Origin of the sequence: Burkholderia sp. BCC1640 (assembly GCF_902833125.1) — a bacterium.
GTDB classification, from domain to species: Bacteria; Pseudomonadota; Gammaproteobacteria; order Burkholderiales; family Burkholderiaceae; genus Burkholderia; species Burkholderia diffusa.
In genome coordinates, this window is sequence record NZ_CADFEF010000004.1 from 1 (window position 1) to 56,633 (window position 56,633).

Annotated in this window: 53 protein-coding genes and 1 tRNA gene (1 of these 54 running past the window's edge); 32 read left to right on the plus strand and 22 right to left on the minus strand. The window is 67.6% G+C overall.

Translation table 11 applies throughout. The features are described from left to right. Window positions 1-442: 442 nt before the first annotated feature. Window positions 443-1,708, minus strand: coding sequence for an SGNH/GDSL hydrolase family protein (locus HWX25_RS05980; protein ID WP_175907670.1), 1,266 nt, complete (start codon window positions 1,706-1,708; stop codon window positions 443-445). Window positions 1,709-1,907: 199 nt separating this feature from the next. Here HWX25_RS05980 and paaA point away from each other — a divergent pair, with 199 nt between their 5' ends. The 8 genes from paaA (at window position 1,908) to HWX25_RS06020 (ending at window position 8,179) form a co-directional block, all read left to right on the plus strand. Then, window positions 1,908-2,906: a 1,2-phenylacetyl-CoA epoxidase subunit PaaA gene (paaA, locus tag HWX25_RS05985; RefSeq protein WP_059816653.1), complete on the plus strand. Its 999-nt coding sequence runs from the start codon at window positions 1,908-1,910 to the stop codon at window positions 2,904-2,906. Window positions 2,907-2,944: 38 nt separating this feature from the next. Continuing rightward, window positions 2,945-3,229, plus strand: a complete 285-nt coding sequence (gene paaB / locus HWX25_RS05990) for a 1,2-phenylacetyl-CoA epoxidase subunit PaaB (protein WP_006752453.1) — start codon at window positions 2,945-2,947, stop codon at window positions 3,227-3,229. 10 nt (window positions 3,230-3,239) lie between these two features. After that, the gene (paaC, locus tag HWX25_RS05995) at window positions 3,240-4,043 is read left to right on the plus strand and encodes a 1,2-phenylacetyl-CoA epoxidase subunit PaaC (protein ID WP_175907672.1); all 804 of its coding nucleotides are present in this window, start codon (window positions 3,240-3,242) and stop codon (window positions 4,041-4,043) included. 25 nt (window positions 4,044-4,068) lie between these two features. Then, window positions 4,069-4,632 carry a 1,2-phenylacetyl-CoA epoxidase subunit PaaD gene (paaD, locus tag HWX25_RS06000; RefSeq protein ID WP_175907674.1) on the plus strand — a complete coding sequence of 188 codons (564 nt, stop codon included), beginning with the start codon at window positions 4,069-4,071 and terminating at the stop codon, window positions 4,630-4,632. 2 nt (window positions 4,633-4,634) lie between these two features. Then, on the plus strand, window positions 4,635-5,723 hold the full coding sequence (gene paaE / locus HWX25_RS06005) for a 1,2-phenylacetyl-CoA epoxidase subunit PaaE (RefSeq protein WP_059533373.1): 1,089 nt from the start codon (window positions 4,635-4,637) through the stop codon (window positions 5,721-5,723). A 129-nt stretch (window positions 5,724-5,852) separates the two neighbouring features. Continuing rightward, entirely contained in the window at window positions 5,853-6,668 is an 816-nt protein-coding gene (locus tag HWX25_RS06010; RefSeq protein WP_175907676.1) for a DUF1835 domain-containing protein, read from the plus strand. A gap of 23 nt (window positions 6,669-6,691) precedes the next feature. Continuing rightward, window positions 6,692-7,297: a TetR/AcrR family transcriptional regulator gene (locus HWX25_RS06015; protein WP_059533377.1), complete on the plus strand. Its 606-nt coding sequence runs from the start codon at window positions 6,692-6,694 to the stop codon at window positions 7,295-7,297. A 234-nt stretch (window positions 7,298-7,531) separates the two neighbouring features. Further along, the gene (locus HWX25_RS06020) at window positions 7,532-8,179 is read left to right on the plus strand and encodes a GNAT family N-acetyltransferase (protein ID WP_059533379.1); all 648 of its coding nucleotides are present in this window, start codon (window positions 7,532-7,534) and stop codon (window positions 8,177-8,179) included. Window positions 8,180-8,249: 70 nt separating this feature from the next. Here the strand turns inward: HWX25_RS06020 and HWX25_RS06025 are convergent, their stop codons facing one another. Beyond that, window positions 8,250-8,774, minus strand: coding sequence for an Lrp/AsnC family transcriptional regulator (locus HWX25_RS06025; protein ID WP_059691570.1), 525 nt, complete (start codon window positions 8,772-8,774; stop codon window positions 8,250-8,252). Between the two features lie 213 nt (window positions 8,775-8,987). Here HWX25_RS06025 and hppD point away from each other — a divergent pair, with 213 nt between their 5' ends. Next, the gene (gene hppD, locus HWX25_RS06030) at window positions 8,988-10,085 is read left to right on the plus strand and encodes a 4-hydroxyphenylpyruvate dioxygenase (RefSeq protein WP_175907679.1); all 1,098 of its coding nucleotides are present in this window, start codon (window positions 8,988-8,990) and stop codon (window positions 10,083-10,085) included. A 140-nt stretch (window positions 10,086-10,225) separates the two neighbouring features. Here hppD and HWX25_RS06035 read toward each other — a convergent pair whose 3' ends face one another. Continuing rightward, complete coding sequence (locus HWX25_RS06035) at window positions 10,226-10,420, minus strand: hypothetical protein (RefSeq protein WP_059533382.1); 195 nt, start codon at window positions 10,418-10,420, stop codon at window positions 10,226-10,228. A 319-nt stretch (window positions 10,421-10,739) separates the two neighbouring features. Here HWX25_RS06035 and HWX25_RS06040 point away from each other — a divergent pair, with 319 nt between their 5' ends. Beyond that, window positions 10,740-14,330 carry an indolepyruvate ferredoxin oxidoreductase family protein gene (locus HWX25_RS06040; RefSeq protein ID WP_175907681.1) on the plus strand — a complete coding sequence of 1,197 codons (3,591 nt, stop codon included), beginning with the start codon at window positions 10,740-10,742 and terminating at the stop codon, window positions 14,328-14,330. A gap of 136 nt (window positions 14,331-14,466) precedes the next feature. On the opposite strand, the gene HWX25_RS06045 is transcribed toward HWX25_RS06040, so the two are convergent. After that, complete coding sequence (locus HWX25_RS06045) at window positions 14,467-16,737, minus strand: NADP-dependent malic enzyme (protein ID WP_059533385.1); 2,271 nt, start codon at window positions 16,735-16,737, stop codon at window positions 14,467-14,469. A 460-nt stretch (window positions 16,738-17,197) separates the two neighbouring features. Between HWX25_RS06045 and HWX25_RS06050 the strand changes: the two genes are divergently transcribed. The 7 genes from HWX25_RS06050 (at window position 17,198) to HWX25_RS06080 (ending at window position 24,775) form a co-directional block, all read left to right on the plus strand. Continuing rightward, window positions 17,198-17,884, plus strand: a complete 687-nt coding sequence (locus tag HWX25_RS06050) for an orotate phosphoribosyltransferase (RefSeq protein WP_006752465.1) — start codon at window positions 17,198-17,200, stop codon at window positions 17,882-17,884. Window positions 17,885-18,124: 240 nt separating this feature from the next. Continuing rightward, entirely contained in the window at window positions 18,125-18,727 is a 603-nt protein-coding gene (locus HWX25_RS06055) for a YbhB/YbcL family Raf kinase inhibitor-like protein (RefSeq protein WP_175907683.1), read from the plus strand. Between the two features lie 229 nt (window positions 18,728-18,956). Beyond that, complete coding sequence (locus HWX25_RS06060; protein WP_175907685.1) at window positions 18,957-19,529, plus strand: flavodoxin family protein; 573 nt, start codon at window positions 18,957-18,959, stop codon at window positions 19,527-19,529. Window positions 19,530-19,716: 187 nt separating this feature from the next. Next, window positions 19,717-20,667, plus strand: coding sequence for an N-acetyl-gamma-glutamyl-phosphate reductase (gene argC, locus HWX25_RS06065; RefSeq protein WP_175907687.1), 951 nt, complete (start codon window positions 19,717-19,719; stop codon window positions 20,665-20,667). A 427-nt stretch (window positions 20,668-21,094) separates the two neighbouring features. Continuing rightward, complete coding sequence (locus HWX25_RS06070) at window positions 21,095-22,528, plus strand: DUF2957 domain-containing protein (protein ID WP_175907689.1); 1,434 nt, start codon at window positions 21,095-21,097, stop codon at window positions 22,526-22,528. 155 nt (window positions 22,529-22,683) lie between these two features. Further along, entirely contained in the window at window positions 22,684-23,925 is a 1,242-nt protein-coding gene (locus HWX25_RS06075; RefSeq protein ID WP_059533395.1) for a DUF2957 domain-containing protein, read from the plus strand. 16 nt (window positions 23,926-23,941) lie between these two features. Further along, complete coding sequence (locus HWX25_RS06080; protein ID WP_059533397.1) at window positions 23,942-24,775, plus strand: OmpW family outer membrane protein; 834 nt, start codon at window positions 23,942-23,944, stop codon at window positions 24,773-24,775. 204 nt (window positions 24,776-24,979) lie between these two features. On the opposite strand, the gene HWX25_RS06085 is transcribed toward HWX25_RS06080, so the two are convergent. After that, complete coding sequence (locus HWX25_RS06085; protein WP_059533398.1) at window positions 24,980-25,900, minus strand: LysR family transcriptional regulator; 921 nt, start codon at window positions 25,898-25,900, stop codon at window positions 24,980-24,982. Window positions 25,901-25,997: 97 nt separating this feature from the next. On the opposite strand from HWX25_RS06085, the gene HWX25_RS06090 reads away from it, so the two are divergent. After that, complete coding sequence (locus tag HWX25_RS06090; protein WP_175907691.1) at window positions 25,998-27,278, plus strand: MFS transporter; 1,281 nt, start codon at window positions 25,998-26,000, stop codon at window positions 27,276-27,278. Between the two features lie 73 nt (window positions 27,279-27,351). Here HWX25_RS06090 and HWX25_RS06095 read toward each other — a convergent pair whose 3' ends face one another. Then, the gene (locus HWX25_RS06095) at window positions 27,352-27,993 is read right to left on the minus strand and encodes a LysE family translocator (protein ID WP_175907693.1); all 642 of its coding nucleotides are present in this window, start codon (window positions 27,991-27,993) and stop codon (window positions 27,352-27,354) included. Between the two features lie 71 nt (window positions 27,994-28,064). Continuing rightward, window positions 28,065-28,973, minus strand: a complete 909-nt coding sequence (locus tag HWX25_RS06100; protein WP_279610105.1) for an NAD(P)-dependent oxidoreductase — start codon at window positions 28,971-28,973, stop codon at window positions 28,065-28,067. Between the two features lie 71 nt (window positions 28,974-29,044). Here HWX25_RS06100 and HWX25_RS06105 point away from each other — a divergent pair, with 71 nt between their 5' ends. Then, complete coding sequence (locus tag HWX25_RS06105) at window positions 29,045-29,812, plus strand: Mut7-C RNAse domain-containing protein (protein WP_175907697.1); 768 nt, start codon at window positions 29,045-29,047, stop codon at window positions 29,810-29,812. 79 nt (window positions 29,813-29,891) lie between these two features. Here the strand turns inward: HWX25_RS06105 and HWX25_RS06110 are convergent, their stop codons facing one another. Further along, on the minus strand, window positions 29,892-30,125 hold the full coding sequence (locus HWX25_RS06110) for a hypothetical protein (protein WP_175907699.1): 234 nt from the start codon (window positions 30,123-30,125) through the stop codon (window positions 29,892-29,894). A gap of 367 nt (window positions 30,126-30,492) precedes the next feature. Between HWX25_RS06110 and HWX25_RS06115 the strand changes: the two genes are divergently transcribed. From HWX25_RS06115 to HWX25_RS06130, 4 genes are read left to right on the plus strand one after another with little or no spacing between them, the layout of a single operon-like run. After that, window positions 30,493-31,698 carry an efflux RND transporter periplasmic adaptor subunit gene (locus HWX25_RS06115; RefSeq protein ID WP_175907701.1) on the plus strand — a complete coding sequence of 402 codons (1,206 nt, stop codon included), beginning with the start codon at window positions 30,493-30,495 and terminating at the stop codon, window positions 31,696-31,698. Window positions 31,699-31,708: 10 nt separating this feature from the next. Next, the gene (locus HWX25_RS06120) at window positions 31,709-32,407 is read left to right on the plus strand and encodes an ABC transporter ATP-binding protein (protein ID WP_059816669.1); all 699 of its coding nucleotides are present in this window, start codon (window positions 31,709-31,711) and stop codon (window positions 32,405-32,407) included. A gap of 18 nt (window positions 32,408-32,425) precedes the next feature. Beyond that, window positions 32,426-33,580: an ABC transporter permease gene (locus HWX25_RS06125; RefSeq protein WP_059533413.1), complete on the plus strand. Its 1,155-nt coding sequence runs from the start codon at window positions 32,426-32,428 to the stop codon at window positions 33,578-33,580. 4 nt (window positions 33,581-33,584) lie between these two features. After that, on the plus strand, window positions 33,585-34,751 hold the full coding sequence (locus tag HWX25_RS06130) for an ABC transporter permease (RefSeq protein WP_059533414.1): 1,167 nt from the start codon (window positions 33,585-33,587) through the stop codon (window positions 34,749-34,751). A gap of 13 nt (window positions 34,752-34,764) precedes the next feature. Here the strand turns inward: HWX25_RS06130 and HWX25_RS06135 are convergent, their stop codons facing one another. Both HWX25_RS06135 and HWX25_RS06140 read right to left on the minus strand, forming a co-directional pair. Continuing rightward, window positions 34,765-36,102: a carotenoid oxygenase family protein gene (locus tag HWX25_RS06135; protein ID WP_175907704.1), complete on the minus strand. Its 1,338-nt coding sequence runs from the start codon at window positions 36,100-36,102 to the stop codon at window positions 34,765-34,767. A gap of 16 nt (window positions 36,103-36,118) precedes the next feature. After that, window positions 36,119-36,745 carry a DUF2239 family protein gene (locus HWX25_RS06140; RefSeq protein ID WP_175907706.1) on the minus strand — a complete coding sequence of 209 codons (627 nt, stop codon included), beginning with the start codon at window positions 36,743-36,745 and terminating at the stop codon, window positions 36,119-36,121. 293 nt (window positions 36,746-37,038) lie between these two features. On the opposite strand from HWX25_RS06140, the gene HWX25_RS06145 reads away from it, so the two are divergent. Then, window positions 37,039-38,379, plus strand: a complete 1,341-nt coding sequence (locus HWX25_RS06145) for an MFS transporter (protein ID WP_175907708.1) — start codon at window positions 37,039-37,041, stop codon at window positions 38,377-38,379. 62 nt (window positions 38,380-38,441) lie between these two features. Then, window positions 38,442-39,839, plus strand: coding sequence for an enolase C-terminal domain-like protein (locus HWX25_RS06150; protein ID WP_059816664.1), 1,398 nt, complete (start codon window positions 38,442-38,444; stop codon window positions 39,837-39,839). A 68-nt stretch (window positions 39,840-39,907) separates the two neighbouring features. On the opposite strand, the gene HWX25_RS06155 is transcribed toward HWX25_RS06150, so the two are convergent. The 5 genes from HWX25_RS06155 to HWX25_RS06175 form a co-directional block, all read right to left on the minus strand. Further along, a tRNA-Ala gene (locus HWX25_RS06155) sits at window positions 39,908-39,983 on the minus strand. Window positions 39,984-40,049: 66 nt separating this feature from the next. Further along, window positions 40,050-40,409 (minus strand): c-type cytochrome, encoded by a 360-nt coding sequence (locus tag HWX25_RS06160; protein ID WP_175907716.1) that lies wholly within the window; start codon window positions 40,407-40,409, stop codon window positions 40,050-40,052. Then, complete coding sequence (locus HWX25_RS06165; RefSeq protein WP_059533438.1) at window positions 40,406-41,203, minus strand: BON domain-containing protein; 798 nt, start codon at window positions 41,201-41,203, stop codon at window positions 40,406-40,408. Before HWX25_RS06165 ends, HWX25_RS06160 begins: the two co-directional genes overlap by 4 nt. 17 nt (window positions 41,204-41,220) lie before the next feature. After that, window positions 41,221-41,805: an SIS domain-containing protein gene (locus HWX25_RS06170; protein WP_059691549.1), complete on the minus strand. Its 585-nt coding sequence runs from the start codon at window positions 41,803-41,805 to the stop codon at window positions 41,221-41,223. A gap of 128 nt (window positions 41,806-41,933) precedes the next feature. Next, window positions 41,934-42,362, minus strand: a complete 429-nt coding sequence (locus tag HWX25_RS06175; RefSeq protein ID WP_175907868.1) for a YraN family protein — start codon at window positions 42,360-42,362, stop codon at window positions 41,934-41,936. Between the two features lie 46 nt (window positions 42,363-42,408). Here HWX25_RS06175 and rsmI point away from each other — a divergent pair, with 46 nt between their 5' ends. Further along, a complete protein-coding gene (rsmI, locus tag HWX25_RS06180; protein WP_175907718.1) occupies window positions 42,409-43,287 on the plus strand; it encodes a 16S rRNA (cytidine(1402)-2'-O)-methyltransferase in 879 nt (292 codons plus the stop codon). A gap of 95 nt (window positions 43,288-43,382) precedes the next feature. On the opposite strand, the gene HWX25_RS06185 is transcribed toward rsmI, so the two are convergent. Then, the gene (locus HWX25_RS06185; protein WP_175907720.1) at window positions 43,383-43,994 is read right to left on the minus strand and encodes a septal ring lytic transglycosylase RlpA family protein; all 612 of its coding nucleotides are present in this window, start codon (window positions 43,992-43,994) and stop codon (window positions 43,383-43,385) included. 661 nt (window positions 43,995-44,655) lie between these two features. Between HWX25_RS06185 and HWX25_RS06190 the strand changes: the two genes are divergently transcribed. The 3 genes from HWX25_RS06190 (at window position 44,656) to HWX25_RS06200 (ending at window position 46,506) form a co-directional block, all read left to right on the plus strand. Then, on the plus strand, window positions 44,656-45,300 hold the full coding sequence (locus HWX25_RS06190) for an MBL fold metallo-hydrolase (RefSeq protein WP_175907722.1): 645 nt from the start codon (window positions 44,656-44,658) through the stop codon (window positions 45,298-45,300). Then, complete coding sequence (locus HWX25_RS06195) at window positions 45,297-45,956, plus strand: hypothetical protein (protein WP_059452651.1); 660 nt, start codon at window positions 45,297-45,299, stop codon at window positions 45,954-45,956. Before HWX25_RS06190 ends, HWX25_RS06195 begins: the two co-directional genes overlap by 4 nt. 79 nt (window positions 45,957-46,035) lie before the next feature. After that, window positions 46,036-46,506 (plus strand): Lrp/AsnC family transcriptional regulator, encoded by a 471-nt coding sequence (locus HWX25_RS06200; RefSeq protein ID WP_006477376.1) that lies wholly within the window; start codon window positions 46,036-46,038, stop codon window positions 46,504-46,506. Window positions 46,507-46,533: 27 nt separating this feature from the next. Here the strand turns inward: HWX25_RS06200 and HWX25_RS06205 are convergent, their stop codons facing one another. From HWX25_RS06205 to HWX25_RS06215, 3 genes are all read right to left on the minus strand, one after another. Further along, window positions 46,534-47,691 carry a cation diffusion facilitator family transporter gene (locus HWX25_RS06205; RefSeq protein WP_059533450.1) on the minus strand — a complete coding sequence of 386 codons (1,158 nt, stop codon included), beginning with the start codon at window positions 47,689-47,691 and terminating at the stop codon, window positions 46,534-46,536. A 235-nt stretch (window positions 47,692-47,926) separates the two neighbouring features. Next, a complete protein-coding gene (locus tag HWX25_RS06210; protein ID WP_006491875.1) occupies window positions 47,927-48,220 on the minus strand; it encodes an H-NS histone family protein in 294 nt (97 codons plus the stop codon). 355 nt (window positions 48,221-48,575) lie between these two features. Continuing rightward, window positions 48,576-49,235 carry a pyridoxamine 5'-phosphate oxidase family protein gene (locus HWX25_RS06215; protein WP_175907724.1) on the minus strand — a complete coding sequence of 220 codons (660 nt, stop codon included), beginning with the start codon at window positions 49,233-49,235 and terminating at the stop codon, window positions 48,576-48,578. A 274-nt stretch (window positions 49,236-49,509) separates the two neighbouring features. On the opposite strand from HWX25_RS06215, the gene HWX25_RS06220 reads away from it, so the two are divergent. After that, window positions 49,510-50,724 (plus strand): MFS transporter, encoded by a 1,215-nt coding sequence (locus tag HWX25_RS06220; RefSeq protein ID WP_059816578.1) that lies wholly within the window; start codon window positions 49,510-49,512, stop codon window positions 50,722-50,724. A gap of 101 nt (window positions 50,725-50,825) precedes the next feature. Here HWX25_RS06220 and HWX25_RS06225 read toward each other — a convergent pair whose 3' ends face one another. Beyond that, window positions 50,826-51,968 carry a branched-chain amino acid ABC transporter substrate-binding protein gene (locus HWX25_RS06225; protein WP_059816575.1) on the minus strand — a complete coding sequence of 381 codons (1,143 nt, stop codon included), beginning with the start codon at window positions 51,966-51,968 and terminating at the stop codon, window positions 50,826-50,828. Window positions 51,969-52,388: 420 nt separating this feature from the next. Beyond that, window positions 52,389-53,468, minus strand: coding sequence for a nitronate monooxygenase (locus HWX25_RS06230; protein ID WP_175907726.1), 1,080 nt, complete (start codon window positions 53,466-53,468; stop codon window positions 52,389-52,391). 270 nt (window positions 53,469-53,738) lie between these two features. Here HWX25_RS06230 and HWX25_RS06235 point away from each other — a divergent pair, with 270 nt between their 5' ends. Together HWX25_RS06235 and HWX25_RS06240 are read left to right on the plus strand one after the other, a co-directional pair. Then, window positions 53,739-54,431: a dienelactone hydrolase family protein gene (locus HWX25_RS06235; protein WP_175907729.1), complete on the plus strand. Its 693-nt coding sequence runs from the start codon at window positions 53,739-53,741 to the stop codon at window positions 54,429-54,431. An 81-nt stretch (window positions 54,432-54,512) separates the two neighbouring features. After that, entirely contained in the window at window positions 54,513-55,991 is a 1,479-nt protein-coding gene (locus tag HWX25_RS06240; protein ID WP_175907731.1) for an amidase family protein, read from the plus strand. Between the two features lie 84 nt (window positions 55,992-56,075). Here HWX25_RS06240 and metF read toward each other — a convergent pair whose 3' ends face one another. Next, window positions 56,076-56,633: the 3' portion of a methylenetetrahydrofolate reductase [NAD(P)H] gene (gene metF, locus HWX25_RS06245; RefSeq protein ID WP_059699664.1), read on the minus strand. 273 nt of this gene lie beyond the right edge of the window; 558 of the gene's 831 nt are visible here — the last part of the coding sequence; its start codon lies off the right edge, out of view; it ends in the stop codon at window positions 56,076-56,078.

The window sequence follows — 56,633 nt, forward strand, 5'->3', positions numbered from 1 at the left end:
GAGGATCAGCTCGCGGCCATCAAGCGCCCACACTTATCGGCTGTTAATTTTTAAAGAGCATTTCTGCGAGAAACCTGAAGTTTCCCAGCAGCGCTGCGTTTTCAGCAGCAGAGAAGCGAGATTATGAACCGTCTTTTTCAGCTCGTCAACAACTTTCTGAACTGCTTCGTTGCGACGGCGGGGGTTCAACTTCGTGTGCGCCGGGGTTCGACAACCTGCCCTCGACCGCACCGCTTCCCTTCTCCTTCCGCGCCGCGTTTCCGTTAGCGCGAAAGAGGCGTGATTCTAAGCACCCGCCCCGGTCTCCGCAACCCCTTTGTGAAAATATTTTGAAAAAGCCCCCGTGCGCTACCGCGCACGGGGGCTTCAGGTTCGAGGGGCCAAGTCACGCCCGCTATCTCAAAGAAGTCGACGGTTCATCGCTCTTATATATAGAGCGACGTCACTTGCCACCGACTGCAGCCTGCAGCCGCTCCATCGGCACGGCATCGGCCATGGCCGTGTAACCCGCATCACTCGGATGAATGCCGTCGCCGCTGTCATACCGGCGCTGCAGCACACTCGGCCGAACCGGATCGCGCAGCACCGCGTCGAAGTCGACCACGCCATCGAATCCGCCGCCGCTCCGGATCCACCGGTTCACCTCGAGCCGGACCGCCTCGCGCCCGGCCGGCAACGCCGCAGGCGTGAGCGTCGCGCCAAAGACCTTCACACCCTGGCGATGCGCTGCCTCGATCAACCGGCGGTAGCCGTCGATCAACGAAGCGGCCGTGACCTGCGTATGCGGGTTGTCGCAATCGAGCCCCGCACGCGGCGGCATCGCCGCAAAGTTGATGTCGTTGATGCCGATCAGCACGATCACCGCCTTCACCCCCGAACGCGAAAGCGCATCGCGCTCGAACCGCGACGCCAGCGACGTGCCGTAGCATGCCGAATCGCTCAGCAGCCGATTGCCGCTGATCCCGAGATTCACGACACCGAGCGAATCCGAACCTGCCGCGGTCAGCCGGCGCGCCAGTGCATCCGGCCAACGATGATTGCGATTCAGGCTCGAGCGCAGCCCGTCGGTGATCGAGTCCCCGATCGCGGCGACACTCGCTCGCGCGGCGCCCGCCTCGACGGCCAGTTCGGTCACCCACGCATACTGGGTAAAGCGCGTGCGGAATGCGTCGGCGCCCGGATCGTTCACGTGATCGCCCGGCGCCGATACGTAATTGAGCTGGTTCGACACACGGTGCCACACGGTCATCCGCTGGTTTGCCCCCATCCGCAGACTGATCGCATAAGGCTGCCCGGCCGTCACGTCGATCGCCACCGGGTCGCTTTCGAGTTCCTGGCTCGGGGCGAGCGTCACCGACGCCTTGCCGCCGAAGCGCACGGCAGCACCCGTCGCGTCGGCAAGCGCCGCGCCGTCACCGGCGCGCGCGAGACTGGCCGCCTCGATCACCAGCGGCGCGCGACCGTAGGCGTTGCTGACACGAATCCGCGCGGCATGCCCGGAAACCGTCGGGTAGACGATCTGCCGAACGGTCCGCCCAGCCACGTCGGGCGCGCGGTAGAGCGGCGGCGGCGCAGCCAGGTCGGGAATCGGCTGCAACGCGGTCGCCCACGCAGCGACCCACCCGGCCGGTGCGGCCGAGACCGCGAGCGGCGACAGGAAAACGGATGCGCCCAGCACGGTCGCGACGAAACTGCTTCGAAATGACATCGGCGAAATCCTCATCGGAAAGCAGGCATTGTGCCGCAGAAGCCGCCCGTCCCACGCGCCGGACCGCCTTCCCGACCGGCGACCGCGCCCCTCGCCCCACGTTTACCCGAGTCCCGATGCAAATCCGCAAGAAATTTATTAACCGACCGGTCGGCTGGTTTATACTTCGCACACATTCAACCGGACGAGATCCTCCGCCATGTACACGCAATCCCTCGACATCCCCGGCAACGTCGCACCGCTCGACGCCGCAGCCGAGTCGCCCGAGCAGGCGCGGTTCGACGCGGTCATGGCCGCGGACGGCAAGATCGAACCGCAGGACTGGATGCCCGACGCCTATCGCAAGACGCTGGTCCGCCAGATTTCGCAGCACGCGCACTCGGAAGTCGTCGGCATGCTGCCGGAAGGCAACTGGATCTCGCGCGCGCCGAGCCTGAAGCGCAAGGCGATCCTGCTCGCGAAAGTCCAGGACGAAGCCGGTCACGGCCTCTATCTATATAGCGCGGCCGAAACGCTCGGCGTATCGCGCGACGCGCTGATCGACGCGCTGCACGCCGGCAAGGCGAAATACTCGAGCATCTTCAACTATCCGACGCCGACCTGGGCCGACGTCGGCGTGATCGGCTGGCTCGTCGACGGCGCCGCGATCATGAACCAGATCCCGCTGTGCCGCTGCACGTACGGCCCGTACGCGCGCGCGATGATCCGCGTGTGCAAGGAAGAGTCGTTCCACCAGCGCCAAGGCTTCGATGCGCTGCTGTCGATGATGAAGGGCACCGACGCGCAGCGCGCGATGGTCCAGCAGGCGGTGAACCGCTGGTGGTGGCCGGTGCTGATGATGTTCGGGCCGAGCGATGCGGATTCGGTCCACAGCAACCAGTCCGCGAAATGGGGCATCAAGCGGATCTCGAACGACGACCTGCGGCAGAAGTTCGTCGACGCGACGGTCGACCAGGCAAAGGTGCTCGGCGTGACGCTGCCCGATCCGGACCTGAAATGGAACGAGGCGCGCGGCCACCACGACTACGGCGCGATCGACTGGGATGAATTCTGGCGCGTCGTCAACGGCGACGGCCCGTGCAACAAGGAGCGCCTCGCGACCCGCGTGAAGGCGCACGACGACGGTGCGTGGGTGCGCGAAGCCGCGCTCGCGCACGAAGCCAAGCGCCGCGCCCGCGCCGAACAGCACGCCGCCTGAGCGGCAACCATCGAATACAGGATTCAGGAGAGAGAGTGATGAACAAGGAATGGCCGATCTGGGAAGTGTTCGTGCGCAGCAAGCAGGGCCTCGACCACAAGCATTGCGGCAGCCTGCACGCGGCCGACGCGTCGATGGCGCTGCGCATGGCGCGCGACGTCTACACGCGCCGCCAGGAAGGCGTGAGCATCTGGGTGGTGCCGTCGTCGGCGATCACCGCGTCGGATCCGGCCGAGAAGGCCGAGCTGTTCGAACCGGCGGGCGACAAGATCTACCGTCACCCGACGTTCTACACGCTGCCCGACGAAGTCAATCACATGTAACGCCCGCGCCATGACGATCACGCCCGAACACCTCTCCTACGTGCTGCGCCTCGCGGACAACGCGCTGATCCTCGGTCAGCGCAACGCCGAATGGTGCGGCCACGGCCCGATCCTCGAGGAAGACATCGCGCTCACCAACATGAGCCTCGACCTCATCGGCCAGGCTCGCATGCTGTATACGCACGCAGCCGACCTCGACCGCCAACTGAACGGCGCGGCGAAGACGGAAGACGATTACGCGTACTTCCGCGCCGAGCGCGAATTCGCGAACTTCACGCTCGCCGAGCTGCCGCACTACGGCCCGATCGCCGGCACCGCGCACGCCGACAAGGACTACGCGGTGACCATCGTGCGCAATTTCCTCTACGCGACGCTGATGCTGCACGTGTGGACCGCGCTCGAAACGTCGACGGACGCGCAACTCGCCGCGATCGCCGCGAAATCGGTGAAGGAAACCCGCTATCACGTGCAGCATGCGCGCGAATGGCTGGTGCGCCTCGGCGACGGCACCGACGAATCGCATCGCCGTGCACAGGCCGCGCTCGACTACCTGATTCCGTATACGCGCGAGTTCTTCGCGGCCGACACGATCGACGACGCGGTTTCCGCACCGGGCATCGGCCCGGCGCCGGCCGCGCTCGAAGCCGCATGGCGCGCGGACGTGGACGATGCGCTCGCGGAAGCGACGCTCACCCTGCCCGCGCCCGTGCAGCACGTGACGACCGGCAAGCAGGGCGAGCACTCGGAACACATGGGCTACCTGCTGGCGGAAATGCAGAGCCTCGCGCGCCAGCACCCCGGCGCGAGCTGGTAACCGGCCGACCCAACGGAGCCCGACGATGTCCGTCCAGACCGCCGCACCCGCCGACGCCGCACCCGCCGCGCACCGCAACGATCCGTTGCTCGCGCGCGCGTGGGACGTGCTCGAAGCCGTGCCCGATCCCGAGATTCCGGTCGTGTCGATCCGCGAGCTCGGCATTCTGCGCGACGTCCGTCGCGCGGACGACGGCCTGCTCGAAGTCGTGATCACGCCGACCTACTCCGGCTGTCCGGCGATGTCGCAGATCGCCGAGGACATCGCCGCGGCGATGCACGCCGCCGACCTGCCACCGCACCGGATCGAGACGGTGCTCGCGCCCGCGTGGACGACCGACTGGATCACCCAGGAAGCGCGCGACAAGCTGCGCGCGTACGGCATCGCGCCGCCCGTCGGCCAGTGCGCCAGCGCCGCGCCGCGGGAAAACGTCGTACGTTTCGTGCCGCGCCCCGTCGCGGCGCCCGTCTGCCCGCGCTGCGGTTCCGCCCGCACCGAGCGTCTCGCGCAATTCGCATCCACGGCCTGCAAGGCGTTGTATCGCTGTGTCGACTGCCGCGAACCCTTCGACTACTTCAAACCTTATTGACCATGGCGACCCCGCAATTTCACCCGCTGCGTATCCGCGACGTGCGCCCCGAGACCGCCGACGCCGTCACCGTCTCCTTCGACGTGCCGCCCGAGTTGCGCGACGCGTACCGCTTCACGCAGGGCCAGTTCGTCACGCTGAAGACCCACATCGACGGCGAGGAAACGCGCCGCTCGTACTCGATCTGCGTCGGCACGACCGACTACGACCGCGACGGCGAACTGCGCATCGGCATCAAGCGCGTGCGCGGCGGCCGGTTTTCGAACTTCGCGTTCGACACGCTGAAGCCCGGCCACACGATCGACGTGATGACGCCGGACGGCCGCTTCTTCACGCACCTGAACGCCGACCACGGCAAGCAGTACGTCGCGTTCTCCGGCGGATCGGGCATCACGCCGGTGCTCGCGATCGTGAAGACGACGCTCGAGCTCGAGCCGCGCAGCACGTTCACATTGGTCTACGGCAACCGCAGCGTCGACGCGATCATGTTCGCCGAGGAGCTCGAGGACCTGAAGAACCGCTACATGAACCGCTTCGTCCTGTATCACGTTCTGTCGGACGACCAGCAGGACGTCGAGCTCTTCAACGGCGTGCTCGACCAGGCGAAATGCGCGGAATTCCTCGCCACGCTGACGCCGGCCGACGCGATCGACGAAGCGTTCATCTGCGGCCCCGCGCCGATGATGGACGCGGCCGAAGCCGCGCTGAAGGCAGCCGGCGTGCCGCAGGCAAAGGTGCATGTCGAGCGGTTCGGGACGCCGCTGCCGCAGGCGGGCGCGCCCGTCGTCGAGATCACCGACCAGACGCCGGCCGCCGACCTCGAAATCGTGCTCGACGGCAAGAAGCGCAAGCTGCGCCTGCCGTACGAAGGCGTGAGCCTGCTCGACGTCGGCCTGCGCGCGGGCCTCGCGCTGCCGTACGCGTGCAAGGGCGGCGTATGCTGCACGTGCCGCGCGAAGGTGGTCGAAGGCGAAGTCCGAATGGAGAAGAACTACACGCTCGAGGAACACGAAGTGAAGGACGGCTTCGTGCTCACGTGCCAGTGCCACCCGATCAGCGACAAGGTCGTCGTGAGCTTCGACGAGCGTTGAGCGACGTCGCGCCGGCGCGGTGCGCCGGTTTCTCGTCGTCACACATCTCGCTTACACTAGGGGCCGCCGGCCGGCTGGACGTCGCAACGTCCGCCCGGCCGGCGGTTTTCTTTTGTTGATGACAGGCCGATGAGTACCATTCACGTGATTCAGGGCGGCACCGCCGCCGCGTCGCTGCGCGAGGCCCTCGCGCAAGCCGGACGCGACGAGCGCGTCGTCGGATTGCTCGACGATCTCGCGGTCGGGCCGCTGAAGGGCGCCGACGAGACGCCCGACACGCGCGCCGCCTTCTGGCAGCGCGTGCTCGGCGACCAGATTCCCGACTGGCATGCGGAGATCGAAGCTGAATTCACGCGCCTCGACCAGCTCGCGATGGATACGGACCAAGTGGTCGTCTGGCACGCACCGAGCGTCGGCGACAAGCTGCTGTTGCGCCGCGTCGCCTATCATCTGCGCAACGTGCCGCAACGGCTGAACGAGGTGCGGTTGTCGGCCGCGGACCTCGACGCCCCGCAGCGCGCGGCGCTGACCCGCACCGACCAGGCCTGTTCGACCGGGATGTTCTCGCCGGCGGCACTCGCCCGCAAACGGCCGGCGGCCGCGCCGATCTCGGTACTGCGCATCGGGCGCCTCGCGCTCGAATGGCAGGAGGCGAAGCACCTGAATGCCGAACTGCGTTACTGGGTCAGCAACACGATCAAGAGCGGCCACTACGCAGACCTCGACGCGCTGATCGTCGCGCACGCGGAAACCACCTGGCTGCCCGCGCGACGCGTCGTCGGCGGCATCATGGCCGGGGCCGACCGCGGTGGGCTGTTCGTCAGCGACTCGATCGCCTGGTGGCGCTGCCGCGAACTCGCGGCCGCCGGCCGGCTCGAGCTGCAGGACGACGCGCCGGCCGCCCTTTCTTCCACGCAGGTGCGCGCGGCAGCCGCGCCTCGCTAACGCCACAACTTTCGCATTCGACCATGGCCCGTACCCGAGCGCCCGACCACGAATCCCAGCGCGAACAGATCCTCGATCTCGCCGCCGAGAAATTCGCGCAGACGAGCTATCCGAGCACGTCGATGTCCGATCTCGCGACCGCGAGCGGCACGTCGAAGGCACGTCTCTATCACTATTACGAGAGCAAGGAAGCGATCCTGTTCGACCTGCTCGACCGCTACACGAAGCGCTTGATGCTGATCATCGCCGAGGTCGAAGGCGCGAGCCAGCGGCGCGGCCTCAGCGAGCGCGACGCGTTCGCCGAGCTGGTGCGCGCATTTCTCGCCGAATACGAGACGTCGCACAGCCGCCATGTCGCGCTGCTCAACGACGTGAAGTACCTCGAGGACGCGCAGCGCGAAATCGTGCTCGACCGCCAGCGCGACATCGTCGCGGCGTTCGCGCGCCAGCTCGCGCGGGCCTATCCGGACCGAATCTCGAAGGAAAACCAGACGTCGGTCACGATGATGGTGTTCGGGATGATCAACTGGACGTTCACATGGCTCAAGCCGGGTGGCCGCCTCGGTTACCGCGACTTCGCCGAACAGGTGATCGACCTGATGGAACACGGACTGTCGCCCGGCGCGTGATTGCCGCGCAGCAGCATGCGTTGCGCGGCGGGCACACTGCGACCGGCCACTGCACGTTTCATATGATGAATTTTAAATCAGTGGAAAATCAAATAGATAGAGGATTAACTAAGCGGATTTAGAATTCACCCTCAGCACAAATAACGTCAAATACGGGTTTTCCCCAACCCCACTCAGGTAAAATGCGCTGCATTGCACAAGTCACTGGTGCAGCCACACACTGAGGAACCCACGATGAACACGCAACTCAACCGCCGTGCCGATGCAGTCGGCCACGCCGGTACTGCGCCGGTTCTCGTCAGGGAACTGGCTTCCAAAGACCGTGAGCAAATGCTCACCCACTTTCTCTCGCTCAACGAAGAGGACCGCCTGCTGCGCTTCGGCCAAATGGTGCCCGACCACGTGATCGAGAACTATGTCCGTACGATCGACTTCGGTCGCGACACGGTGTTCGGCGTGTTCGACCATGCGCTCGAGCTGATCGGCGTCGGCCACCTGGCGTACCTGCCCGCCGATGGCGACAAGCGCACGGCCGAATTCGGCGTGTCGGTGCTCGAAAGCGCCCGCGGCCGCGGCGTCGGCTCGAAGCTGTTCGAGCGCGCGGCGATCCGCAGCCGCAACACCCGCGTGACGATGCTGTACATGCATTGCCTGTCGCGCAACGCGACGATGATGCACATCGCGAAGAAGTCCGGGATGCGGATCGAATACGCATACGGCGAGGCCGATGCGTACCTGTCGCTGCCACCGGCCGACCATTCGACGATCCTCGCCGAAATGCTGCAGGAGCAGGCCGCGGTATTCGACTACGCGCTCAAGCGCCAGGCGCACCGCACGTCGAAGTTCATCGAATCGCTGATGCCCGCCGCGCTGACGGCGTAACATCGGCCGACCGGGTTGCCTCGCGGGGCGCCCGGCCAACCTTCCCTTTCTTGCTTCCCGGCGCCACGCGCTAACGCACCGACCGGATCGGCAACGCCGTCGTTTCCTTGAAGCACTCGAGCGAGAAGCTCGTCTTCACGTCGATCACCGACGGATGGTGCAGCAAATGCTCCTGCACGAACCGGGAGAAATGCGCCATGTCCTCGACCTGCACGCGCAGCAGGTAATCCATGTCGCCCGTCATCGCATGGCACGCGACCACTTCCGGCCAGGTCTGCACGGCCGCGCGGAACAGTTCCGCGTGGGTCGCGCCCGCGCGCGCCGACGTCTCGTCGGCACGGACCGGCACCACGCCGCCGCGCTTCTCGAGCCGCACGCTCACGTACGCGAGCAGGTCGAGCCCGAGCTTCTGCGGATCGAGCAGCGCGACGTAGCCGGTGATCACGCCGATCTCCTCGAGCCGACGGATCCGCCGCAGGCACGGGCTCGGCGACAGGTTCACGCGCTCGGCGATCTCCTGGTTCGACAGGCGGCCGTTTTCCTGAAGAATCGCGAGAATCCGCCGGTCGATGGCATCCAATTCGGCTTGCGCCATCTTCTGCCCTCCAATGATTGTTCAGAGACTGGAAATTGCGCCATCGTAGGCATGGACGATTAAGTTCGCAAGTTTCCGCTCGCGCCCGCCCGCTACACTTTGTCGCACGTACCGATTCGTTGCGCACGCCGACGCGTGTGCCGCGTTCGACATCGAACCGGGCCGCGCACGCGCACGTCGCGCCGGCCGATCGCCCCGCACAGGAGACACGACATGCAGATCCCCAACTGGGACAACCCCGTCGGCACCGACGGCTTCGAATTCATCGAATACACCGCTCCGGATCCGAAAGCGCTCGGACAACTGTTCGAACGGATGGGTTTCACCGCGATCGCGCGCCATCGCCACAAGGACGTGACGGTCTACCGCCAGGGCGACATCAACTTCATCATCAACGCCGAACCCGATTCGTTCGCGCAACGCTTCGCGCGGCTGCACGGCCCGTCGATCTGCGCGATCGCGTTCCGCGTGCAGGACGCCGCGAAGGCGTACAAGCACGCGCTCGATCTCGGCGCATGGGGCTTCGACAACAAGACGGGCCCGATGGAGCTGAACATCCCGGCGATCAAGGGCATCGGCGATTCGCTGATCTATTTCGTCGACCGCTGGCGCGGCAAGAACGGCGCGCAGCCGGGCGCGATCGGCGACATCAGCATCTACGACGTCGACTTCGAGCCGATCGCCGGCGCGAACCCGAATCCGGTCGGCCATGGCCTCACCTACATCGACCACCTGACGCACAACGTGCATCGCGGCCGCATGCAGGAATGGGCCGAGTTCTACGAGCGCCTGTTCAACTTCCGCGAAGTGCGCTACTTCGACATCGAAGGCAAGGTGACGGGCGTGAAGTCGAAGGCGATGACGTCGCCGTGCGGCAAGATCCGGATCCCGATCAACGAGGAAGGCTCGGACACGGCCGGCCAGATCCAGGAATACCTCGACGCGTACCACGGCGAAGGCATCCAGCACATCGCGCTCGGCACGAACGACATCTACGGCGCGGTCGACGGCCTGCGCGGCACGGGCGTGAAGCTGCTCGACACGATCGACACGTATTACGAGCTGGTCAACCGCCGCGTGCCGAACCACGGCGAATCGCTGGACGAACTGAAGAAGCGCAAGATCCTGATCGACGGCGCCCGCGACGACCTGCTGCTGCAGATCTTCACCGAGAACCAGATCGGCCCGATCTTCTTCGAGATCATCCAGCGCAAGGGCAATCAGGGCTTCGGCGAAGGCAACTTCAAGGCGCTGTTCGAATCGATCGAACTCGATCAGATCCGCCGCGGCGTGGTCCAGGACAAGGCCTGACGCAGACGGCCGCGCGGGCGCCCGGCAGCCGGTGCCGCGCGCGCCTCGGCGGCACAATGAAAAAAGGGCGGGAATCTTGCGATTCCCGCCCTTTTGTCTTTTGTATCGTTGCGGCGCGGCCCAACGGCCGCGCGAACGGATCAACGCACGTTCGCCTTCGACACGACGACGCGCGCGGCCGCCGGTTGCGCATCGGCGGCCTGCGCCGGCGCGATCTGACGCATCTGCGCGCCGGCTGCCGCGAGTGCGCTCGCGCCTTGCGCGTGCACCGGGCCGGTCATCGCGAAAAACGCCGCGGACACGATCAGGAAACTCTGGATATGACGTGTGTTCATTGCACCTCCTTTAAAACTGCCGGCGCCTCCCCGGTTGCGTCGAAACGTGCCGACGCGGCCGGGCACCTCCGGCAGGCCGACAAGATTAACGGCATTTGTACGAAGATGGGACCGGCTTTACATGCTTTTACATGATGTAACGCATCGCCGCGCGCCGTTTCGTCGACGCGTCGCTGCCCGTCGGCCGGTGGGCGGCGGGTTTATCCCAGTGCTACCATCACTCAAAACCGGCCAATATGCCGGCCACTGCCGACACGTCCACAAGACGTCGACGCAATCGAAGCTTTGGTGATCCCAAACTGGGTGGAGGAGACAGTTAATGAATGCCCCGCTAGACGCAGGCCAACGCGCGTCGCTCGAAGCCGCGCTGAAGTCCGTCACGCTTGACGACAAATACACGCTCGAACGCGGCCGCGCTTACATGAGCGGCATCCAGGCGCTCGTGCGCCTGCCGATGTTGCAGCAGGAACGCGACCGCGCCGCCGGCCTCAACACGGCCGGCTTCATCTCCGGTTATCGCGGCTCGCCGCTCGGCGGCCTCGACCTCTCGCTCTGGAAGGCCAAGCAGCACCTCGCGGCCCACCAGATCGTCTTCCAGCCCGGTCTCAACGAAGATCTCGCCGCCACCGCCGTTTGGGGCTCGCAGCAGGTGAACCTGTATCCCGGCGCGAAGCACGACGGCGTGTTCGGCATGTGGTACGGCAAGGGCCCGGGTGTCGACCGCACCGGCGACGTCTTCAAGCACGCGAACTCGGCCGGCTCGTCGCAGCACGGCGGCGTGCTCGTGCTCGCCGGCGACGACCACGCGGCGAAATCGTCGACGCTCGCGCACCAGTCCGAACACATCTTCAAGGCCTGCGGGCTGCCGGTGCTGTTCCCGTCCAACGTGCAGGAATATCTCGACTTCGGCCTGCACGGCTGGGCGATGAGCCGCTACTCGGGCCTGTGGGTCGCGCTCAAGTGCGTGACGGACGTGGTTGAATCGTCGGCATCGGTCGACATCGACCCGCATCGCACCGAGATCGTGCTGCCGACGGACTTCATCCTGCCGGAAGGCGGCCTGAACATCCGCTGGCCGGACCCGCCGCTCGTCCAGGAAGCGCGGCTGCTCGACTACAAGTGGTACGCAGCGCTCGCGTACGTGCGCGCGAACAAGCTCGACCGGATCGAGATCGACTCGCCGAATGCGCGCTTCGGGATCATGACGGGCGGCAAGGCGTACCTCGACGTGCGCCAGGCACTGACGGACCTCGGCCTCGACGACGAAACCTGCGCGCGGATCGGCATCCGCCTGTACAAGGTCGGCTGCGTATGGCCGCTCGAGGCGCAGGGCGCGCAGGCATTCGCGCGCGGCCTCGACGAAATCCTCGTCGTCGAGGAAAAGCGCCAGATCCTCGAATACGCGATCAAGGAAGAACTGTACAACTGGCCCGATGCGCAGCGCCCGCGCGTGTTCGGCAAGTTCGACGAGAAGGACGGCGCCGGCGGCGAATGGTCGGTGCCGATGGGCAACTGGCTGCTGCCCGCGCACTACGAACTGTCGCCCGCGATCATCGCGAAGGCGATCGCGACGCGCCTCGAGAAGTTCGAGCTGCCGTCCGACGTGCGCGCACGCATCGCCGCGCGGCTCGCGGTGATCAACGCGAAGGAAATGGCGCTCGCGAAGCCGCACGTGCAGACTGAGCGCAAGCCGTGGTTCTGCTCGGGCTGCCCGCACAACACGTCAACCAACGTGCCGGAAGGCTCGCGCGCGATCGCCGGAATCGGCTGCCACTACATGACGGTCTGGATGGACCGCAACACGAGCACCTTCAGCCAGATGGGCGGCGAAGGCGTGCCGTGGATCGGCCAGGCGCCGTTCACGGACGAGAAGCACGTATTCGCGAACCTCGGCGACGGCACCTATTTCCACTCGGGCCTGCTGGCGGTGCGCGCGGCGATCTCGTCGAAGGCGAACATCACCTACAAGATCCTCTACAACGACGCGGTCGCGATGACGGGCGGCCAGCCGGTCGACGGCGTGCTGACGGTGCCGCAGATCACGCACCAGCTCGCGTCCGAAGGCGCGAAGAAGATCGTGATCGTCACCGACGAACCGGAGAAGTACGACAGCCAGAAGGCGCTGCTCGCGCCGGGCGTGACGATCCATCACCGCGACCAGCTCGACGACGTGCAGCGCGAGCTGCGGGAGATCGAAGGCACGACGATCCTGATCTACGACCAGACCTGCGCGACCGAGAAGCGCCGCCGCCGCAAGCGCGGCACGTATCCGGATCCGGCGAAGCGCGTCGTGATCAACGACGCTGTGTGCGAAGGCTGCGGCGACTGCTCGGTGAAGTCGAACTGCCTGTCGGTCGAGCCGCTGGAAACCGAATTCGGCACGAAGCGCCAGATCAACCAGTCGAGCTGCAACAAGGACTTCTCGTGCGTGAAGGGCTTCTGCCCGAGCTTCGTCACGGTCGAAGGCGGCCAGTTGAAGAAGCCCAAGGCCGTGTCGGTGGACGGCGGTGCGCTGCCGCCGATTCCGGAGCCGACGCTGCCGGCGATCGACCGTGCATACGGCGTGCTCGTCACGGGCGTGGGCGGCACGGGCGTCGTCACCATCGGCGCGCTGCTCGGGATGGCCGCGCACCTGGAGAACAAGGGCGTGACCGTGCTCGACGTCACGGGTCTCGCGCAGAAGGGCGGCGCCGTGATGAGCCACGTGCAGATCTCGCACGCGCCGACCGACATCCACGCGACGCGGATCGCGATGGGCGAAGCCGACCTCGTGATCGGCTGCGACGCGATCGTCACGGCCGGCGACGAATGCACGTCGCGGATGCGGCACGACACGACGCGCGTAGTCGTCAACAGCGCGCAGACGCCGACCGCCGAGTTCATCAAGAACCCGAACTGGGCGTTCCCGGGCCTGTCCGCGGAAAACGACATCCGCGCGGCGGCGGGTGAAGCCGTCGACTTCATCGACGCGAACCGCTTCGCGGTCGCGCTGCTCGGCGACGCGATCTACACGAACCCATTCGTGCTCGGCTACGCGTGGCAGAAGGGCTGGCTGCCGCTCACGCTCGCGTCGCTCCAACGCGCGATCGAGCTGAACGCGGTGTCGGTCGAGAAGAACCGTGCGGCGTTCGACTGGGGCCGCCGCGCCGCGCACGACCTCGCGAGCGTGAAGCAGGCTGCGGCCGGCGACGCCCGCCCCGCGCAAGGCGCGACGGTGATCGCGCTGCATACGAAGAAGGCGGTCGACGCACTGATCGCGAAGCGCGTGGCGTTCCTCACGGCGTACCAGAACGCCGCGTATGCGTCGCGCTATGCGGCCTTCGTCGACACGGTGCGGGCAGCCGAACGCGCGCTGGCGGACGGCGACGCCGCGCAGGAGCCGCTGACCGAAGCGGTCGCGCGCAACCTGTTCAAGCTGATGGCGTACAAGGACGAATACGAGGTCGCGCGGCTGCAGTCCGATCCGGCGTTCCTCGCGCGCCTGTCGTCGCAGTTCGAAGGCGACTGGAAACTGAAGTTCCACCTCGCGCCGCCGCTGTTCGCGAAGACGGACGCGCACGGCCATCTCGTGAAGAAGGCCTACGGCCCGTGGATGCTGTCGGCGTTCCGGTTGCTGGCGAAGGCGAAGTTCCTGCGCGGCACGGGCCTCGACCCGTTCGGCCGCACCGAGGAGCGCCGCACCGAGCGCGCCCTGATCGGCGAGTACGAAGCGCTGATCGGCGAGGTGCTGACCAGGCTGAACGCGGCCAACCGCCCGCTCGCGCTCGAGCTGGCGGCGCTGCCGGACGGCATTCGCGGCTACGGCCACGTGAAGGAGAACAACCTGCGCGCGGTTCGCCAGAAGTGGACCACGTTGCTCGCGAAGTGGCGTTCGCCGACGGGCGGGCAGTCGCGCCAGCAGGTCGCGTAACGGCGCGCGGCGGGCGTTCGTAGTCGGGACGTCCGCCACCGCGCGGTGGCGGTTCATAAAAAAACGCCACGGAACGCAGGTTCCGTGGCGTTTTTCATTGCGCCGCGCGCGATGCGCGGCACACGCGGGCGCGAACTTACTTCGTGTTCGCGTTCGCGGCGGCCACTGCCGTCATATTGATGATCCGGCGCACGGTCGCGGCCGGCGTCAGGATGTGGACCGGCTTCGCCGCGCCGAGCAGGAGCGGGCCGACCGTCACGCCTTCGCCGCCGACCATCTTCAGCAGGTTGTACGCGATGTTCGCCGCTTCGACGTTCGGCATGATCAGCAGGTTCGCTTCGCCCGACAGCGTCGTGCCCGGGAATGCGGCCTTGCGGACCGCTTCCGACAGCGCCGCGTCGCCGTGCATTTCGCCGTCGACCTCGAGGTTCGGCGCACGCTCGCTGATCAGCTTGCGGGCTTCGGCCATGCGGCGCGACGACGCCGACGGCGCGCTGCCGAAGTTCGAATTCGACAGCAGCGCGGCCTTCGGCACGATGCCGAAGCGCTCGATCTCGGCGGCCGCCTGGATCGTCATGTCGGCGAGCTGTTCGGCGCTCGGCAGTTCGTTCACGTACGTGTCGCACAGGAACAGGTTGCGGCCCGGCAGCATCAGCAGGTTCATCGCCGCGAAGTGCTCGGCGCCCTTCGCACGGCCCAGCACCTGCTCGATGAACTTCAGGTGCGTGTGGTACGTGTCGATCATCCCGCAGATCATCCCGTCCGCATCGCCCAGATGCACGAGCATCGCGCCGATCAGCGTGTTGAACTTGCGCAGCGCGGCCTTCGCGACTTCCGGCGTGACGCCGTCACGCGCGCCGATCTCGTGGTACGCCTGCCAGTAGCGGTGGTAGCGCGTGTCGTCTTCCGGATTCACGATCTCGAAATCGACGCCGGCCTTCAGCTTCGAGCCGATCTTCGCGAGGCGCATCTCGACGACCGACGGACGGCCGACGATGATCGGCTTCGCGATCTTTTCCTGCAGCACGAACTGCGCGGCGCGCAGCACGCGCTCGTCCTCGCCCTCGGCGAACACGATGCGCGCCTGCTTCTTCTTCGCGGTCGCGAACACCGGGCGCATCACCATGCCGGTGCGGTAGACGGTCGCGCCGAGCTGCTCGCGGTATGCGTCCATGTCCTGGATCGGACGCGTGGCGACGCCCGAATCCATCGCGGCCTGCGCGACGGCCGGCGCGATCTTGATGATCAGGCGCGGATCGAACGGCTTCGGAATCAGGTATTCCGGCCCGAACTCGAGCGAGTGGCCTTCATACGCCTTCGCGACTTCCTCGCTCTGGTCGGTTTCCTCGGCCAGCTCGGCGATCGCGCGCACGCACGCGAGCTTCATTTCTTCCGTGATCGTCGTCGCGCCGACGTCGAGCGCGCCGCGGAAGATGAACGGGAAGCACAGCACGTTGTTGACCTGGTTCGGGTAGTCCGAACGGCCGGTCGCGACGATCGCGTCCGGGCGCACGGCCTTCGCGTCTTCCGGGCGGATTTCCGGTTCCGGGTTCGCGAGCGCCAGGATCAGCGGGCGGTCGCCCATCGTCTTGACCATGTCCTGCTTCAGCACGCCCGCACTCGAGCAGCCGAGGAACACGTCCGCGCCGACGATCGCGTCGGCGAGCGTGCGCGCGTCGGTGGTCGCCGCATAGCGCTGCTTCGACGGGTCGAGGTTGCCGCGCCCTTCGTAGATCACGCCCTTCGAGTCGGCGACGAGGATGTTCGACTTCGTGAGGCCGAGGTTCACCAGCAGGTCCAGACACGCGATCGCCGCCGCGCCCGCGCCCGAGCATACGAGCTTCACTTCGGACAACTTCTTGCCGACCACCTTCAGGCCGTTCAGGATCGCTGCCGACGCGATGATCGCGGTGCCGTGCTGGTCGTCGTGGAAGACGGGGATCTTCATGCGCTCGCGCAGCTTCTGCTCGATGTAGAAGCATTCCGGCGCCTTGATGTCCTCGAGGTTGATGCCGCCGAGCGTCGGCTCGAGCATCGCGATCGCCTCGACGAGCTTGTCGGGGTCGGATTCCGACAGTTCGATGTCGAACACGTCGATGCCCGCGAACTTCTTGAACAGGCAGCCCTTGCCTTCCATCACCGGCTTCGCGGCCAGCGGGCCGATGTTGCCGAGGCCCAGCACGGCCGTGCCGTTCGTGATGACGCCGACGAGGTTGCCGCGCGACGTGTACTTCTGCGCGTCGAGCGGATCAGCGTGGATCGCCTCGCACGCGGCGGCGACGCCCGGCGAATACGCGAGCGACAGATCGAGCTGGTTCGACAGCGGCTTGGTCGGGGTGACCGAAATCTTGCCGGGTTTCGGGTTCAGGTGATAAGCGAGAGCGGCCTGCTTCAGTTGTTCGTCCATGATTGACCTGCGAGAGACATGCGAAATTTTGACGGTTCAGTACACAGCACCTTGAGCCGCGTCTGCTTGAATCGAAGGGGTGGTCGACTGCGAGACGGCACGCAGCGCGCCGGGTCGGCACGCCATCGAACCTTGGCGGGTAGCAAGAGGAAAGTACAAAGTACTGAACGATTTCTAAGGGTCGCCTAGTGTACACCCCCTAAATGCCGTCCGTTGGTGCGCCGCCGCATCCTCCGCATCAGCATCGAGGCGATCGCGCCCCGTTTGTTTCGCCGGTGGTGAGCCGCACGCCGAACCTGCGGGAATTCCGCCGAAAACCGGCCTGGATCGGGTAAAATAGCGGGCTACGCGCGCAGCGATGCGGTCGGCCCGCCGATCGCACCCCGGCCCCTCGGGCAGGTTCCCCTTGCTGCGCCACCGGGCCCGCGCCCGCTCTTCGCTCATCACCCAAGGAATGCCCATGACAGGCTACGATCGTCAGTCGATCTCGGATACGACCGCCAAAATCCTGCTCGAAGTGCAGGCGGTGCACTTCAATGCCGAAAAACCGTTCATCTTCACGTCCGGCTGGGCAAGCCCCGTCTATATCGACTGCCGCAAGTTGATCTCGTATCCGCGCGTGCGTCGTGCGCTGATGGAAATGGCTGAAACGACGATCATGCGCGACGTCGGTTTCGAGCAGATCGACTCGGTGGCGGGCGGCGAGACGGCCGGCATCCCGTTCGCGGCATGGCTCGCGGATCGGATGATGGTGCCGATGCAGTACGTTCGCAAGAAGCCGAAGGGTTTCGGCCGCAACGCGCAGATCGAGGGTCATCTGGAAGAAGGCTCGCGCGTGCTGCTCGTGGAAGACCTGACGACCGACAGCCGCAGCAAGATCAACTTCGTCAATGCGCTGCGCACCGCGGGCGCGACGGTGAACCACTGCTTCGTGCTGTTCCACTACAACATCTTCAAGGAAAGCGTGTCGGTCCTGAAGGACATCGACGTCGACCTGCACGCGCTGGCGACCTGGTGGGACGTGCTGCGCGTCGCGAAGGCATCGGGCTACTTCGAGACCAAGACGCTCGACGAAGTCGAGAAGTTCCTGCACGCGCCGGCCGAGTGGTCGGCCGCGCACGGCGGCGCGACGGCCCCGAAGGAGTAATTGCCGGGCCGGCACGCAGCCGGCACCCTGGCCGAAAAAGCCGCTCGCCTGATCGCGAGCGGTTTTTTTTCGTCCACCGATGCGCATCGGGGGCGGACCGAATCGCGGGCCGCGGCATGCATCGCTCATCGAACCCTAATGCTAGACTTGATCCATCGTCGCCATCAGCTGCGCGGGCAACGCACAACGCCAACAATGCCGGGAGCATCGGCCCGGCCCACGTGACGGGAGAAGCGCCATATGCGTGTGGATCGCCGGATCACTTCGCCTGCGTCCCCGGGTCGTCCTTCGCCGTTCTTCGCCGCCCTTCCCTGCGCCGCCGCGTGCGTCGCGTTCGCCGTCCTGCCCGCGCGGGCGGAAGGCCCGTTCACCGTGTCGAGCAACGACCTGACGCCCGGCGGGCGCGTCAGCGCCGCGAACGTGTTCGACCGCGGCGACTGCAAGGGCGACAACCGTTCGCCGCAGCTCAGCTGGCGCAACCCGCCCCCCGGCACGCACGGCTACGCGATCACGATCTTCGATCCCGATGCGCCGGGGCACGGCTGGTGGCACTGGGCCGTCGCCGGCATCCCGGCGAGCGTCACGAGCTTGCCGGCCGACGCGAGCGCGTCGGGCTTCCTGCGCCGCATCGGCGCGAGCGAGGCGCGCAACGACTTCGGGGTCGACGGCTACGGCGGCCCGTGCCCGCCGCCCGGCAAGCCGCACCGCTACGTGATCACCGTCTATGCGCTGAAGGGCACGGACCTGCGCGTCGCACAAGGGCGCCCCGCACCGATGTTCGAGCACGAGATCGGCACGCTGGCGATCGGCACCGCACAGCTCACGGTCACTTACGGACAGTGAGCGCTCATGCGCCGCCGCCTGCCCCGTTGCGCGTGTCTCCGGCCGCGATCGCCCGCGCCCGCGAATTTCCCCACGCCGCGTGCGTGCTTTTCTCCCGTCATTTCGGCTTGCTAGACTCGGCGGCACCGGTCGCGGCATCCCGCCGCGCATCCGTCGCGCCGCCCGACCGCGGCGCGTGACGCGGCAGGCCGCGGCGCCCGCCGTGTCGTTCCCTTCCGGAGAACGCTTCATGTCGAACATCGTCATCGTCTATCACAGCGGCTACGGTCACACGCAGAAACTGGCCGAAGCCGTCCACGCAGGCGCGCAGGACGCCGGCGCCACCGCACGCCTGATCGCCGTCGGCGAACTCGACGACGCGGGCTGGGCCGCGCTCGACGCGGCGGACGCGATCGTCTTCGGCGCGCCGACCTACATGGGCGGCCCGTCCGCGCAGTTCAAGCAGTTCGCCGATGCCACATCGAAACCGTGGTTCACGCAGAAATGGAAGGACAAGATCGCCGCCGGCTTCACGAACTCCGCGACGATGAACGGCGACAAGTTCTCGACGATTCAGTATTTCGTCACGCTGGCGATGCAACATGGAATGGTGTGGGTCGGCACGGGCATGATGCCGGCCAACTCGAAGGCGGCCACCCGCAACGACATCAACTACGTCGGCGGCTTCACGGGCCTGCTCGCGCAGTCGCCGGCGGACGCGACGCCCGACGAGGGCCCGCTGCCCGGCGACCTCGAGACCGCGAAGGCGTTCGGCCGGCGCGTCGCCGACGCGATCGCCCGCTGGCTGGCCGGCGGCCGCTGAACGCGGCGGCACGCGCGCCCGCTCGCGCCGCCGGTGACGCGGCAATGCGGCGCAGGTGCGCACGAGGGACACAAGACGGCCCGCGGGCCGTCTTTTTTTCGCCCCGTGCGGTGCAGGCCCGCCGGATGAGGTCTTAAAATGGCGGTTTCAGGGCGCCGCGGCTCCCGTTTCATTCAGCGAGAACGAAATGAGCACCAAAGTTTTTGTCGACGGCCAGGAAGGTACGACCGGCCTCAAGATCTTCGAATACCTGTCGGCGCGCAACGACATCGAGATCCTGCGCATCGATGAAGCGAAGCGCAAGGACGTCGACGAGCGCCGCCGCCTGATCAACGCATCGGACGTCACGTTCCTGTGCCTGCCGGACGTCGCGTCGCGCGAATCGGCATCGCTGGTCGAGAACCCGAACACGACGCTGATCGACGCGAGCACCGCGTTCCGCACGAACGCCGACTGGGCATACGGCCTGCCGGAACTGACGCGCGCGCAGCGCGAGAAGATTCGCACGTCGAAGCGCATCGCCGTGCCGGGCTGCCACGCATCGGCGTTCGTGCTCGCGATGCGTCCGCTCGTGGATGCCGGCATCGTCGCGCCGACCTTCGCCGCGCACAGCTATTCGATCACCGGCTACAGCGGCGGCGGCAAGTCGATGATCGCCGAATACGAAAACGCGGCGCCGGGCGGCAAGCTCGCGAGCCCGCGTCCGTACGCGCTCGCGCTCGCGCACAAGCACCTGCCGGAAATGGCCGCGCACACGGGCCTCGCGCATGCGCCGATCTTCACGCCGATCGTCGGCCCGTTCCTGAAGGGCCTTGCCGTGACGACCTACTTCTCGCCCGAACAGCTCGCGAAGCGCGCGACGCCGCAGGACGTGCAGCGCGTGTTCGCCGAGTACTACGCGGACGAACCGTTCGTGCGCGTCGCGCCGTTCAACGCGGATGCGAACCTCGACAGCGGTTTCTTCGACGTGCAGGCGAACAACGACACGAACCGCGTCGACCTGTTCGTGTTCGGCAACGAAGAGCGCTTCGTCACGGTCGCGCGCCTCGACAACCTGGGCAAGGGCGCATCGGGCGCCGCGATCCAGTGCATGAACCTCAACATCGGCGCCGCCGAGGATGCAGGCCTCAAGTGCTGATTCCGCTTGCATGCGATGCAAAGCCGGCCGCTGGCCGGCTTTTTATTTTCCCGCATCAGGCAATCAATAAAATCCGGTTCGCGTATTTACAAATATTTACAAGCTTTCCATTGCGCGATTACCGATTGATTAATTAACCCCATTTTATCCAGTCAATCCCGAATAGGGATAAACCGGATACCGCCGCTTTAAACGCTGCCGTTATACGCGTGAGGGCCTCGAGAGCCTTCCGTGCGTGGCAGCCGCCCCACTTCGGCAGCACTCTAGCGCCCTCCGCGCGTTTTAATTCTTACTGAAATCCAGATTCTGCAAGGATTCATTGCGTGCACGCTGTTTCAATCGCCTTTTTTAGACGAGTTCATCAATTGACAGCAAAAATCCAGACAGCGACATTAGCTCGCACAATTAAACGATTGGAGACAGCGGCATGTCGCACGCCTTATCGAAGGGGGTGGCAACGGCCTTTGCCATCGCCCCTTTTCTGATTGCCTGTGGTGGAGGGGACGGCGGCTCGCCCGCGCCGATCGAAGCGCCCCAATGTTCCGGATCGAGCTGCGGCACGCAAGGGCCGCCGCCGTCGCAGCCCATAAACGGCGCGCTGTGCCCGGCCGACGCCGACATCGTGAAGAGCACATACCTCGGCGGCGCCGGTAGCGGCGAGATCGTCAGCGTCAACATCGACGCGGTCGCGATGACGTACACGCTCAAGTGGCTCGAATCGCCGATTCCGCTCGCGACCGGCACGGTCACGCCGAGCCGCGCCGGCACCACGATCACCGGCAAGGTCATCCACCCGCCGACCGGCACGCTGCCGACCGCGGAGCAGACGCGCTGCGCGTTCGTGCTCACGCCGGGTTCGGGCACGGCACCGAACGGCTCGACCTATTCGACGGCCGCAGACTTCAACCAGGCGAACCCGCCGATGCTGCTGGTCGGCATGGGCGTCGCGGGCGGCGGCATCCCCGGCGCGACGGTTCAGTACGACGGGCTGACGATCACCGTCGCAGGCATCCCTGTCTACAAGAACGTCGGCCAGGTGCCGAACCGTCACTTCGACTTCTATCCGTTCCTCGGCTTCGCGAGCACGACGACCGACCTCACGAAGCTGCCGGGTACCTACAACGCGCTGCTCTACCACCTGGTGCCGTCGGGCAACTATGCGACGAAGGGCGTCAACTCGAGCGAGACCTTCGACGCGAACGGCGCATGCACGTCGACGAGCTCGGGCGGCTGCCTGACGACCGGCGATCCGTGGACCGTCAACACCGCGAACGGCGGCTATCTCGACAGCACGAAGGCGCCCCAGATCCTGCCGCAGACGCAGTTGCCGCTCATCGGCGCGACGGGCAAGTCGGCGACCGCGCACATGGTGATCGGCCAGCTCAACGGCGCAACCGTGCCGGTGGTCGTCCGCACGGGGTCCGTGTATCTCGGCACCGACCTGGCGCTGCACACCGACGCGAAGGTCGACGACGAATCAGGCATCGCGGTGCTCGCCAAGGCAACCGCGATCCAGTCGGGCGCGATCGACGGCGGCTACGCGGGCGCCGATTCGAACTTCAAGTACACGGCCGCACTGATCCGCGGCGGCAACGCGTCGTTCATCAACCCGACCACGCAGGCAGAAGAAGACGCCTTCACGCTCGACTACGGCCAGGGAACGCCGGGCCTGCTCAACACGGCGACGACGCCGGCGAGCGGCGCGACCTACCCGTCCGCATCGGGCGTGGTGATCGCGACGGGCGGCCTGTACGCGGCGCTCATCCAGGGCACGGTGAACGGCGGCGTCACGTCGACGTCGGCGAACGCGAGCACGTCGTCGACACCGTACTTCGGCGTGGGCGCACAGATCAGCAAATAACGATCGGGGACGCGGCGGCGGCCGGTGCGCCGCCGCGGGATGCAGGGAAGGCACGAAACGACGGCGCCCGGCACGGCGCACGCAGCACGAGCACAAGCAACAGAAGCGGTCGACAGGGAGCCGGCCGCCTGACAAGACAAATCTGGAGGAGCAACATGAAGCGCAACCTCGTTCTGGCGGCGGCCCTTGCCGCCCCCCTTCTTTCCGCATGCGGCGGCGGCAGCGACAATCCGCCCCCGCTCGTCGAGGACCGGCTCTGCCCCGCGACGCTCGACTACAGCACCGTGTTTACCGGCGGCGCGGGCAGCGGCGAACTGGCCAAGGTCCAGCTCGATACGACCAAGATGACCTGGCAGGTCACCTACGTCGAATCGGCGGTTCCGCAAAAGACCGGCACCGTCACGCCGACCCGCGCGGGCACCGTCGACAGCGGCACGCTCACGCAGGAAACGCTGCTGCCGACCAACAAGCTGAACCAGTGCGCATTCCGGCTGAACGGCGCGAGCCTCGACGCATCGCGCCCGGCGCGCATCTTCGTCGGCTTCGGTGTCGCGGGCGGCACGATTCCCGGCAAGGAGATCCAGTTCGACGGCGTGCTCGGCCAGGCCGCGGTGCCCGACACGAAATTCCCGTACTACCCGTTCATCGGCTTCTCGTCGATCGAAACCGACATCACGAAGGTCGCGGGCACGTACAGCCACATCGGCTTTGGCGAAGTGCCGTCGCAGAAATTCGCGCCGGCGTCGATCGACGCGAAGGTGACGATCAACGCGGACGGCACGTGGACCAAGTGCGACACGACCGGCCAGTTCGCCGGCGGCGCATGCATGCAGCAGGGCACGAACTTCGTGCAATCGGCCGACGGCAGCGGCGCGTTCCAGAGCAACAACTACCAGAGCCAGCTGAAGCCGACGCTGTCGGCGACGCCGCAGGGCAAGGGCTTCATGATCGTCGGCAAGCTGCGCAACCAGCTGGTGCCGATCCTCGTGCGCACGGGCGTCGCGAACCCGAACCCGACGCCCGACAGCAACGGCGTGCCGGGCCTGACCGCCGACGACGAATCGAGCATCTCGATCCTCTCGCCGCAGACCGCGATCGCCGCCGGCTCGCAGAACGGCGAATACATCGGCGTCGACAGCCAGTTCGACTACCGGACCACCGCGCTGATCGACAAGCAGGCGACGCTGCTCGATCCGTTCCAGCCGTCGCAGGCATCGCTCGCGACCGCGCTCGACCTGGACTACACGCAGAAGGTGCCGGGCACGGTCACGACGATCCACACGGGTTCGGGCAGCACGTCGCCGACCGGCAAGTTCATCTTCACGGGTGGCGTGTTCGGTTTCCTCGACAACGCGGGTTCGACGCCGTATTTCACGATCGGCGCGTTCGTCCAGTAAGCGGAGGCAAGCCGTGATGAAGAAGACCCTTCTTTGCGCGGCGGCCGGCGCCGCCGCCCTGGCGCCGCTCGCGGCGCACGCGCAAAGCGCCGGCAGCAACGTCGTCACGCTGGGCTGGTTCCACGTGATGCCGCAGCAAAGCAGCACGCCGATGACGACCAACGTCGCACCGACGCCGATCAACACGCCGCTGCGGCTGCCGCCGTCGTTCACGTCGCCGGGCACCGGGCTGCGAACGAGCGGTGCCGACACGGTCGGCCTGACGGTCAGCCACTTCCTGACCGACCACATCGCGGTCACGTCGGTGGCCGGCGTGCCGCCGGTGTTCAAGGTGTCGGGCCAGGGCACGATCAAGCCGCCCGGCCCTGCCGGCGCGCTCGGCACGCAGAACATCGGGCTGGCCTCGGTCAATCCGATCGTGAAGAGCGTGCGGCAGTGGAGCCCGGCGGCGATCCTGCAGTACTACTTCGGGGCGGCGAACGCGAAATTCCGGCCGTTCCTCGGCCTCGGCGTGTCGTACAACTGGTTCAGCGACCTGCAGCTCAACACGAACTTCATCAAGCAGACGCAGGACAACCTCGGCGCGATCCTCGCGGCGGGCGCGGGCAAGCCGGGTACGACATCGGTGGAAGCGAAGGCGTCGTCGTCATGGCAGCCGGTGTTCAACGCGGGCCTGCAGTACAACATGACGGAGCATTTCGGGCTGGTGGCGTCGGTGACGTATATCCCGCTGAAGACGACATCAACGGTGACGATCAAGGCGGCCGACGGCACGGTGCTCGCCGAGTCGAAATCGGACCTGAAGGCCGACCCGATCATCAGCTACGTCGGGATGACCTACAAGTTCTGACGCCGGCGACGGAGGACGGACAGAGGACGAATGGATAGCCCGTGCAAAAAACGCGGGCAAAAAAAAGCCCGCCTAAGAGGCGGGCTGAATCCATATCAGAGGAGACATGGAGGAGACAGGTGTAACTATAGCGAATCGATTTCTGCATTGCAACATTTCCGTAGAGAAAATCAGGATTTTCCCTCGAATGCGCACTCTAGCGCGCTAGTTCGCACCTGACCCCTTCTCGTTCTCCCGGTCGAGCACCTCGCCCAGCGCATCGCGCAGCAGCGCGACCGGCCGCGTCAGGCGGCCCGGCAGCGCGCCGTGCACGATCCATACGTTGATCCGCGTCTCCAGCCCCGCCGTTTCCACCACCCTCAGTGCATCGCGATGCGCACTGCGCGCCAGCGCATTCGGCGACGCGATCCCGATGCCCGCACCGCGCGCGACGAGCGACAGCTGCAACTCCGAACCGAACGCCTCGACCGCGACGTCGAACGGCAGCCCAGCCGCGCCGAGCGCACGGCTCAGCGCCGATCGCATCCCGCAACCGTCCTGGCTCAGCACCCACGGAAAACCCGACAGCACGTCGAGCGACAGCGGGCCGTCGGGCAGCGGGAAGTCGCGTGCGGCGACGAGCACGGTCGGCTGCGTGCCGAGCAGCGTGGCCGTCAGCGTGTCGGGTAACGCCGCGCTGGCCGGCACCATGACCGTCGCCACGTCGAGCGTGCCGCGCTCGATGCCCTGCACCAGCGCCGGCGACCAGCCGGCCGTCACGCGCAGCGTCAGCCGCGGAAACGTGTCGCGCAGCCGGTCGATCGGCCGCTCGAGCGCCAGCTCGGACAGGAACGGCGGCACGCCGATGCGCAGTTCGCCGGACGGCTCGCTGTCGGGCGCGCCAGCCGCCATCAATTCGTCGACCGCACCCAGCACGTTGCGCGCGAGCGCATAGACGTCGCGCCCGGCGGCCGTCGGCTTCAGCGGCTTGCTCTGCCGCTCGAGCAGCGGCATGCCCAGCAGCGTTTCGAGATTCTGCACGCGTCGCGTGAGGCCCGGCTGCGTCAGATGAAGCTTCGCGGCGGCGGCGACCATCGACCCGCTGTCGACCACCGCGACGAACGCCTGGAGATCACGCGTATTCAAAGCAAACTCGCATAATCATGTTAGACATATTTCAATTGTCGCATAAACATCGGGCGCCTACGATGGGGATTCCTTCGCTCGAAACCCCAGGCTTCCGATGAACTGCCCTGCCGATTCCTGTTCGCCCGCCAGCCACCCCGCGCGCGGCGCACCGCCGCCCGCGCTCTGTGCGGGCATGACGCTCTTCTTCGCCGCGACGGTCGGCGTGATCGTGATGGACCTGTTCGCCGCGCAGCCGTTGACCGGCCCGATCAGCGCGGACCTGCGGCTGCCGTCCGGCCTCGCGGGCCTCGTCGCGATGCTGCCGCAGCTCGGTTACGCAGCGGGCCTCGTGCTGCTGGTGCCGCTCGTCGACCTGCTCGAGAACCGCCGTCTGATCGTCGCGACGCTCGTCGCGTGCGCGGCCGCGCTCGCACTGCCGGCGTTCACGCGGTCCGGCACCGTCTTCCTGCTGGCGACGCTGGCCGCGGGCGCCGCGTCGAGCGTGATTCAGATGCTGGTGCCGATGGCCGCGTCGATGGCGCCCGAAGCGCAGCGCGGGCGAGCGGTCGGCAACGTGATGAGCGGATTGATGCTCGGCATCCTGCTGTCGCGGCCACTCGCCAGCCTGATCGCAGGCACGGCCGGCTGGCGTGCGTTCTATGCGCTGGCCGCGCTCGCGAACGCGGGGATCGCTGCGGTGCTCGCGCTACGCTTGCCGCCGCGCGTGCCGCCGGTGACGGCCGGCTATCGCGCGCTGCTCGCGTCGATGGGCCGCCTGCTGGCCGACGAACCCGTGCTGCGCCGACATGCGCTGTCGGCCGCGCTCGCGATGGCCGCGTTCAGCGCATTCTGGACCGCCGTCGGGTTGCGGCTCGCGCGGCCGCCGTTCGGCCTCGACCTGCACGGAATCGCGCTGTTTGCGTTCGCCGGCGCGAGCGGTGCGATCGTCACGCCGCTGGCCGGCCGCGCCGGCGATCGCGGCCACGGCCCGGCCGCGCAGCGCATCGCGCACGTGACGATGCTCGTCGCGCTCACCGTGCTCGGCATCGCCGGCGCCGGCTGGTTCGGCTTCGATGCGTCAGCGCACCGCGGGCTCGCGCTGGCGCTGCTGGCCAGCGGCGCGGCGCTGCTCGATGCGGGCGTGATCGTCGACCAGACGATCGGCCGCCGCGAAATCAACCTGCTGAATCCGGCCGCGCGCGGACGTCTGAACGGGCTGTTCGTCGGGTTGTTCTTCGTCGGCGGGGCGCTCGGCGCGGCGCTCGCGGGCAGCGCATGGGCGTGGGGCGGGTGGAGCGCCGTGTGCGGCGTCGGCTTCGCATTCGCGGGCGCGGCCGCGGCATTCGGCTGGTCGGCCGGCCGCCGGGCCGGCGCCGCCGCGTGGCCGCGCGCGTGATGCGGGCCCGGACAGGAAAACGCCCCGCCCTCTGACGAGGTGCGGGGCGTCCGGCGGAACGCGCGGGCCGAATTCAGTGACGAACCAGCGCCATCATCGCGCCGAAGCCGACGAAGAGGCCACCCGTCAGCCGGTTGAAGACCTTCGCGACGCTCTGGCTCTTCAGCGTCGCGCCGATGCGCGTGCCGAACGACGCGTAGACGAGATACCAGCTGACCTCGATCACCGCGAACGTGACGACGAGGATGCCGAACTGCGGCAGCGTCGGCTCGGATGCGTTGATGAACTGCGGCAGCAGCGCGGCCGCGAACAGGATCGCCTTCGGATTGCTGCCCGCGACCAGGAAACCGTTGCGGAACAGCACCCAGCGCGATGCCGACGCGATCTGGCGCGACACGGTTTCGACGTCGGTCGCGGGCTGCTCGTCGTCGACGCGCGCGCGCCACGCCTTCACGCCGAGATAGATCAGGTAGGCCGCGCCTGCAAAGCGCAACGTGTTGAACATCGCCGGCCATGCCTCGAGCACGGCGCCGAGGCCCGCCGCCGACACCGACAGCATCAGCACCAGCGCGGTGAGGCAACCGGCCATCGTCCACGCCGAACGCCGCAGCCCGTGCCGCGCGCCGTGCGTCATCACGAGCAGCATGTTCGGACCCGGAATCGCCGACACGACGAACACCGTCGCCACGAAAAGCCACCACGTATGCAGGTTCATGCCCACCCCGACCGAAAGAGAAACGAAATGTCGATTATGCCGCGCGCGCGGCGTGTCTGTCCCGCGTCGGCTCAGCGGCCCGCGCGGCGTAGCGCGACTTCGCCGAGCACCGCGAAGTCCTGTTCGCCGCCGCCGTGCGCGAGCGCATCGAGCAGGCTGTCGCGCACGACGCTCGCCACCGGCAGCGGGACCGACGCGGCGTCGCCGGCCTGCAGCGCGAGGCGCACGTCCTTCAGCCCGAGGCGCGCCTTGAAACGCGCGGGTTCGTAGCTGCGCTCGGCGATCATCCCGCCGTAGCCTTCGTAGACCGGCCCCGGAAACACGCTGTTCGTGATCACGTCGAGGAAGTCGCGCATCGCGACGCCGTGCGCGCCGAGCAGCGCGGACGCCTCGCCGAGCGTCTCGATCGCAGACGCGAGCGTGAAATTCGCCGCGATCTTCGCGACGTTCGCATGCTGCGGCAGCGAACCGAAGCGCCAGGTCTTCTGGCCGATCGCGTCGAACAGCGGCTGCATGCGGTCGATTGCCTCGGCCGGGCCGCCGGCCATGATCGTCAGGCGCGCGGCGGCCGCGACGTCCGGGCGACCCATCACGGGCGCGGCGACGTACGCGAGACCGCGCGACGCATGCGCGTGCGCGAGCGACTCGGCGAGCGCGACCGACACCGTGGCCATGTTCACGTGAATCAGGCCGCGCGGTGCCTGCGCGAGCAGTGCGTCGTCGAATACTTCGCGCGCCGCGGCATCGTCGGCAAGCATCGAGAACACGGCATCGCCGCGAAACGCGTCGGCCGGCGTCGCGACGATCTGCGCGCCGAGCGCGGCGAGCGGCTCGGCACGCTCGCGCGACCGGTTCCAGACCCGCACGGCATGCCCTGCCTTCAGCAAGTTCGTCGCGATCGCCTGCCCCATTTCGCCCAGCCCGATAAATCCGAGATCCATTTCCCGCTCCTTCGACTCGTGAAGCGTGGAGTTAAACACAGATGGCGGTGACCTGCAGCCCCGGCGCCGGGCGGTGCGCGGTGCGCGGTGCGCGGTGCGATACTGCCCGGATGGCGACCGCGACCTTCCGCTTCCACGGCGAACTGAACGCGTTTCTCGCTCGCGCCCAGCGCGAGCGCGCGTTCGCGCACGCGGTTGCCCGCGACGCGACGGTCAAGCATGCGATCGAGGCGCTCGGCGTCCCGCATACGGAAATCGGCCGGCTTTGCGTGAACGGCGCACCGTCCGGCCTCGACCGGCCGCTCGGCGACGGCGACCGCGTCGACATCCATCCGGAGCGCGCGCAGCCGGCGGCCGCATCGCCGCTGCCGCAACCGGACCATTGGCGCTTCATCGCCGACGCGCACCTCGGCGGCCTTGCGCAGCTGCTGCGCCTCGCCGGCTTCGACACCTGCTACGACAACCACTACCGCGACGACGAGCTCGTCGCGCTCGCCTCGCGCGAAGGCCGGATCGTGCTGACGCGCGACCGCGAGCTGCTGAAGCGCCGCGCGGTCGCACGCGGCTGCTACCTGCACGCGCAGCAGCCCGACGCGCAGTTGCGCGAGCTGTTCGCGCGGCTCGACCTCGCGCCGCACATGCGGCCGTTCCGGCTGTGTCTGCGCTGCAACGCGCCGCTGCACGCGCTCGATGCGGCGGACGCCGCCCCGCGCGTGCCGGACGGCGTCCGGCAGCGGCACCGGCGCTTTGCCGCGTGCGACGTGTGCCGGCGGGTGTTCTGGGAAGGGTCGCACTGGCGGCGCATGCGCGCGGTGGTCGACGCGATGCGCACGCCGCCGCCCGCTGCCCTCGACGTTCCGGACGTGGCGGACGCCTGAAAAAAACAAAACCCCGCAGGCCGAAGCGTGCGGGGTTTCGCGACGGGCGGCCGGCAGCGCCAGCCCCGACGAAGCGGGCTTAGTTTGCCGCGCCCGAATCGTTCGTGCCGGCGGCCGAAGCGGCTGCGGCCTTCGCCTTGCCCTTCGCCGAACCGTGTTGCTTCAGCTGGTGCTTCGGCTTGCTGTGATCCTTCTTCATCGGTGCGGAAGCGGGAGCCATCGTGTCGGCTGCCGGCGCCGACGCCTGTGCGAATGCCGAAACCGATGCGAGAGCGAATGCTGCGGTCATGATCGAAGCGAGCGTCTTCTTCATTGTTCTTCCTTTAGCGGAGAAAAAGTCAAACGTACCGGTAAGAGATGCGAGGCATCCGCATCGGAACATCAGTCGCGCCGGGCTGCCGGTCGCCGCCGGGCGGGTCGGCTCCTGCCTTTCCGCCTCGACAAATTCTGATGCACTGGCTCCATAACGCGTCGCCCGCGCGACGAGTTGACATGCAGCTTGCCTCCTTCGGGTTTCCCCGTAGGCGCCGGTTTCGGGCCCACGCGACGCGCCGCGGCACGTGCATCAATCGTCCGACAAACCGTCTCTCGCGCCCGCGGCGGCGACGCTATACTGGCCTCCTTCCGTCCCAACCGGACGCGGCCGGTCGCGAGACCGCCGCCGTCGCGAGGCGCCCAAATTGCCCGATCACAATCTGGACAAACTGAAAATCGACCGGCGTCCTGTCGCAGCCGCGCCACGCCGGCGCCGGTGGGTCCGCTATGCGGTCGCCGCCGCGCTCGTCATCGTCGCGATCGTCGTCGCGCTGGCGCTCACCGGCCGCCCGACGGTCGACACGACCGCCGTCACATCCGCCTACCCGTACCAGAACGACACCCAGCTCAACGCGACCGGCTACGTCGTGCCGCAGCGCAAGGCCGCGGTCGCGTCGAAGGGCCAGGGGCGCGTCGAATGGCTCGGCGTGCTCGAAGGCACGCGCGTGAAGAAGGACGAGATCATCGCGCGGCTCGAAAGCCGCGACGTGCAGGCGTCGCTGGCGCAGGCCCGCGCGCAGGCGCAAGTCTCCCGCGCCAACCTCGGCGTCGCTCAGGCGGAGCTGAAGGACGCGCAGATCGCGCTGCGCCGCACCGCCGCGCTCGCGCCGAAGGGCGCGGTGCCGGCCGCGCAGCTCGACATCGACACGGCCCGCGTGAACAAGGCGCGCGCGTCGGTCAACAGCGACGAGGCCGCGATCGCGTCCGCCGAAGCCAATGCGCAGGCCGCGCAGGTCGCGGTCGATCAGACGGTGATCCGCGCGCCGTTCGACGGCATCGTGCTGGCAAAACACGCGAACGTCGGCGACAACATCACGCCGTTCTCGTCCGCGTCGGACAGCAAGGGCGCGGTCGTGACGATCGCCGACATGGACACGCTCGAGGTCGAGGCCGACGTCGCCGAATCGAACATCGCGAAGATCCGCGCGGAGCAGCCGTGCGAGATCCAGCTCGACGCGCTGCCCGACATGCGCTTCGCGGGCCGCGTGTCGCGCATCGTGCCGACCGTCGACCGCTCGAAGGCGACGGTGCTCGTGAAGGTGCGTTTCGTCGACCGCGACGAGCGCGTGCTGCCCGACATGAGCGCGAAGATCGCGTTCCTGTCGAAGCCCGCGTCACCGCAGGACCGGCAGCCGGTGACGGCCGTGCAGGCGAGCGCGGTGGTCGAGCGCGACGGCCGGCCGGTCGTGTTCGTCGTGAAGAACGACACCGTGCATGCGGCGGCGGTGACCAAGGGCGCGCGGATCGGCGAACTCGTCGCGATCCGCGGCGTGCAGCCCGGCGACACGGTCGTGCTCGCGCCGGGCGCGAAGCTGAACGACGGCGCGAAAGTGACCGTCGCCAAGAAGTAGCGTGGCGCGCGTGAACGACGCCGCGCCGCCGCTCGTCGAGATCAGCCACGTCGCGAAGTCGTACCGGCGCGGCAACCAGGTCGTGCCGGTGCTGACCGACATCACGCTCGACATCGGCGAAGGCGACTTCGTCGCGCTGATGGGGCCGTCGGGTTCCGGCAAGAGCACGCTGCTCAATCTCGTCGCCGGCATCGACCGGCCCGACAGCGGCGAGCTGCGCGTGGGCGGCCTCGACATCTCGCGGCTCGAGGAAGCGCAACTGGCCGAATGGCGCGCGGCGAACGTCGGCTTCATCTTCCAGTTCTACAACCTGATGCCCGTGCTCACCGCGTTCGAGAACGTCGAGCTGCCGCTAATGCTCACGCACCTGTCGCGCCGCGAACGGCGCGAGCGCGTCGAGCTGGTGCTCGACATGGTGCACCTCGGCGACCGGGCGACCCATTACCCGTCCGAGCTGTCGGGCGGCCAGCAGCAGCGCGTCGCGATCGCGCGCGCGTTGATCACCGATCCGGTGCTGATCGTCGCCGACGAGCCGACCGGCGACCTCGACCGCGCATCGGCCACCGACGTGCTCGCGATGCTGCAGCGGATGAACGCCGAACTCGGCAAGACGATCATCATGGTGACCCACGACGCGCACGCGGCCGCCGCCGCGCGCTCGCTCGTGCATCTGGAAAAAGGGGAGCTGATCGATGGGCACGCCGTCTGACGGACGGGAGCGCGCACGATGTACGTGCTGAAGCTGATCGCGCGCAATGCGCTGCGGCACCGGCTGCGCACGCTGCTGACCGTGCTCGGGCTGACCATCGCGGTGCTGGCGTTCGGACTGCTGCACACCGTCGTCGACGCGTGGTACGCGGGCGCGGCCGCCGCATCCAGCGGCCGGCTCGTCACGCGCAACGCGATCTCGCTCGTGTTTCCGCTGCCGGTCAGCTACGAGAACCGGATCCGCGGCGTCGACGGCGTGACCGCCGTGGTCCGCTCGAACTGGTTCGGCGGCATCTACCGCGACCCGAAGAACTTCTTCGCGAGCTTCGCGGTGTCGGAGAACTACCTCGACCTGTATCCGGAATTCATCCTCCCGGCGCAGCAGCGCGCCGACTACGACCGTGACCGCCGCGGCTGCCTCGTCGGACGCCAGCTCGCGACGCAGTTCGGCTTCAAGGTCGGCGACGTGATTCCGCTGAAAGGCACGATCTATCCGGGCACGTGGGACTTCGTCGTGCGCGGCATTCTCGACGGCCGCGACGACTCGACGATCACGCGCCAGCTGGTATTTCACTGGGACTACCTGAACGAGACGGTGCGCAAGCGCACGCCGAAGCAGGCCGACCAGGTCGGCGTATTCGTGCTCGGCGTCGCGAACCCGGACGACGGCGCCGCGATCGCGCGCAACGTCGACGCGGTGTTCAAGAACTCGCTCGCCGAGACGCTGACCGAGACCGAACAGGCGTTCCAGCTCGGCTTCGTCGCGATGTCGAACCAGATCATCGCGGCGATCCGCGTCGTGTCGTACGTGGTGATCCTGATCATCATGGCCGTGATGGCGAACGCGATGGCGATGAGCGCGCGCGAACGCACCGCCGAATACGCGACGCTGAAGGCGCTCGGCTTCGGCCCCGGCTTTCTCGCGTTGATCGTGTTCGGCGAATCGGTCGTGATCGCGGTGGTCGGCGGCGGGCTCGCGATGCTCGCGACACCGCCGGCCGCGAGCCTCTTCAAGCAGGCCGCGGGCGGCATCTTCCCGGTATTCAAGGTGTCGGCCGAAACGATGGTGCTGCAGGCCGCGTGCTCGGTCGCGGTCGGCCTCGCGGCCGCGCTCGTGCCGGCGTGGCAGGCGGCGCGCGTGCGCGTGGTCGAAGGCCTGCGGGCGATCGGATAAGCGCATGGCGATTCCGCTGACCTACATCGCGCGCAACCTGTGGACCCGGCGGCTCACCACCGCGCTCACCGCGGGCGGGATGGCGCTCGTGATCTTCGTGTTCGCGACGGTGCAGATGCTCGACGCGGGGCTCACGCAGACGCTCGTGTCGACCGGCGAACCGGACAACGTCGTGGTGATCCGCAAGGGCGCGGAAACCGAGATTCAGAGCGCGATCGACCACCAGCAGGCCAACGCGCTCGAGATGCATCCGGCCGTGGCGCTCGGCCCCGATGGCCGGCCGCGGGTGTCGAAGGAAGCCGTCGTGCTGATCTCGCTCGTGAAGACGTCGAGCGGCAAACCGTCGAACGTCGTGATCCGCGGCGTGTCGCCGGCAGGCCTCGCGCTGCGCCCGCGCGTGAAGCTCGTGGCCGGCCGCGCGTTCGCGCCGGGCTCGTCGGAAATCGTCGTCGGCAGCGCGATCGCGAAAGGCTTCAGCGGCACGCAGCTCGGCGACAGCCTGCATTTCGCGCAGCGCGACTGGACCGTCGTCGGCATCTTCGACGCGGGCGGCAGCGGCTTCGACTCGGAGATCTGGGGCGACGTCGACCAGCTGATGCAGTCGTTCCGGCGCACCAGCTATTCGTCGATGGTGCTGCGCATCCCGAGCGCCGACGGCTTCGCGCGCTTCAAGGCCGACATCGACGTCGACCCGCGCCTGACGGATGAAGCGAAACGCGAGCAGACGTTTTACGGCGACCAGTCGAAGGCGCTGTCGACCTTCATCAACATCCTCGGCATCACGCTGTCGACGATCTTCTCGATCGCCGCGATGATCGGCGCGATGATCACGATGTATGCGTCGGTCGCGAACCGCACCGCCGAGATCGGCACGCTGCGCGCGCTCGGCTTCAAGCGCATGAACGTGCTCGCCGCGTTCCTGCTGGAGGCGCTGCTGCTCGGCTTCGTCGGCGGCGTCGCGGGGCTCGCGTGCGCATCGCTGATGGAGTTCGCGTCGTTCTCGACGACCAACTTCCAGACCTTCTCCGATCTGTCGTTCCGCTTCGTGCTGACGCCCGCGATCGTCGTGAAGACACTGCTGTTCTCGCTGGTGATGGGGCTCGTCGGCGGGTTCCTGCCGGCGATGCGCGCCGCGCGGCTGAACATCGTCGACGCGTTGCGCGCGCAGTGACGCGCACGGCCGCTCACGCCCGACGCTCGCGCGGCACCCACGCGCCGTGGAACCCGGCCGGCACGCGGCGCGGCAGGTGCACCGTCGCGACCGGCGCCGCGTCGATCGCGCGCGCATCGAGGATCACGACGTCGCTCGTATCCGTCGCCGCGCGGTAGACCACCACCAGCAGCCAGCCGTCGTCCTCGTCGGCGCCGCCCGGGCGCGGCACGAACACCGGCTCGCCGTTCTGGTCACCGGCCGGCACCGCGTAACGCGTCGTCGTACCGCGCACGTGGTCGAAGCGCATCACGCCGCGCATTTCGGTGTTGTTCGGCTGCTCGACTGCATACAGATAACGGTAGCGGCGCCCCGTCCGGCTTTCGTTGATGCGCGGCAGCTCGATGCCGCCGTCGGCGAGCGGCCCCTCGTCGATCAGCCCGTTCGCGGTATCGATCACGTAACGCCACAGCTCGCCGACCGGGTTGTCGGCGAAGCGGCCCGTGCGCGCGTCGAGCCGCAGGAACCACGGATAGCGCACCGCATCGAGCACGATGCACGACGCATCGCAGTCGTACGCGTTCACGACGTGCTGGATGAAGCACGGCTCGATGCCGAACCAGCGCACGTCGCCGCCGTGGCGCGGCATCACGCCGATCCGCGCGTCGCGGTCGTCGTGCCAGCGCAGCGGCATCCGGTGCCCCTGCTTCAGCATCGCGAAGTCGTAGCCGACGTTCAGGTCGAGCAGCAGGCTGCGGGTTTCGGTGATCGCGAGGTCGTGCATCATCGACGGCGCGCGCACGTCGACGGCGAGGTCGACGCGCTGCACGCCCTGCGCGTCGGCAACGCCATAGCGCAGCCACGGCGCGCGCCAGTCCGCGCGAAACAGGATCAGTTCGCCCGTCACCGGATCGACCTTCGGATGCGCGGTCATCGCGCCGCCGAACGCCGCGTGCCGCGCGGGCGCACCGAGCGTGTCGAGCGCGGCCGTGATCGCGAGCGGCGCGCCGCCTTCCGCCAGTGCGAGCAATTCGCCGGCGTGCTGCAGCACGTTCACGTTCGGATTCGTGTCGGGCAGGTGCGGCGCCTGCTCCGGCGCGTGCACGTCGGCCCAGCGGCGCGTGCGCGCCCAGCGGTTCCGGTAACCGGCCGCGCGACCGCGTTCGAATGCGATCGCGTGCAGCATCGCCGCTTCCGGCCACCACGACAGCACGTCGTTGCCCTCGAAACGGCCGCCCGGCGGATTCGGGCCGTTGCGCAGCAGCGTGCCGTCGAGTTCGGGCGGGATCGTGCCGGTCACGCGCAGATCGACGAGGTCGACTTCGTCGGCGACCGGCGCGATCGCGCCGCGGTTCAGATCGAATGTCGTCATCGCGTCGCGTGCTCCGTCAGCAGTCTTCGGTCGACGGCGGCAGATCGCCGCGCGCCAGCGCGAGCGCATGGTCGCGCACATCGTCCGGCCAGCCGGCGATCAGCTCGGCCATCCGCTCGAGGTCGTTTGCGTAGAGCGCACGCGCGGCCTCCTCGAATCCGGGCAGGTCGCCCGCGATCGCGGACATGAAGTGGTACGCGCGCGCCTGCGCGTCGCGGCGCCGGTCGGCCGCCGCGTGCGTGCGCCGCGCGTCCTCGACCAGCTTGCGCAGCGCGACGGACGCGCCGCCCGGCTGCGCGGCGAGCCAGTCCCAGTGACGCGGCAGCAACGTGACCTCGCGCGACACGACGCCGAGCTTCGGCCGGCCACGGCCGCGTTGTTCGGCCGCGCCGGCCGGTTCACCGGCGGGCGCGGACGCCTCGCCCGGCACGGGCGCGTAACGCGCACGAATATCGTCCGCCGTGCCGCGCAGGTCGAGGTCGATCGAGCGGCCGGTCGCGTCGTCGAAGATCACGATCGTGCCGGACATCGCGTCGCCGTCCGCCTGCCGGACCGCAATCGCCACCGTCGCGAGCGAGCCCGACGCGACGCGCCGATGGCCGTCGAACGCCGTGTAGGAAGGGAGAAGTGTGGAAAGCGTCATCGTGGTCGCCCGTGGGCAGAAATCGGAATGACGCCATTTTTATCCGGGTATAAATAGATTGTCAATATCACCCGGGTAAAAAAAACATGCCGACGCCGTGGATCGATCCAATTCCTGAATCGATCAAGTCAGCAATTGGCATGAAAGCGTGATTTTCGCCATGCCAGAATGACCCGGACGCCCGCCTCCGCGCATCGGCGTCCGGCCTCCGGCCGGCAAGATGACCACGAAAAAACGCGCGCACCGACGCGCAGCCGCTCGACGGCACCTTCCGCCCTTCGGAGGAGACAGTCATGAATCCGCTTCACGCATTGCCGGCGTCCGCGTCGGCAACGGCCCGGCGCACCCGCGTGCGCTGGCTCGTGCTGACCGTGCTGTTCGCGGTCACGACGATCAACTACGCGGATCGCGCGGCTATCGCGATCGCGGGCCCGGCGCTGGCCCGCGCGATGCATCTGAGCCATGTGCAGATGGGCTTCATCTTCTCGGCGTTCGGCTGGTCGTACGTGATCGCGCAACTGCCCGGCGGCTGGCTGCTCGACCGCTTCGGGTCGCGCGTCGTCTATGCGTTCAGCATCTTCTTCTGGTCGCTGTTCACGCTGCTTCAGGGCGGCATCGGCTTCGTCGGCGGCGCGGCCGCGTTCGCGCTGCTGTTCGGATTGCGCTTCCTGGTCGGCGCGGCCGAGGCGCCGTCGTTCCCGGCCAACAGCCGGATCGTGTCCACGTGGTTTCCGGCCGCGGAGCGCGGCACCGCGTCGGCGATCTTCAACGCCGCGCAATACGCGGCGACCGTCCTGTTCGCACCGCTGATGGGCTGGCTCGTGCACGCGTACGGCTGGCAGTCGGTGTTCGCGGTGATGGGCGTGCTCGGCTTCGCGTTCGTGTTGGTGTGGAACCGCACGATGTACGACCCGAAGGCGCACCCGCGCATCAACGGCGCGGAGCTCGACTACCTCACCGAAGGCGGTGCGCTCGTCAACATCGACCAGGCGACCGGCGCGCGCGACGGCGGCCCGTCGATGCGTCACGTGAAGGCGCTGCTGAGGAACCGGATGCTCGTCGGCGTGTACGTCGCGCAGTATTGCATCAACGCCCTCACCTACTTCTTCATCACGTGGTTTCCCGTCTATCTCGTGCAGGCGCGCGGGATGTCGATCCTCAACGCGGGGCTCGTCGCGTCGATCCCGGCCGTGTGCGGGTTCCTCGGCGGGATTCTCGGCGGCATCGTGTCCGACGCGCTGCTCAAGCAGGGCCAGTCGCTGTCGGTCGCGCGCAAGGTGCCGATCGTGATCGGCATGCTGCTGTCGATGTCGATGATCGTCTGCAACTACACCGATTCGCACGTGCTCGTCGTGCTGTTCATGGCGCTGTCGTTCTTCGGCAAGGGTCTCGGCGCGCTCGGCTGGGCCGTCAACGCCGATACCGCGCCGCGCCAGATCGCCGGCCTGAGCGGCGCGCTGCTCAACACGTGCGGCAATCTTTCCAGCATCACGACGCCGATCGCGATCGGCTACATCGTCGACCGCAGCGGCTCGTTCAACGGCGCGCTGGTGTACGTCGTCGCGCACGCGCTCGTCGCCGTGATCTGCTACCTGTTCGTCGTCGGCGAAATTCGTCGCGTCGAGCTGAACTGAACGGCGCGGGCCGCGCCGGCGCGTCCGGCGCCCCGCGCATGACCGGAATCAGGAGCGAACCGATGTCCGAATCCCGCCGTGCCGGCACGCCGCGCGTCACGCGCATGCAGGTGATTCCCGTCGCCGGCCGCGACAGCATGCTGCTGAACCTGTGCGGCGCGCACGCACCGTATTTCACGCGCAACCTCGTGATCCTCGACGACAGCAGCGGCCACACGGGCGTCGGCGAAGTACCCGGCGGCGAAGGCATCCGCCAGGCGCTCGAACGGATGACCGATCTCGTGGTCGGCCAGTCGATCGGGCGTTACCAGGCGACGCTCAATGCGGTGCGCGCGGCGTTGTCCGGCACCGGCGCGGCGGCAGGACGCACGATCCGGCACGAGGTGACGTCGGCCGGTGAGGCCGCCGTGCTGCGCCAGCCGCACGAGATCAACCTGCGGCTCGACAACGTGATCACCGCGATCGAGGCCGCGCTGCTGGACCTGCTCGGCCAGCATCTCGACGTGCCCGTCGCGGCGCTGCTCGGCGAAGGCCAGCAGCGCGACGCGGTGCCGATGCTCGCGTACCTGTTCTACATCGGCGAGCGGCGCCGCACCGACCTGCCGTATCGCGACGAGACGCACGCGGCCGATCCGTGGTTCCGGCTGCGCAACGAAGCCGCGCTCACGCCGGCCGCGATCGCGCGGCAGGCCGAGGCCGCGGTCGAGCGCTACGGCTTCGTCGATTTCAAGCTGAAGGGCGGCGTGATGGCCGGCGCGGACGAGATGGAAGCGATCGCGGCGATCAAGGCGCGCTTTCCCGACGCGCGCGCGACGCTCGACCCGAACGGCGCGTGGTCGCTCGACGAAGCCGTCGCGCTATGCCGCGGGCAAGGTCATCTGCTCGCATATGCGGAGGACCCGTGCGGGCCGGAAGCCGGCTACTCGGGCCGCGAGGTGATGGCCGAATTCCGCCGCGCGACCGGCATCCCGACCGCGACCAACATGATCGCGACGGACTGGCGGCAGATGGATCACGCGGTGCGGCTGCAGGCGGTCGACATTCCGCTCGCCGATCCGCACTTCTGGACGATGCAGGGTTCGGTGCGGCTCGCGCAGCTGTGCCGCGACTGGGGGCTCACGTGGGGTTCGCACTCGAACAACCACTTCGACGTGTCGCTGGCGATGTTCACGCATGCGGCCGCGGCGGCGCCCGGCACGATCACCGCGATCGACACGCACTGGATCTGGCAGGAAGGCGACGCGCGGCTCACGCGCGAGCCGCTGGAGATCGTCGGCGGCCAGGTGGCCGTGCCCGAGCGCCCTGGGCTCGGGATCGAACTCGACATGGCGCAGGTCGAGGCTGCTCATGCGCTTTACGGGCAAGTCGGCGGCACGGCGCGCGACGATGCGATGGCGATGCGGTATCTGGTGCCGGGGTGGACGTACGATCCGAAGCGGCCGAGTTTTGGGCGCGGATGACGGCGGCGGAGCGGACACACGAAAAACAAAAAGGGCTCGGTCTGGCGACCGAGCCCTTCGAATTCCGTTGGTGGAGCGGAGGAGGATCGAACTCCCGACCTTCGCATTGCGAACGCGACGCTCTCCCAGCTGAGCTACCGCCCCAACAGTCGACCATCATACACACGCATTTCTGCGCTTGGCAATAGGGGTTCCGTCACCCCCGGCGCATTACTTTGACGGCGCGCCAGCCAGTACCCATTCGACCACGGAGCGCAGATCCGCGTCGCTCATGCGCGGATGCGCCGGCATCGGAATCGCGCCCCAGACGCCGGAGCCGCCGTCCTTCACCTTCTTCGACAACTTCGCGACGGCCTGCGGATCGGATTTGTAGCGGGCGGCGATGTCCTTGAACGACGGACCGACGAGCTTGCGGTCCACGGCGTGGCAGCCCATGCATGCGTTGCCGCGCGCGACCTTGAGGCCGTCGCCGACGTCCGCCTGCGCCGTGCCGAGCACACCGGCCGCGAGCGCCGCAGCTGCGGCGCCCTGCACCATCCGTTGCCTGAACTTCATCTGCGTCGACTTCATTGCGGCGTTGCCTTCGGATTGCCCGGGTGCACGCTCGACGAATTCGAGATTGGCGCCGGCGGTTGCAGCGGCGTGGACTGGACCGACGCATCGGGCACCGCACCGACCGTCGCGGCATCCGCGGGCGCGGCGGCGGGTTGCGCGCCGGACGCCCCGCTCGGCGACGCGGCCTGCAACGCCTGCGCGTCCTGCGGCTGGATGTACTGGAACACCTTCACGACCTTCTCGACGCCCGGCACCTGGCTGGCCGCATCGGCGCCGCGATTGCCTTCGTCGACCGTCACGAGCCCCATCAGATAGACGTTGCCGCGCTCGCTGACGACCTTGTAGTAGTTCGCCGACAGCCCCTTGGTCGCGATCAGCTCGGACTTCACGCGCCCTTCGAGGTACGAGTCGTTCGCGCGCGACGACAGCGACGACGACGGCTCGACCGACAGCTCGTTGACGATGCCGTTCACGTTGTTGATGCCGCGCACGATTTCCTCGGCGCGCTGCTTCGACGCGTTGTTCGGCACTTCGCCCGTCAGCAGCACGCGACGGTTGAACACCGTCACGTTCACGTGCGACTGGTCCGGCAGCCCGTTGTTGATCTGCGAGAGCGACTTGACCTGGATCTCGCGATCCTCAGTCTGCGCGCCGAGCGTGCGGCGATCGGTCGCGATCAGCGCGCCGCCGCCGGCCGCCGCCCCAAGCACGCCGAGCACGCAGCCCTGCAGCGACATCGCGAGGCCCGCCGTCAGCGCGGCGAGCAACGTGGTTCTGACGAGCGTCTGTTTGACGCGGCTTTGATTCATCGACGGCTCTCCTTTGTTCAATCCTCACCCAGCAGCATCGCGTCGATGCCGTCGCACAGGCAGTGGATGGTCAGCAGATGGACTTCGTGGACGCGCGCCGCACGCGAGGCGGGCACGCTGATCGGAATATCGGTGTCGGACAGCGCGGCGGCTACGGCATGGCCGTCGCCGCCCGTCAGCGCGACGACGGTCATCTCGCGCTCGTGCGCCTCGTCGATCGCGGCCAGCACGCGCGGCGACGCGCCGCTCGCGTCGAGCACCAGCAGGATGTCGCCGGTCTGCCCGAGCACACGCACCTGCTGCGCGAACAGCTGATCGGCGGCGGCTGCCCCCGTGAGACCGCCCTGCGACGCATCGGTGGCCAGCGCGATCGCGGGCAGGCCCGGACGCTCGCGCTCGAAGCCGCCGACGAGCGACACGGCGAGGTAATGCGCTGCGGCGGCCGACGGGCCATCCCCGCATGCGACGATCTTGTTGCCGTTCGCCAGCGCGGCGAACATCGCGTCGACCGCGGCTGCGATCGGCAGCGACAGCGCATCGGCCGCTTCGGCGTGAAGCGCGGCGCTGTCGCGGAAATGTTGCTGAATACGTTCGACTGACATCGATTCCTGGTGAACTGGGCGCGCACGGCACGCAGCGCGCAACGTCATGGGTGCGGCGAGTTTACCGCACTCCGGCACCCTCTCCGGGGGTACGACAAGAACTCTTTACATCTCGTCACAGCTCGCGGCTACACATCATCGGCACGAAATGCATCGCGCAGCCACTCGAGCCGGCCGGCCTCGAACGCGACGACGTCGAAGCGGCATGCGGCACCCGCGCCGTGCCGTGCCCAGTAATGGAGCGCGGCCGCGACCAGACGCCGCCGCTTGCGCAAGCCGATGCTCGCAGCCGCGCCGCCATGCCGGGCGCTGCGCCGCGCGCGCACCTCGACGAACACGAGCGTGCCGTCGGGCGTGCGCATCACGAGGTCGAGTTCGCCGCCGCGCATCGTCACGTTCGCCGCGACGAAAGCGAGACCGCGACGCTCCAGGAACTGCCGCGCGCGCTGCTCGAACGTCGCGCCAATCGATCTGGATCGCGCCGTGCCGGAAAAGTTGCCGCCGCCGGTCGGCAAACCGCCCTTGTTGCCCGGCGCGGCCGGCGCCGCGTGGCACAATGCCGTCCTTGTTCCGCTTGCGCCGCGATTGCGCGCATTGCCTGCCATGACTGCCCTCCTCGAACTTGCGCAAACGCAGCACTACCCGGACGCCGCGCTCTACGTGGTCGCGACGCCGATCGGCAACACCGCCGACATCACGCTGCGCGCGCTGCACGTGCTCGGCCTCGCCGACCGCATCGCGGCCGAAGACACCCGCAACACGGGCCAGCTGCTGGCCCGCTACGGCATCTCGAAACCGCTCGTCGCCGTGCACGAGCACAACGAGCGCGAAGCCGCGCTGCGCGTGATCGAGCTGCTGCGCGCCGGCGAACGCGTCGCGTACGTGTCGGACGCCGGCACGCCCGGCATTTCGGACCCCGGCGCCCGGCTCGTCGACGCCGTGCGCGCGGCCGGCTTCCCGGTGATTCCGCTGCCGGGCGCGAGCGCGGCCGTGACCGCGCTGAGCGTGACCGGCGACTGGGCCGGCGCGTTCACGTTCGCGGGCTTCCTGCCGCCGAAGCCGAAGCAGCGTGCGAGCGCGCTGCAGGCGCTCGTGCGGCACCCGTACGCGCTGGTGTTCTACGAAGCGCCGCACCGGATCGCGGACACCGTCGCCGCCCTCGCCGACGCGTTCGGCCCGGCGCGCCGGCTGCTGATCGCACGCGAGCTCACCAAGCTACACGAGCAGTTGTTCCAGGGCACCCTGGCCGAAGGACAGAGCTGGCTCGCCGGCGATGCGAACCGCCAGCGCGGCGAGTTCGTCCTGGTCGTCGAAGGCGCGCCGGCCGACGTCGGCGAAGCCGACGACACCGCGCACGACGCGCTGCTGAAGCTGCTGCTGGAAGAAGTGCCGGTGAAGAGCGCGGCGAAGCTCGCGGCCGCGCTGACGGGCGCATCGCGCAACGCGCTGTATGCGCGCGCCCTGGCGCTGAAGGAAGGCTGACGCGCGAGCGCGGGCGGCGTCCACCGCCCGGCACGCGGAAACGAAAAAGGGCTGCCCGAGGGCAGCCCTTTTGCATGAGCGGACGAACCGCCGCGTTACTTCGACGACAGCGACGCGAACATTTCGTCGCGCGCCTCGCGCGCTTCCTGCGGCGACAGCCCTTCGATCTTCACACGGCCCGTGCCGGCATGCACGAGACCGATCATCTTGGCGGCGGCGTACGACAGGTCGAGCACGCGGCCACGCTTGTACGGCCCGCGATCGTTGACCTTCACGACGACCCACTTGCCGCTCGACGGATTCGTCACCTTGATGTACGACGACAGCGGCAGCGTGCGGTGCGCCGCGGTCAGCGCGTTCATGTTGAAACGCTCGCCGTTCGCGGTGCGGCGGCCGTGGAAATCCCGGCCATACCACGATGCCCGGCCCGTCTGGCGGAAGTCGGACACGTCCTTGCCGTCGATCGGCTCGGCGTCCGCCAGCGACGACTTCTTCGCGTCCTTGCTGTCGGCAGGCGGCATCGATGCCAGCGCGGAATCGAAATTCAGTTGCTGCTTGTCGTCATCCGCTTTCGCGGCAGCGGCCGTCTTGCTGACCGCGTTCTTCTGGTTGGCGCTGCTGGTGGTCTGGCTGGGTGGCACCGCACAGCCCGTCAGCGCAAAAAATAATGCAATGGTCCCGAATCGAGTCGGAAATCGAAAGTTCATCGACGTGTCGCCTTCTGGTTCGGGCCGCACCGATACAACGCTGCTCAACAACGCAGGTATGCGGCCCGGACGGCAAATGCGTGCACGCCCCGCTCGGCTACGCGAGCAGGCGGCTAGCATGGGCGCGGCTTTCGTCTCTGCCGCAACCGTCCTGATTAGTTTTCACGTCTGGCGCAACCTGTCCCCGGCAGCCTGACCAGACCCCACATGCCGCCATCGAACATGGCTTCAAGTTCGCGCGCGCTGCGTACTGCCAACGCACAGGAACGGCGGCACAGGCCTCATCCGGCGGTGCGGCAGCAGGGCCGCAGAACGGGCGCGCAGCACCCGGCCGGACAAGACGTGAGCACCGAATGCTCGGTGCTGGATACACCGCCGGACTCCCCGGCGGTCGATGCTTGACGGTGATCCGACACCCCTTTTTTTAACGGGGCCGAAACACCAGCGAATTGCGTGAAATTCACGCGCAATGGGCGGCATTATACATAAACCAAAACCCCGGCTCGAAAAGCGCCCCCTCCGGACCATTGATTCTCACTATGGCTGTAACAATCGGAATGCTCCGGGATTGCCCTGAGCAGCGCGTCCGACGCCGCGCCGCAGAGGCGGCAGGCAGCGCGCGCGACCGGTACAATCGCTCCTTTTAGCCGCCGGTGCCTCCATGAAAGTCACGCTCATTCCGGTCACGCCGTTCCAGCAGAACTGCTCGCTGCTCGTCTGCGAAAAGACCGGCCGCGCCGCCGTCGTCGATCCGGGCGGCGACATCGAACGGATCGAACAGGAGATCGCGCGGCAGAACGTGCAGGTCGAGAAAGTGCTGCTCACGCACGGCCACGTCGATCACTGCGCGGGCGCGAAGGCGCTCGCGACGCACTACGGCGTGCCGATCGTGGGACCGCAGGAAGACGAGCGCTTCTGGATCGAGCAACTGCCGATGCAGAGCCAGCGCTTCGGCTTCCCGGCCGCCGAGGCGTTCGAGCCGGACCAGTGGCTGAGCGACGGCGACACCGTGCAGTTCGGCGACGAGACGCTCGAGGTCTATCACTGCCCGGGCCACACGCCCGGCCATGTCGTGTTCTTCAGCCGCGCGCATCGCGTCGCCATCGTCGGCGACGTGCTGTTCGCCGGCTCGATCGGCCGCACCGATTTCCCGCGCGGCAACCACGCGGACCTCGTGCGTTCGATCAAGGAGAAGCTGTGGCCGCTCGGCGACGACGTGACGTTCGTGCCGGGCCACGGCCCGGTCTCGACCTTCGGCGACGAGCGCCGCACGAATCCGTTCGTGTCCGACAAGGTGTTCGGATGAACCAGACTGCCATCCCCGAAATCTACGTCAGCACCGACGTCGAGGCCGACGGCCCGATTCCCGGCCCGCACTCGATGCTGAGCTTCGCGTCGGCCGCCTATACCGAGGACAAGCAGCTGATCGCGACGTTCTCTGCGAACCTCGAGACGCTGCCCGGCGCGCAGGCCCATCCGGTGCAGGAAGCGTGGTGGAAGACGGAACCGGAAGCGTGGGCCGCGTGCCGGCGCGACCTGCAGGCGCCCGAGGCCGCGCTCGTCGCGTACGTCGAGTGGGTCGAGGCGCTGCCCGGCAAGCCGGTGTTCGTCGCGATGCCGGCCGGCTTCGATTTCACGTTCATGTTCTGGTACATGATGCGCTTCGCGGGACGCTGCCCGTTCTCGTGGTCGGCGCTCGACATCAAGACGCTCGCGTTCGCGATGACGGGCCTGCCGTACCGCAAGGCGATCAAGCCGCGCTTTCCGAAGCACTGGTTCGACGATCATCCGCACACGCACGTCGCGCTCGACGACGCGATCGAGCAAGGCGCGCTGTTCTGCAACATGCTCGCCGACCTGCGCCGCCAGCAGGCCGCGCTCGCGGGCCTCGCGGTGGGCGACACCGATCGGTCGGAACAGGCGGGGGCGGGACAAAATCCCACGGATCCGCGTGCAAATTAGCGAATCTCGCTCAGCGACGCGCCGCCAGATTGCCTTTCCTTTCCCGGCCCTCTAACATTCAGCGTGTTGTAGCTGCCGCATGGAGGCGCAGGTGACGCTCGATTCCTTTTCGCAAAAAATCCTTCGCCTGTTGCAGCTCGACGCGCGCCGTTCCGTGCAGGAAATCTCCGACCAGGTCGGCCTGTCGAGCACGCCGTGCTGGCGCCGCATCAAGGACATGGAACAGTCCGGCGTGATCCAGCGCTACACCGCGCTGCTCGATCGCGAGAAGCTCGGCCTGCACGTGTGCGCGCTCGCGCACGTGCACCTGACCCGTCACAACGAAGGCGGCGTTGAGCAGTTCGAGCGCGAGATCGCGACCTGCCCGGAAGTCACCGAGTGCTACAGCACGACGGGCGAGGCCGATTACATCCTCAAGATCGTCGCCCCCGACATCAAGGCCTACGACGTCTTCCTGCACGAACGGATCTTCAAGATCCCGGCCGTGTCGCAGGTGCGCACGAGCGTCGTGCTGCGCGAAATCAAGTTCGACACGCAACTGCCGCTGTAACGCGCGGCCCGCGGTCGCCCGCGCCGCTCAGGCCTGCGCGGGCAGCCCGCGCGTGAAGCCGATCCGGCGCGCGCCGAACTGCCGCTTCAGCGCGTCGACGTCGAGCCGGCCGGCCAGCGCCGCATCGGTATCACCCGCGCCGGCGTCCAGCGTCACGTCGATCTCGAGCCCCGTACTCAAGTAGTGCAGATTGATCGCAGCCGGATGCAGCCCGCGTTGCGCGAGCGCGGCCTCGAGCCGCGCCGTGATCTCGGCACGCGGCGGCAGCGCGAGCGCCGGACGGCGCGCCGTGTCGTTCTCCGGGTCGACGTGGATCAGCGCGTCGAGCACGCGCGGGTCGCGCAGCACGCGCGCACGCGCGGTTTCCGCGATGTAATGGCCTTCGGAGACGGAAATCATCGGATCGACGAGGATGTGCGCGTCGACGAGCGCCGCATCGCCCATCTTGCGCGTGCGCAGGTCGTGCACGTCGCGCACGCCCGGCGTCGCCTCGAGCAGCGCGCGGATCTCGGCCGTGTCGGCGGTGTCGAGTGCGCGATCCGACAGGTCCTGAAGCGCGTCGTAGCCGAACGTCCAGCCCATGCGCGCGACCATGAAACCGACGATCGCCGCGGCGATCGGGTCGAGCAGCCGCACGCCGGCGAGACTGCCGACGATGCCGATCGCGACGACGAGCGATGAAGCGGCGTCCGAGCGCGCATGCCACGCGTTCGCGACGAGCATCGCCGAACGCACGCGCCGTGCCTCGCGCAGCATGTAGCGGAACAGCGCCTCTTTCGACACGAGCACGGTCAGCGCGACGATCAACGCGGAAAAATGGACGGCCGGGATGTTTTCGAGATTGACGAGACGATCGCCGGCACGCCAGAGCATGCCGATACCGACGGCGATCAGGATCGCGCCGAGAAACAGCGACGCGACGGTCTCATAACGGCTGTGTCCGTAATTGTGATCGGCATCCGGCGATGCACCACTATGGCGATTCGCAACCAGCACGACAAAATCCGAGATCAAATCGGAAATCGAATGGATGCCATCGGCAATCAATGCCTGCGAATGCGCAACCACGCCCACGACGATCTGAAACGTCGCAAGCACCACATTCAGCACAATACTGACGAGGGTGCTCTTGCGCGCGACCGCGTGCTTATCTGCGCTTTGCGCGTCGTCGGAAAACGTGGACATGAAATACGAGATATCGGTTGGGATACGGAATTCTATCAAACGACGCGCTTGCGGCATTCCGTTAACACGAAATTTTCCATTCAAATCAACCGCTTATGCGAACGGGTTGCATTTTCATTCACACCCGTTTCTGACATTTTCATGACAACGCACATACATTCCGATATCAGAATGCAAAAAGCCGCGCTCCTGGCGGATGCGCGGCTCTTTTTGAGACGTCGACTTAAACGATCGTTTAAATCGCAAACTGTTCGCGGTTCTTGCCGGCGATCCAGCGCGGCGGCTTGCCGCGGCCCGACCACGTCGCGCCCGTTTCCGGATCGCGGTATTTGGCTGCCACGCCTGCGCGCGGACGACCGACCTTGCCTGCCTTCGCGCGGCTGAGGCCGAGTTCGGCGAGCGAAAAGCCGTAGTCGGCAATTTTCTGCTTCACGTCATTCAGCACTTCGGCGTATTCGCGCGACTTCGCTTCTTCGATTTGCTTCTCCAGCTTCTCCCGCTGGGCCAGCAGGTCCTTGTAAGAAGACATAGTTTTCCTTTCTATATGACCAATGGCGCCGGTCTGCAGCCGGCTCACCATTCATGGAATATTTGTGCCTCGGATTTTCGAAGGCAGAGATTAGCACAAAAAGGATTTGATAGAAGCGAGATTCATGAAAATCCCGAGGCCAATTGAAATTCACGCATGTCATTTTGACCGGCTGCGGCCTTTTCTCAAATTTTCACGCACTTGCATAGAGATTAGGACATTACTGATCGGGTAATAGGCCTATCAACATACGCAATTACCCTGCATGAGAAAAAATCAAAGCTTTCATCCGACGACAAGTTCAGGAAAATCGTACGGCGCGTGGCGCTATTCAGACACATTTGTATCCGCGGCGTCACGTCACATCCCGTGCGCAGGCAATCAACCGTTCGCGCAACGCACCAGCGTCGCCCGGCACCGAATCGAAGGGCGTGCGCACGCGGCGGCCGTCGCAACGCCAGTCGGCGCCGTGGCGATCGACGCCGAGCAGGTCGAGCCCGTCGCGGCGCGCATCGCTCGAGTCGTACGCATCCCACAACGCCCGCTCGTCGTCGAACCCGAGCGGCGGCAGCGCATCGAGACCGGTGCCGTCCACCCAGCCCATCCGGCCGAATCCGCCGATATAGCGCAGCCGCTCGATGTCGAGCGCCCAGAACGTGAAGTCGCCGAGCGCGAGGTAGCGTCCGGCATCGGGCTCGTAGCGCGTGTAGCGCGCGGCGGCATGCGGATCGTCGCCGAGCGGCACGAAGCGACCGAGCAGCGTTGCGCGCTCGGCGTTCAGCACGTCGCCGTCCGGCGCGTCGACGACGAGGAATCCCGCGCGCGGATCTGCGGTGAGGTTGCGCGTGTGTTCGGCAAGGCCGCTCACGAGAATCACCGGGCGATGATGTGCGTCGGGCGCGAACGGCACGACCGTCGGATAAGGAAAGCCTTGCGGTTCGCGCGCGTGGGTCGCGAGCGTGCCGAGCGCGCAGCGGTGCAGCAGGTGCAGGGCAAGGGCGGGATCGATGTTCACGGTGACTCCTGCGGTCGAAAAGCCTGGGCGGCAACGGTGGCGATGACGCGCCGCACTGGAACGCTTCGGGCACGCCGCCTGCGCACCGATGTTACCCGCGGCGGCGTCCCGCCGGGCATCCGCCGAATGGCCGACGCGGCACGCGCAAGCGGCGCGCGCCGAAGCGTGATCGGCCGAACGGCCAGCGCGCCGGCAAGACCGTAAGCGGTTCGATAGAATCGGACCCATCCGACGGGCGCGACGCGCCCGCGCATCGTCCATTCAAGAGCGCTCCGTGTCCGAAACCTCCTCCCGATCCTCGTCCGACTTCGCCGCGCCGCCCGACGCGCATCGCCTGCTGGCCTTGCCGGTCCGCCAGCGTGCACGCACGGCCACGATGGCACTGTTCTTCATCGCCGGCATGATGTACGCGTCGTGGGGCGTGCACGTGCCGACCGTGCGCGACAAGTTCGCGTTGAGCCCGGGGCTGCTGTCGATCGCGCTGTTCGCGGTCGCGGGCGGCTCGATCGCCGCGATGCTGACGATCGCGCGCTGGATCGCGCGCGTCGGCTCGCGCACCGCGTGCCTCGCGGGCGGGCTCGTGATGTCCGCATGCGCGGCGCTGATCCTCGTTGTGCCTGATTACTGGATGCTGCTCGTCGTGCTCGCGCTGTTCGGCTTCTCGATGGCGACGCTCGACGTCGCGATGAACGCGGAGGCGAGCGCGGTCGAGATCGCGCTCGGCAAGCCGATCATGTCGTCGCTGCACGGGATGTTCAGCATCGGCGGGATGTCGGGGGCGGCGGCCGGCGGCGCGCTGCTGTCGGCCGGCATGGCACCGGCCGTGCATCTCGCGCTCGCGGCGGCCGTCGGCGCGGCGGTGCTGCTCGTCGCGAGCCCGGCCGTGCTGCCGCACGTGCCGCATCACGAGCACGCGCACGGCGGCGGCAACCGTTGGCGTTCACCCGCGCTGTGGATGCTGGGCGGCATCGCGCTGATCGCGCTGATCGCCGAAGGTGCGATGTACGACTGGGCGACCGTCTACATGCGCGACGTCGTCGCGGCGAGCCCCGCGCTCGCAAGCGCGGCCTATGCAGCATTCTCCGGCGGGATGGCGGTCGCGCGATTCGCGGGCGACGCGGTGCGCGCGCGTTTCGGCGCGCCGCAGCTCGTGTTCGCGAGCGCATCGCTCGCGTGCGCCGGGATGATCGGCGCTTTGCTGCTGCCGAACCCGATCGCCGTGCTGACGGGCTTCACGCTGATGGGCATCGGCCTCGCGAACATGATGCCCGTGCTGTTCGCCGCCGCCGCGCGCGTGAAGGGCATCCATGCGGCCGAAGGGCTCGCGCACGTGGCCGGGCTCGCGTATTTCGGACTGCTGTTCGGTCCGGTCGTGATCGGCGCGGTCGCGCAGGCCGTGAATCTGACCGTCGGCCTGTCGGTCGTCGCGCTGTGCGCGGCGCTCGTCGCGGCCGTCGCGCCGAAGGTGCTCGCGCATCTGAAGATCTGACCGCGCGGCGGGCCCGCCACCCGCTGCAGATTCGCCAAAAAGAAAGCGCGCCTGCGTTGCCGCAGGCGCGCCTTTACCCCTTCTGTCGGCCGCTTTTCAGCTTACATCTTGACTTCGTCGAGCAGCGACTTCTTGCCGTTCTTGTAGTTGTACAGCGAGATCACGCCGTGCTGCAGGTCGCCCTTCGAGTCGAAGGTCGTCGTGCCGATCACGCCCGAGTAGTTCGTCGCCGGCATCGCCGCGAGAATCTTCGCCGGATCCGTCGAGTTCGAACGCTTCATCGCATCGACGATGATGTACACGGCGTCGTACGTGAACGGTGCGTAGATCTGGATCGGCTGGCCGAAGCGCTTCTCGTACTTCGCCTTGAACGCCGCGCCGCCCGCCATCTTCTCGAGCGAAGCACCGGCTTCCGAGCACACGACGTTGTCGGTCGCGTCGCCGGCCAGGTCGGCCAGCTTTTCCGTGCACACGCCGTCGCCCGCGAAGATCTTCGCGCGCAGGCCGAGCTGCTTCGCCTGTTTCGCGAACGGGCCGCCGGTGGCGTCCATGCCGCCGTACATGATCGCGTCCGGATTCTCGCCCTTGATCTTGGTCAGAATCGCGCGGAAGTCGACCGCCTTGTCGTTCGTCGCGTCGTGCGACATCACCTTCAGGCCGAGCGCCTTCGCCTTCTTCTCGAACTCGTTCGCGAGGCCCTGGCCGTATGCGGTCGAATCGTCGACCACCGCGACGCTCTTGATGCCCTTCGAGTGCGCGTAGTTCGCGAGTGCCGGGCCCTGCTGCGCATCGGTCGCCACCACGCGATACGTGGTCTTGAAGCCTTGCTGCGTGTAAGCCGGGTTGGTCGCCGACGGCGAGATCTGCACGATGCCCGCATCGCTGTAGATCTTCGAAGCCGGGATCGACGTGCCCGAGTTCAGGTGGCCGACCACCGCGACGACCTTGTCGTCGACGAGTTTCTGCGCAACCTGCGTGGCCTGCCGCGGGTCGGCCGCGTCATCCTGCGGGTCGAGTTGCAGCGTGATCTTCTGGCCGCCGACCGTGAGACCCTTGGCGTTGATCTCCTCGACTGCGAGACGCGCGCCGTTTTCGTTGTCCTTGCCCAGGTGTGCAATACCGCCCGTCAAGGGCGCGACGTGGCCGATCTTGACGACTTGATCGGCGGCCGCGTTGCTTGCAGCTGCAGCGCACAGCATCGCCGCTGCGGTGATCGGCAACAGCTTTTGCATCTTGATATTCATGTAAGTCTCCAGTTTCGGTCCCAATAAACGCCATCGCCCGGTGCCCCGCTGCCATCCCTGTGTTTGCATTCACTGGACGATTCGCCGGTTGCATCGTTCATGCACTTGGCCTCAAGCACGTAGGGAAACAGTCGCTTGTAGCGGCCGCCCGCCCGTACTTGCGCGCAAGTGTAGGTGATCAAATTAATTTGTGGGACTTTTTTGGGGTAGTGGTAACACTACCGATATGGGCGCTTTGGAATGAATGCTCGAATATCGCCGCGAGCCCCACCGGATAAGGGTTTCCGCTAATCTCGGACGGCCGGATGAAAGGTTGATTCAAAGCATTCCCGCGTCATTTCGATTCGGTATTTTGTGCGCGGGATCATTGAATGAAACGCGCGTGACAACACGCGCTTTTCTCGCTTCGATACGAGCCGGTCAGCCGGCCGTCGCGCGCCATTCGGCGTCGAGCGCGTCGACGAGTTGCGACGTCGTGAGCGCGGCGGCGCGCCGTCGCGCGAGCGGCGCGCCCTGCCCGGCCCACAGCGACAGGTAGTCGCCGTTGTCCGCGCGCGCGGCGGCCTGGCGCAGCGGCTGGGTCAGCGCGTTCTGCACCGGATACGGCGCGGCGTCGGCCACGCGTTCGCCGAGCCGCGTCATCAGCGTATTGCGCAATCCGCGCGCATGGCGGCCCGTGATCGCGCGCGTGACCTGCGTCGACGTATCGGCGCTCGCGAGCAGTCGCGCTTTCCAGTCCGCCGCGATCGCGCTTTCCGCACACGTCAGGAACGCGGTGCCGAGCTGCGCGCCCTGCGCGCCGAGCGCGAGCGCGGCGGCGATCCCGCGGCCGTCCATGATGCCGCCCGCGGCGAGCACGGGCAGGCCGGTCGCATCGACGAGCTGCGGCACCAGCGCGAGCGTGCCGATCAGCGCATCGTCGGCCGAGCCGATGAAGGTCCCGCGATGGCCGCCCGCTTCGGCGCCCTGCGCGGACAGCGCGTCGGCGCCGGCCGCCTGCCACGCGCGCCCTTCGGCGACGTGCGTCGCGGTGCCGATCACGTAGGTGCCGGCGGCCTTCAGGCGCGCGACGTCGGCCGCGTCGAGCACGCCGAACGTGAAGCTCGCGACCGGCACGCGCAGTGCGACGAGCGCGTCGAATTGCGCGCGGAAGTCGGGCGCGTAGCGCGCGGGCGCGGTGCCCGGCGGCAGCCCGAGCGTCGCGTTCAACGGATCGATCGCGGCGAGCGCGCGTGCGACGGTCGCCGCGTCGGGCGCGGCCTCGGGCAACACGAACAGGTTCACGGCGAACGGACGCGCGGTCGCCGCGCGAATCGCGGCGACTTCGGTCGCGAGCCGATCCGGCTCGAACGCGCCGGCGCCGAGACTGCCGAGCGCGCCGGCATTGGATGCGGCCGCGACCATCGCGGCCGTGGTCGCGCCGACCATCGGCGCCTGCACGAGCGGCAGGCGCAGGCCGAAGCGTTCGGAAAACGGAGTGGAAAATGCACGGGCTGGCATGGCGAATCCTTCGATGACGATGTGCGAAAGCGCTTTGTAAAGGCCGACACGTCGACTCTATCGAAGCGGCGCAGCGCCGAAAAATGAATAATCGAGATCGAAACGATCGCTGCGCGAGAAGCAGGTCCGAGACGCGGATTCGACACGCGCGCACACCCGGCAGGCGCGCCGCTTGCGCGCTGCAGCGCCACGGGATTGGTGGCACACTAGGCCGCCCTTTTTTCCATCCGCGGTGCGCATGTCGCGCGCCCGTTCGCCAGGAGTTCCAACGTGACTGCCCAATGGATCGACATCCCGACCGGTAACGACAGCTTCGGCGGCTATCTCGCGCTGCCCAAGCGCGGCGAGGGCCCCGCCGTCATCATCATCCAGGAGATCTTCGGCGTGAACTCGCACATCCGCGCGGTCGCCGACCAGTACGCGGCCGACGGCTTCGTCGCGCTCGCGCCGGACGTGTTCTGGCGCACGCAGCCGCGCGTCGAGCTGACCTACGAAGGCGCCGATCGCGACAAGGGCATCGAGCTGATGAAGAAGACCGACGTCGGTCTCGCGATCGCGGACATCGGCGCGGCCGCCGACGCGTTGCGCGCGCGCCCCGAAGCCGCCGGCAAGGTCGCCGCGATCGGCTACTGCTTCGGCGGCCAGCTCGCGTATCGCGCGGCCGCGGCCGGCAAGGTCGATGCGGCGGTCGCCTATTACGGCGGCGGCATCCAGAATGCGCTCGACCTCGCCGGCAAGATCACGCAGCCGATCCTGTTCCACTACGCGGAGAACGACCACGGAATCCCGCTCGACGCCGTCGAGCAGGTGAAGGCCGCGTTCGCGGGCCGCCACAACGCGTCGTTCCACCTGTATCCGGGCGCCGAACACGGCTTCAACTGCACCGATCGCGCGTCGTACAACCAGCGCGCGTCGGCGCTCGCGCACGGCCGCACGCTCACGTTCCTCGCCGAGCACGCGTAACGGCGGCCGGCAGCGGGCCCGGCGCGTCGGGCCCGCGTTATCCTCCTTTCATCGCCACGGGTCACAACGGGGGTGACTGCGATGCACTCGGACTATCTCGCGCATGATGCGCTCGGCCTCGCCGCACTCGTGCGCGAGCGCAAGGCGAGCCCGCGCGAACTGCTGGACGCCGCGATCGGCCAGGCCGAAGCGGTGAACGGCGCGATCAACGCGATCGTGCTGCAGGACTACGACGATGCGCGCAAGCGGGCGGAATCGGCCGTCGATACCGGCACCGATGCGCCGTTCGCGGGCGTCCCGTATCTCGTCAAGGATCTCGGCGCGGCGGTCGCCGGGCTGCCGTTGTCGATGGGCAGCCGCCACTATCGCTACTTCGTCCCCGCCGACGATTCGCCGGTGATCGCGCGCAGCCGCGCGGCGGGGCTCAACGTGTTCGGCAAGACCAACACGTCGGAAATCGGCCAGATGCCATACACCGAACCCGAACTGTTCGGCGCGTGCCGCAATCCGTGGAACCTCGATCACACGCCCGGCGGTTCGAGCGGCGGCGCGGCCGCGGCCGTCGCGGCCGGCATCGTGCCGCTCGCGCATGCGTCGGACGGCGGCGGCTCGATCCGGATTCCGGCTTCGTGCTGCGGGCTGTTCGGGCTGAAGCCGAGCCGCAATCCGGTGCTGGTCGACTTACCGTCGAACGGCGAGCTCGTGGTTCAGCATGCGGTGTCGCGCAGCGTGCGCGACAGCGCGCTGCTGCTCGACGTGACGACCGGCCAGACGCTGCCGCCTGGCGCGCCCGGCACCTTTCTGGGCGAGCTCGACACGCCGCCCGGTCCGCTGCGGATCGGCCTCGTCGTCGACCCGATGCTCGCGCCGGCGCTTTCCGACGACACGCGCGCGGCGCTCGACGACGCGGCCGCGCTCGTCGAATCGCTCGGCCATCACGTCGAGCCGGCGACGCTGAACATCGACTACGCACGCGCGGCCGAAACCTTTCTCACGCTGTGGGCGACGATCGCCGAAGAGATGGTGCTGGGTGCACGCGCGCTGACCGGGCGCACGCCGAAGCGCGCGGAGTTCGAACCGGCGACGTGGGCGATGGCCGTCGTCGGCAGGCGCATCGCCCGCGCGCGCCTGCCGGACGTGCTCGAATGGCAGCGCCAGCTCACCGTGCAGGTCTCGGGCCTCGTGTCGCGCTACGACGCGATCCTGTGCGCGACACTCGCGGGGCCGCCGGTCAAGATCGGCGAGCTGCAGCCGACGCCGCTCGAAGCCGCGCAGATGAAGCTGCTCGGCGCGCTGCCGGTGAAACCGCTGCTGCGGGAAATGCTCGCGAAGGCGTCGGAGAAGGCGTTCGCGTGGGCCGGCTGCACCGAGCTGTTCAACCTGACGGGCCAGCCGGCGATGTCGGTGCCGCTCTACTGGAACGCGCGCGGCCTGCCGATCGGCGTGCAGTTCGTCGCGCGTCACACCGACGAGGCGTTGCTGCTGAGGCTCGCGCGCCAGCTCGAACAGGCGCGGCCGTGGTTCGATCGGCGTCCGCCGCTGATGCAGGCGCAGCGCTGACACCAGCGCCGTCGGCCGCCGGTGAAAAAAAGCCCCGCCGGTTTTGCCGGCAGGGCTTTTGCGCATGCAACCGCGCGATGACGCTTACATCGCGAGCCGTTCGCAGATCGTCCGCGTCGCGGTCGCCGCGTTCAGCGTATAGAAGTGCAGACCCGGCACGCCCGCGTCGATCAGACGCTGGCACAGGCTCGTGACGACGTCCGCGCCGAACGCGCGGATCGCGTCGCGATCGTCGCCGAAGCTCTCGAGCCGGCGCGCGACCCAGCGCGGCACTTCCGCGCCGCACATTTCCGAGAAGCGCATCAGCTGCGAGAAGTTCGTGATCGGCATGATGCCCGGCACGATCGGCACGTCCACACCCAGCTTGCGCGCATCGTCGACGAAGCGGAAATACGCGTCGGCGTTGAAGAAGTACTGCGTGATCGCGGAATTCGCGCCGGCTTTCACCTTGCGCGCGAAGTTTTCCAGATCGGCCTTCGGCGAGCGCGATTGCGGGTGGTATTCCGGATAGCCGGCGACTTCGATGTGGAACCAGTCGCCATGCTCGGCGCGGATGAAGCTGACGAGCTCGGACGCATAGCGCAGCTCGCCGACCTCGCCCATCCCCGACGGCAGATCGCCGCGCAGCGCGACGATATGCCG

Coding starts and splice junctions, on each gene's coding strand:
- HWX25_RS05980 (WP_175907670.1), bottom strand. CDS start 1,708: ATGTCATTTCGAAGCAGTTTCGTCGCGACCGTGCTGGGCGCATCCGTT.
- paaA (WP_059816653.1), top strand. CDS start 1,908: ATGTACACGCAATCCCTCGACATCCCCGGCAACGTCGCACCGCTCGAC.
- paaB (WP_006752453.1), top strand. CDS start 2,945: ATGAACAAGGAATGGCCGATCTGGGAAGTGTTCGTGCGCAGCAAGCAG.
- paaC (WP_175907672.1), top strand. CDS start 3,240: ATGACGATCACGCCCGAACACCTCTCCTACGTGCTGCGCCTCGCGGAC.
- paaD (WP_175907674.1), top strand. CDS start 4,069: ATGTCCGTCCAGACCGCCGCACCCGCCGACGCCGCACCCGCCGCGCAC.
- paaE (WP_059533373.1), top strand. CDS start 4,635: ATGGCGACCCCGCAATTTCACCCGCTGCGTATCCGCGACGTGCGCCCC.
- HWX25_RS06010 (WP_175907676.1), top strand. CDS start 5,853: ATGAGTACCATTCACGTGATTCAGGGCGGCACCGCCGCCGCGTCGCTG.
- HWX25_RS06015 (WP_059533377.1), top strand. CDS start 6,692: ATGGCCCGTACCCGAGCGCCCGACCACGAATCCCAGCGCGAACAGATC.
- HWX25_RS06020 (WP_059533379.1), top strand. CDS start 7,532: ATGAACACGCAACTCAACCGCCGTGCCGATGCAGTCGGCCACGCCGGT.
- HWX25_RS06025 (WP_059691570.1), bottom strand. CDS start 8,774: ATGGCGCAAGCCGAATTGGATGCCATCGACCGGCGGATTCTCGCGATT.
- hppD (WP_175907679.1), top strand. CDS start 8,988: ATGCAGATCCCCAACTGGGACAACCCCGTCGGCACCGACGGCTTCGAA.
- HWX25_RS06035 (WP_059533382.1), bottom strand. CDS start 10,420: ATGAACACACGTCATATCCAGAGTTTCCTGATCGTGTCCGCGGCGTTT.
- HWX25_RS06040 (WP_175907681.1), top strand. CDS start 10,740: ATGAATGCCCCGCTAGACGCAGGCCAACGCGCGTCGCTCGAAGCCGCG.
- HWX25_RS06045 (WP_059533385.1), bottom strand. CDS start 16,737: ATGGACGAACAACTGAAGCAGGCCGCTCTCGCTTATCACCTGAACCCG.
- HWX25_RS06050 (WP_006752465.1), top strand. CDS start 17,198: ATGACAGGCTACGATCGTCAGTCGATCTCGGATACGACCGCCAAAATC.
- HWX25_RS06055 (WP_175907683.1), top strand. CDS start 18,125: ATGCGTGTGGATCGCCGGATCACTTCGCCTGCGTCCCCGGGTCGTCCT.
- HWX25_RS06060 (WP_175907685.1), top strand. CDS start 18,957: ATGTCGAACATCGTCATCGTCTATCACAGCGGCTACGGTCACACGCAG.
- argC (WP_175907687.1), top strand. CDS start 19,717: ATGAGCACCAAAGTTTTTGTCGACGGCCAGGAAGGTACGACCGGCCTC.
- HWX25_RS06070 (WP_175907689.1), top strand. CDS start 21,095: ATGTCGCACGCCTTATCGAAGGGGGTGGCAACGGCCTTTGCCATCGCC.
- HWX25_RS06075 (WP_059533395.1), top strand. CDS start 22,684: ATGAAGCGCAACCTCGTTCTGGCGGCGGCCCTTGCCGCCCCCCTTCTT.
- HWX25_RS06080 (WP_059533397.1), top strand. CDS start 23,942: ATGAAGAAGACCCTTCTTTGCGCGGCGGCCGGCGCCGCCGCCCTGGCG.
- HWX25_RS06090 (WP_175907691.1), top strand. CDS start 25,998: ATGAACTGCCCTGCCGATTCCTGTTCGCCCGCCAGCCACCCCGCGCGC.
- HWX25_RS06095 (WP_175907693.1), bottom strand. CDS start 27,993: ATGAACCTGCATACGTGGTGGCTTTTCGTGGCGACGGTGTTCGTCGTG.
- HWX25_RS06105 (WP_175907697.1), top strand. CDS start 29,045: ATGGCGACCGCGACCTTCCGCTTCCACGGCGAACTGAACGCGTTTCTC.
- HWX25_RS06110 (WP_175907699.1), bottom strand. CDS start 30,125: ATGAAGAAGACGCTCGCTTCGATCATGACCGCAGCATTCGCTCTCGCA.
- HWX25_RS06125 (WP_059533413.1), top strand. CDS start 32,426: ATGTACGTGCTGAAGCTGATCGCGCGCAATGCGCTGCGGCACCGGCTG.
- HWX25_RS06130 (WP_059533414.1), top strand. CDS start 33,585: ATGGCGATTCCGCTGACCTACATCGCGCGCAACCTGTGGACCCGGCGG.
- HWX25_RS06135 (WP_175907704.1), bottom strand. CDS start 36,102: ATGACGACATTCGATCTGAACCGCGGCGCGATCGCGCCGGTCGCCGAC.
- HWX25_RS06140 (WP_175907706.1), bottom strand. CDS start 36,745: ATGACGCTTTCCACACTTCTCCCTTCCTACACGGCGTTCGACGGCCAT.
- HWX25_RS06145 (WP_175907708.1), top strand. CDS start 37,039: ATGAATCCGCTTCACGCATTGCCGGCGTCCGCGTCGGCAACGGCCCGG.
- HWX25_RS06150 (WP_059816664.1), top strand. CDS start 38,442: ATGTCCGAATCCCGCCGTGCCGGCACGCCGCGCGTCACGCGCATGCAG.
- HWX25_RS06160 (WP_175907716.1), bottom strand. CDS start 40,409: ATGAAGTCGACGCAGATGAAGTTCAGGCAACGGATGGTGCAGGGCGCC.
- HWX25_RS06165 (WP_059533438.1), bottom strand. CDS start 41,203: ATGAATCAAAGCCGCGTCAAACAGACGCTCGTCAGAACCACGTTGCTC.
- HWX25_RS06170 (WP_059691549.1), bottom strand. CDS start 41,805: ATGTCAGTCGAACGTATTCAGCAACATTTCCGCGACAGCGCCGCGCTT.
- rsmI (WP_175907718.1), top strand. CDS start 42,409: ATGACTGCCCTCCTCGAACTTGCGCAAACGCAGCACTACCCGGACGCC.
- HWX25_RS06185 (WP_175907720.1), bottom strand. CDS start 43,994: ATGAACTTTCGATTTCCGACTCGATTCGGGACCATTGCATTATTTTTT.
- HWX25_RS06190 (WP_175907722.1), top strand. CDS start 44,656: ATGAAAGTCACGCTCATTCCGGTCACGCCGTTCCAGCAGAACTGCTCG.
- HWX25_RS06195 (WP_059452651.1), top strand. CDS start 45,297: ATGAACCAGACTGCCATCCCCGAAATCTACGTCAGCACCGACGTCGAG.
- HWX25_RS06200 (WP_006477376.1), top strand. CDS start 46,036: ATGGAGGCGCAGGTGACGCTCGATTCCTTTTCGCAAAAAATCCTTCGC.
- HWX25_RS06205 (WP_059533450.1), bottom strand. CDS start 47,691: ATGTCCACGTTTTCCGACGACGCGCAAAGCGCAGATAAGCACGCGGTC.
- HWX25_RS06210 (WP_006491875.1), bottom strand. CDS start 48,220: ATGTCTTCTTACAAGGACCTGCTGGCCCAGCGGGAGAAGCTGGAGAAG.
- HWX25_RS06225 (WP_059816575.1), bottom strand. CDS start 51,968: ATGAATATCAAGATGCAAAAGCTGTTGCCGATCACCGCAGCGGCGATG.
- HWX25_RS06230 (WP_175907726.1), bottom strand. CDS start 53,468: ATGCCAGCCCGTGCATTTTCCACTCCGTTTTCCGAACGCTTCGGCCTG.
- HWX25_RS06240 (WP_175907731.1), top strand. CDS start 54,513: ATGCACTCGGACTATCTCGCGCATGATGCGCTCGGCCTCGCCGCACTC.